This is a genomic window from Streptomyces sp. CB01580 (assembly GCF_001905795.1).
Lineage (GTDB): Bacteria > Actinomycetota > Actinomycetes > Streptomycetales > Streptomycetaceae > Streptomyces.
This window is the reverse complement of sequence record NZ_LIXJ01000002.1, coordinates 322,904-380,574: the sequence shown is the minus strand read 5'-3', so window position 1 is coordinate 380,574 and position 57,671 is coordinate 322,904. Positions and strand designations below refer to the sequence as shown.

General features: G+C 72.4%; 45 protein-coding genes (1 of these 45 cut by a window edge). 17 read left to right on the top strand and 28 right to left on the bottom strand.

All coding sequences use genetic code 11. The features are described 5' to 3' along the window. From AMK22_RS04160 to AMK22_RS04150, 3 genes are all read right to left on the bottom strand, one after another. On the bottom strand, positions 1 to 178 hold the 5' end (the start) of the coding sequence (locus tag AMK22_RS04160; protein ID WP_073781835.1) for a WhiB family transcriptional regulator. The gene continues 191 nt to the left of window position 1, outside the view; the window shows 178 of its 369 coding nt (coding positions 1-178); its start codon is at positions 176 to 178; its stop codon lies off the left edge, out of view. Positions 179 to 374: 196 nt separating this feature from the next. Next, a complete protein-coding gene (locus AMK22_RS04155) occupies positions 375 to 701 on the bottom strand; it encodes a hypothetical protein (protein ID WP_073781834.1) in 327 nt (108 codons plus the stop codon). 164 nt (positions 702 to 865) lie between these two features. After that, positions 866 to 3,061 (bottom strand): ATP-dependent DNA helicase UvrD2, encoded by a 2,196-nt coding sequence (locus AMK22_RS04150; protein ID WP_073781833.1) that lies wholly within the window; start codon positions 3,059 to 3,061, stop codon positions 866 to 868. Positions 3,062 to 3,338: 277 nt separating this feature from the next. On the opposite strand from AMK22_RS04150, the gene AMK22_RS04145 reads away from it, so the two are divergent. Next, positions 3,339 to 3,593, top strand: a complete 255-nt coding sequence (locus tag AMK22_RS04145) for a mycoredoxin (RefSeq protein ID WP_073781832.1) — start codon at positions 3,339 to 3,341, stop codon at positions 3,591 to 3,593. A gap of 105 nt (positions 3,594 to 3,698) precedes the next feature. Here the strand turns inward: AMK22_RS04145 and nudC are convergent, their stop codons facing one another. The 5 genes from nudC to AMK22_RS39935 all read right to left on the bottom strand — a co-directional run bounded on the left by nudC (position 3,699) and on the right by AMK22_RS39935 (position 14,699). Continuing rightward, positions 3,699 to 4,646: an NAD(+) diphosphatase gene (nudC, locus tag AMK22_RS04140; protein WP_073781831.1), complete on the bottom strand. Its 948-nt coding sequence runs from the start codon at positions 4,644 to 4,646 to the stop codon at positions 3,699 to 3,701. 55 nt (positions 4,647 to 4,701) lie between these two features. Beyond that, positions 4,702 to 6,096, bottom strand: a complete 1,395-nt coding sequence (locus AMK22_RS04135) for a dipeptidase (protein ID WP_073781830.1) — start codon at positions 6,094 to 6,096, stop codon at positions 4,702 to 4,704. Positions 6,097 to 6,106: 10 nt separating this feature from the next. After that, complete coding sequence (locus AMK22_RS04130; RefSeq protein WP_073781829.1) at positions 6,107 to 9,859, bottom strand: ATP-dependent helicase; 3,753 nt, start codon at positions 9,857 to 9,859, stop codon at positions 6,107 to 6,109. Between the two features lie 214 nt (positions 9,860 to 10,073). Then, positions 10,074 to 13,757, bottom strand: a complete 3,684-nt coding sequence (locus AMK22_RS04125; protein ID WP_073781995.1) for an ATP-dependent helicase — start codon at positions 13,755 to 13,757, stop codon at positions 10,074 to 10,076. A 579-nt stretch (positions 13,758 to 14,336) separates the two neighbouring features. Continuing rightward, positions 14,337 to 14,699, bottom strand: a complete 363-nt coding sequence (locus tag AMK22_RS39935; RefSeq protein ID WP_073781994.1) for an MGMT family protein — start codon at positions 14,697 to 14,699, stop codon at positions 14,337 to 14,339. 389 nt (positions 14,700 to 15,088) lie between these two features. On the opposite strand from AMK22_RS39935, the gene AMK22_RS04115 reads away from it, so the two are divergent. The 3 genes from AMK22_RS04115 (at position 15,089) to AMK22_RS04105 (ending at position 21,399) form a co-directional block, all read left to right on the top strand. Then, positions 15,089 to 17,953: a lysylphosphatidylglycerol synthase domain-containing protein gene (locus tag AMK22_RS04115; protein WP_073781993.1), complete on the top strand. Its 2,865-nt coding sequence runs from the start codon at positions 15,089 to 15,091 to the stop codon at positions 17,951 to 17,953. 66 nt (positions 17,954 to 18,019) lie between these two features. Further along, positions 18,020 to 19,642 carry an alpha/beta hydrolase gene (locus tag AMK22_RS04110; RefSeq protein ID WP_073781828.1) on the top strand — a complete coding sequence of 541 codons (1,623 nt, stop codon included), beginning with the start codon at positions 18,020 to 18,022 and terminating at the stop codon, positions 19,640 to 19,642. 176 nt (positions 19,643 to 19,818) lie between these two features. Then, on the top strand, positions 19,819 to 21,399 hold the full coding sequence (locus AMK22_RS04105) for an alpha/beta hydrolase (RefSeq protein ID WP_073781827.1): 1,581 nt from the start codon (positions 19,819 to 19,821) through the stop codon (positions 21,397 to 21,399). Positions 21,400 to 21,611: 212 nt separating this feature from the next. Here AMK22_RS04105 and moeZ read toward each other — a convergent pair whose 3' ends face one another. The 12 genes from moeZ to AMK22_RS04050 all read right to left on the bottom strand — a co-directional run bounded on the left by moeZ (position 21,612) and on the right by AMK22_RS04050 (position 37,218). After that, positions 21,612 to 22,790: an adenylyltransferase/sulfurtransferase MoeZ gene (gene moeZ, locus AMK22_RS04100; protein WP_073781826.1), complete on the bottom strand. Its 1,179-nt coding sequence runs from the start codon at positions 22,788 to 22,790 to the stop codon at positions 21,612 to 21,614. 85 nt (positions 22,791 to 22,875) lie between these two features. Beyond that, complete coding sequence (locus tag AMK22_RS04095) at positions 22,876 to 23,796, bottom strand: spherulation-specific family 4 protein (RefSeq protein WP_073781825.1); 921 nt, start codon at positions 23,794 to 23,796, stop codon at positions 22,876 to 22,878. After that, entirely contained in the window at positions 23,784 to 24,749 is a 966-nt protein-coding gene (locus AMK22_RS04090) for an NAD-dependent epimerase/dehydratase family protein (protein WP_073781824.1), read from the bottom strand. The genes AMK22_RS04095 and AMK22_RS04090 overlap by 13 nt, the downstream gene beginning before the upstream one ends. 200 nt (positions 24,750 to 24,949) lie before the next feature. Beyond that, positions 24,950 to 26,548, bottom strand: coding sequence for a hypothetical protein (locus AMK22_RS40555; protein WP_242433822.1), 1,599 nt, complete (start codon positions 26,546 to 26,548; stop codon positions 24,950 to 24,952). A 97-nt stretch (positions 26,549 to 26,645) separates the two neighbouring features. Next, positions 26,646 to 28,559, bottom strand: coding sequence for a glycosyltransferase (locus AMK22_RS04080; protein WP_073781822.1), 1,914 nt, complete (start codon positions 28,557 to 28,559; stop codon positions 26,646 to 26,648). Between the two features lie 190 nt (positions 28,560 to 28,749). After that, positions 28,750 to 30,522: a dipeptide ABC transporter ATP-binding protein gene (locus AMK22_RS04075; RefSeq protein WP_073781821.1), complete on the bottom strand. Its 1,773-nt coding sequence runs from the start codon at positions 30,520 to 30,522 to the stop codon at positions 28,750 to 28,752. Continuing rightward, positions 30,519 to 31,508, bottom strand: a complete 990-nt coding sequence (locus tag AMK22_RS04070) for an ABC transporter permease (RefSeq protein ID WP_073781820.1) — start codon at positions 31,506 to 31,508, stop codon at positions 30,519 to 30,521. The genes AMK22_RS04075 and AMK22_RS04070 overlap by 4 nt, the downstream gene beginning before the upstream one ends. Further along, positions 31,505 to 32,620: an ABC transporter permease gene (locus AMK22_RS04065; protein WP_073781819.1), complete on the bottom strand. Its 1,116-nt coding sequence runs from the start codon at positions 32,618 to 32,620 to the stop codon at positions 31,505 to 31,507. Before AMK22_RS04065 ends, AMK22_RS04070 begins: the two co-directional genes overlap by 4 nt. Before the next feature lie 14 nt (positions 32,621 to 32,634). Continuing rightward, positions 32,635 to 34,359 (bottom strand): ABC transporter substrate-binding protein, encoded by a 1,725-nt coding sequence (locus AMK22_RS04060; protein WP_073781818.1) that lies wholly within the window; start codon positions 34,357 to 34,359, stop codon positions 32,635 to 32,637. A gap of 279 nt (positions 34,360 to 34,638) precedes the next feature. Further along, positions 34,639 to 34,734 (bottom strand): Ms4533A family Cys-rich leader peptide, encoded by a 96-nt coding sequence (locus tag AMK22_RS41975; RefSeq protein WP_338014129.1) that lies wholly within the window; start codon positions 34,732 to 34,734, stop codon positions 34,639 to 34,641. 169 nt (positions 34,735 to 34,903) lie between these two features. Beyond that, complete coding sequence (locus tag AMK22_RS04055; protein ID WP_073781817.1) at positions 34,904 to 36,247, bottom strand: DUF3152 domain-containing protein; 1,344 nt, start codon at positions 36,245 to 36,247, stop codon at positions 34,904 to 34,906. 8 nt (positions 36,248 to 36,255) lie between these two features. Continuing rightward, positions 36,256 to 37,218, bottom strand: a complete 963-nt coding sequence (locus AMK22_RS04050; RefSeq protein ID WP_073781816.1) for an alpha/beta fold hydrolase — start codon at positions 37,216 to 37,218, stop codon at positions 36,256 to 36,258. Between the two features lie 290 nt (positions 37,219 to 37,508). Here AMK22_RS04050 and AMK22_RS04045 point away from each other — a divergent pair, with 290 nt between their 5' ends. The 4 genes from AMK22_RS04045 to AMK22_RS04030 all read left to right on the top strand — a co-directional run bounded on the left by AMK22_RS04045 (position 37,509) and on the right by AMK22_RS04030 (position 39,416). Further along, on the top strand, positions 37,509 to 37,724 hold the full coding sequence (locus AMK22_RS04045; RefSeq protein ID WP_073781815.1) for a hypothetical protein: 216 nt from the start codon (positions 37,509 to 37,511) through the stop codon (positions 37,722 to 37,724). Between the two features lie 168 nt (positions 37,725 to 37,892). Then, positions 37,893 to 38,534, top strand: coding sequence for a TetR/AcrR family transcriptional regulator (locus tag AMK22_RS04040; protein WP_073781814.1), 642 nt, complete (start codon positions 37,893 to 37,895; stop codon positions 38,532 to 38,534). 180 nt (positions 38,535 to 38,714) lie between these two features. Beyond that, complete coding sequence (locus AMK22_RS04035) at positions 38,715 to 38,942, top strand: DUF3107 domain-containing protein (RefSeq protein WP_199883113.1); 228 nt, start codon at positions 38,715 to 38,717, stop codon at positions 38,940 to 38,942. A gap of 201 nt (positions 38,943 to 39,143) precedes the next feature. Then, positions 39,144 to 39,416, top strand: a complete 273-nt coding sequence (locus AMK22_RS04030; protein WP_073781812.1) for a hypothetical protein — start codon at positions 39,144 to 39,146, stop codon at positions 39,414 to 39,416. A gap of 86 nt (positions 39,417 to 39,502) precedes the next feature. On the opposite strand, the gene AMK22_RS04025 is transcribed toward AMK22_RS04030, so the two are convergent. Continuing rightward, on the bottom strand, positions 39,503 to 40,237 hold the full coding sequence (locus AMK22_RS04025) for a ferritin-like fold-containing protein (protein WP_073781992.1): 735 nt from the start codon (positions 40,235 to 40,237) through the stop codon (positions 39,503 to 39,505). A gap of 479 nt (positions 40,238 to 40,716) precedes the next feature. On the opposite strand from AMK22_RS04025, the gene AMK22_RS04020 reads away from it, so the two are divergent. Together AMK22_RS04020 and AMK22_RS04015 are read left to right on the top strand one after the other, a co-directional pair. Next, positions 40,717 to 42,549: a DEAD/DEAH box helicase gene (locus AMK22_RS04020; RefSeq protein WP_073781811.1), complete on the top strand. Its 1,833-nt coding sequence runs from the start codon at positions 40,717 to 40,719 to the stop codon at positions 42,547 to 42,549. Positions 42,550 to 42,720: 171 nt separating this feature from the next. Continuing rightward, complete coding sequence (locus AMK22_RS04015) at positions 42,721 to 43,590, top strand: alpha/beta fold hydrolase (protein ID WP_073781810.1); 870 nt, start codon at positions 42,721 to 42,723, stop codon at positions 43,588 to 43,590. A gap of 108 nt (positions 43,591 to 43,698) precedes the next feature. Here the strand turns inward: AMK22_RS04015 and AMK22_RS04010 are convergent, their stop codons facing one another. Continuing rightward, positions 43,699 to 44,634, bottom strand: a complete 936-nt coding sequence (locus AMK22_RS04010; RefSeq protein WP_073781991.1) for an NYN domain-containing protein — start codon at positions 44,632 to 44,634, stop codon at positions 43,699 to 43,701. Positions 44,635 to 44,878: 244 nt separating this feature from the next. On the opposite strand from AMK22_RS04010, the gene AMK22_RS39930 reads away from it, so the two are divergent. Next, entirely contained in the window at positions 44,879 to 45,031 is a 153-nt protein-coding gene (locus tag AMK22_RS39930) for a hypothetical protein (protein WP_199883112.1), read from the top strand. Between the two features lie 77 nt (positions 45,032 to 45,108). Here AMK22_RS39930 and AMK22_RS04005 read toward each other — a convergent pair whose 3' ends face one another. From AMK22_RS04005 to AMK22_RS03995, 3 genes are all read right to left on the bottom strand, one after another. Beyond that, entirely contained in the window at positions 45,109 to 45,714 is a 606-nt protein-coding gene (locus AMK22_RS04005; RefSeq protein ID WP_073781809.1) for a MarC family protein, read from the bottom strand. Positions 45,715 to 45,932: 218 nt separating this feature from the next. Then, a complete protein-coding gene (locus tag AMK22_RS04000) occupies positions 45,933 to 46,799 on the bottom strand; it encodes a PHP domain-containing protein (protein ID WP_073781808.1) in 867 nt (288 codons plus the stop codon). A gap of 541 nt (positions 46,800 to 47,340) precedes the next feature. Continuing rightward, a complete protein-coding gene (locus AMK22_RS03995) occupies positions 47,341 to 47,979 on the bottom strand; it encodes a DUF6758 family protein (RefSeq protein WP_073781807.1) in 639 nt (212 codons plus the stop codon). A gap of 163 nt (positions 47,980 to 48,142) precedes the next feature. Here AMK22_RS03995 and AMK22_RS03990 point away from each other — a divergent pair, with 163 nt between their 5' ends. Further along, positions 48,143 to 49,375 carry an MFS transporter gene (locus tag AMK22_RS03990; protein WP_073781806.1) on the top strand — a complete coding sequence of 411 codons (1,233 nt, stop codon included), beginning with the start codon at positions 48,143 to 48,145 and terminating at the stop codon, positions 49,373 to 49,375. Between the two features lie 113 nt (positions 49,376 to 49,488). Here the strand turns inward: AMK22_RS03990 and AMK22_RS03985 are convergent, their stop codons facing one another. Next, complete coding sequence (locus AMK22_RS03985) at positions 49,489 to 50,109, bottom strand: suppressor of fused domain protein (RefSeq protein ID WP_073781805.1); 621 nt, start codon at positions 50,107 to 50,109, stop codon at positions 49,489 to 49,491. Positions 50,110 to 50,518: 409 nt separating this feature from the next. Here AMK22_RS03985 and AMK22_RS03980 point away from each other — a divergent pair, with 409 nt between their 5' ends. Further along, positions 50,519 to 51,634: a magnesium and cobalt transport protein CorA gene (locus AMK22_RS03980; RefSeq protein WP_073781804.1), complete on the top strand. Its 1,116-nt coding sequence runs from the start codon at positions 50,519 to 50,521 to the stop codon at positions 51,632 to 51,634. A 316-nt stretch (positions 51,635 to 51,950) separates the two neighbouring features. Then, positions 51,951 to 52,472: a hypothetical protein gene (locus tag AMK22_RS03975; protein ID WP_073781803.1), complete on the top strand. Its 522-nt coding sequence runs from the start codon at positions 51,951 to 51,953 to the stop codon at positions 52,470 to 52,472. A 123-nt stretch (positions 52,473 to 52,595) separates the two neighbouring features. Here AMK22_RS03975 and AMK22_RS03970 read toward each other — a convergent pair whose 3' ends face one another. After that, on the bottom strand, positions 52,596 to 53,360 hold the full coding sequence (locus tag AMK22_RS03970; protein WP_073781802.1) for a hypothetical protein: 765 nt from the start codon (positions 53,358 to 53,360) through the stop codon (positions 52,596 to 52,598). A gap of 318 nt (positions 53,361 to 53,678) precedes the next feature. Between AMK22_RS03970 and AMK22_RS03965 the strand changes: the two genes are divergently transcribed. From AMK22_RS03965 to AMK22_RS03955, 3 genes are all read left to right on the top strand, one after another. Then, the gene (locus tag AMK22_RS03965; protein ID WP_073781801.1) at positions 53,679 to 54,953 is read left to right on the top strand and encodes a magnesium transporter MgtE N-terminal domain-containing protein; all 1,275 of its coding nucleotides are present in this window, start codon (positions 53,679 to 53,681) and stop codon (positions 54,951 to 54,953) included. Further along, positions 54,943 to 55,509: a DUF1003 domain-containing protein gene (locus AMK22_RS03960; RefSeq protein ID WP_073781800.1), complete on the top strand. Its 567-nt coding sequence runs from the start codon at positions 54,943 to 54,945 to the stop codon at positions 55,507 to 55,509. The genes AMK22_RS03965 and AMK22_RS03960 overlap by 11 nt, the downstream gene beginning before the upstream one ends. A 189-nt stretch (positions 55,510 to 55,698) precedes the next feature. Continuing rightward, positions 55,699 to 56,832 (top strand): Mrp/NBP35 family ATP-binding protein, encoded by a 1,134-nt coding sequence (locus AMK22_RS03955; protein WP_073781799.1) that lies wholly within the window; start codon positions 55,699 to 55,701, stop codon positions 56,830 to 56,832. Between the two features lie 89 nt (positions 56,833 to 56,921). On the opposite strand, the gene AMK22_RS03950 is transcribed toward AMK22_RS03955, so the two are convergent. Continuing rightward, complete coding sequence (locus tag AMK22_RS03950; RefSeq protein ID WP_199883111.1) at positions 56,922 to 57,581, bottom strand: hypothetical protein; 660 nt, start codon at positions 57,579 to 57,581, stop codon at positions 56,922 to 56,924. Between the last annotated feature and the right edge of the window lie 90 nt (positions 57,582 to 57,671).

Sequence of the window (57,671 nt, the reverse complement as noted above, 5' to 3'; positions counted from 1 at the left end):
CGGCGAAGAAGACCTCCGGGTCGTAGGAGCGGCAGGGAACGGGTACGTCGAGGTTCTCGATGGCGTCATCGAGCGAGGTGAGCGTGGTGAGGGGGGTCAAGGTGGAGTCCTCCGTGAGGCCGGGCGGCGGGATCGGGTCGGAAAGCGGTACGGACGGGGCGTGCGCTTCGAGTTGCACGGTGGGTGGTGTCCTCGTCTGGTCGTTCCGGCCTGTTGGCCGGAGGGCGGCTGGTACCGGGTGCTGCTTGTCCCGAGGCTCCTTCGCGCTTTCCGTCCGCATGGACGGGCAGGCTGTCCGTCCGTTCGGACAAACAAAAGGGCCGCGGATCCCGAGTGGGGTTCCGCGGCCCTGAAGGCGCCGGCCTGATGCTGAATCAGGCTGGATCACTCCAGGGTTCAGGCCCACGGAAGGCCCACATCGTGTGGTGGTGCGTCGTCTGCTTCTTGGCGCCGGCTTCCACTCCCGCACCGACAGCGGCGAAGGCATAGGCCTGGGCCTGCCCCTTCACTACTGCTGCTGCCGGTGCCTGAGCCGGTCGCTCATTGCGCTCCCGCACGGGGAAGCTCGCGGAGGACAGCGGGCTGACGGCGGACAGACCGGTGCCACGGAGCGAGAAATCGCGGGAGCAGACGAGGCCGAGCGAGCAGGCGGAGACGACCGAGAGATCGGTCATTTTGTTGGTCTTGATGATGCTGATCACTTCAATCGCCTCCTCTCGGCGTCTCGGGGGACCGGCGGACCGATCCTGCGTATTCGAATAAGTACAGCACAGAGCCAGGGCTTCAGAGAAGCCGCTGTCCCTGTGGTTAAGAACCTATGGTGATGACTGGGGCAGGCGCAAACTATTTTTCCGACGAGTTTCCCTCACGCCTCGCCGGAGGCCTCCGGCGTCTCCTCCTCCCCCGTCCCACCTGCGCAAATGGCAAGAACCGCGGTCCCGAAGCGGTTCAGCTTCCGCGTGCCGACACCGGAGATCACCGCCAGTTCGCCCGCGCTGCCCGGCACCGCCTCGGCGATCGCCATCAACGTCTTGTCGGTGAACACGCAATAGGGGGGCTGGCCGATCTCCTTGGCTCTGACGGACCGCCAGTCGCGCAGTCGCTCGTACAACGCCTCGTCCATGTCGGACGGGCAGTCGTCACAGCGCATCAGCTTCATCTCGCCCGCGTCGGTGAGGGTCTTCCCGCAGACCCGGCACCTGGCCGGGCCGCGCCAGGTGCGCCTGGCGACCGGTCCCCGGCGCCGTTCGGCGCCGCCGTCCTCTGCCGCCTCGATGTGCGGACCGCGGGCCGCCGTCCCGGGGCGCAGCCCGGTCAGGAACCTGCTCGGGCGGCGTCCCGCGCGTCCGCCCGGCGAGCGGGCGAGCGACCACGACAGCGAGAGGTGGACACGGGCCCGGGTGATGCCGACATAGAGGAGCCGCCGCTCCTCCTCGATCTGCTCGTCGGTCCTGGCGTAGGCGATCGGCAGCATGCCCTCGGTCAGTCCGACCAGGAACACGGCGTCCCATTCCAGCCCCTTCGCCGAGTGCAGCGAGGCGAGGGTGACTCCCTGGACCGTGGGGGCGTGCTGGGCGGCGGCCCGTTCGTCGAGCTCCGCCACCAGGTCGGAGAGCGTCGCCCCCGGCCTGGCCCGTTCGAAGTCCTCGGCGAGCCGGACCAGGGCGGCGAGGGACTCCCAGCGGTCGCGCACCGCCCCGGAACCCGCGGGCGGCTTCGGTGTCCACCCCTTGGTGGACAGCACCGCGCGCACCTGGGCCGCCAGGTCCTCCGCGTCGTCCAGCAGACGGTCGTTGCCTCCCGCGCGCGCGGCGCCTCGCAGGGCCGTGCCCGCCTCCCGCACCTCCGCCCGTTCGAAGAAGCGCTCCGCGCCGCGCAGCTGGTAGGGCACGCCCGCGTCGGCCAGGGCCTGTTCGTAGACCTCGGACTGGGAGTTGACCCGGTAGAGCACGGCGATCTCGCCGGCCGGGACACCCGTGGCGATCAGGTCGCGGACGCGGCGGGCGGTGCCCTCCGCCTCCGCGGGCTCGTCCGCGTACTCCGTACGGACGGGCTCGGGGCCGGGGTCGCGCTGCGAGATCAGTTCCAACCGGTGCTCGGCGGCACGGCCGCGGGCCTGGCCGAGCAGCCCGTTGGCCAGATGGACGACCTGGGGGGTGGAGCGGTAGTCCCGGACCAGCTTGACGACGGTCGCGTGCGGGTGGCGGCTGCGGAAGCTCAGCAGGTGTTCGGGGGTGGCTCCGGTGAAGGAGTAGATCGTCTGGCTCGCGTCCCCGACGACGCACAGACTGTCCCGCTCCCCGAGCCAGAGGTCGAGCAGCCGTTGCTGGAGGGGGCTGACGTCCTGGTACTCGTCGACCACGAAGTGCTGGTACTGGCGGCGGACGTGCTCGGCGATATCGTGACGGTCCTGGAGGATGGCGACGGTCAGCAGCAGCACGTCCTCGAAGTCGATCACCGCGTGATCACGCTTCAGCTGCTCGTACATGGCGTAGATCTGGGAGATCTCGGCCGGATCGCGCGGGGCGTCCCGATGGGTCCGGGCAACCACGGCCGGATAGTCGGCGGGCACGGTCTGGGTCACCTTGGACCACTCGATCTCGCTCGTGACGTCACGCAGCTCGTTGCGGTCGAGCCGGATGCGGCAACGGGTCGCCGCCTCCGCGACCAACTGGACCTTGCGCTCCAGCAGCCGCGGCAGGTCGCCGCCGACCGCCTTCGGCCAGAAGTACTGGAGCTGGCGCAGCGCGGCGGAGTGGAACGTCCGCGCCTGCACCCCGCCCGCGCCGAGCTGGCGCAGCCGTCCGCGCATCTCGCCCGCGGCCCGATGGGTGAACGTGACGGCGAGCACGCTCGCCGGCTGGAGTATCCCCGCGCGCACCCCGTAGGCGATGCGATGAGTGATCGCACGCGTCTTGCCCGTACCGGCCCCGGCCAGCACACACACCGGGCCGTGCAGGGCCGTGGCGACCTCGCGCTGCTCGGGGTCGAGCCCGTCGAGCACGGCATCGGCCGACTCGGGGACCTGTGGGAAGAGGGAGGAATGCGTTGCTGCTGTCACCCCGCCATGCTGCCAGGTCGCTCCTGACCGGTGCGGAGGTTGTCCACAGGGGCGGTCCGTCCGTCGTACTAATCGCTGCGCTCCGCTCGATCGCGGGGCTCCGTACGGGGCCGGGCCCCGTACAGGGCCGCTGTCGCGGGCCCGGTGTGAGATGTCTCCGGACCGGGCGGTGGCGGGAATGGTGGTCGGCTCGCGTACGTTGCCCATCCGGGCGGACCGAGCAGGACCGCGCAGTCGGACGAGACAGCAGTCGGACGAGACAGAGGAGCGGGAAGAGATGCCGGGCACTGTGACGATGTACAGCACCACGTGGTGCGGCTACTGCCGTCGGCTCAAGAGCCAGATGGACCGCGAGGGCATCGCGTACAACGAGATCAACATCGAGCAGGACCCGGAGTCCGCCGCCTTCGTCGAGAAGGCCAACGGGGGCAACCAGACCGTGCCCACCGTCCTGGTGGTCGGCTCGACGGGCGTCGAGGCCGTCATGACGAACCCGTCCCTGGCCCAGGTGAAGCAGGCGCTCGCCGCCTGATCCGCCGACGCGGCAACGCCCCTCACCGGTGTCGGTGAGGGGCGTTCGCGCGTCCTACGGTCGTCGTCGCGTCTCCGCCGGTCGTCTCGCGTCCGGCAGACGTGCTCAGCCGACGCTGCCCGGCTTGGGAAGCGGCTTTCCGTACCACATCTCGATCAGGCGGGACGCGATCGAGATGCCGTACGGGGGCACGACCTCGCCCGATTCGAAGGCCGCGGTCAGTTCCTCGCGGGAGAACCAGCGGGCTTCCTCGATCTCCTCGCCGTCCACGTCGATCTCGGCGGAGGACGCCCGGGCCATGAAGCCGAGCATCAGGCTGGACGGGAACGGCCAGGGCTGGCTGGCGACGTACTCGACCTCGTCGACCGTGATGCCCGCCTCCTCGAAGACCTCGCGGGCCACGGACTGCTCGATCGACTCCCCCGGCTCGACGAACCCCGCGAGCGTGGAGAAGCGGCCCTCGGGCCAGTGCACCTGACGGCCGAGCAGCGCGCGGTCCTGGTCGTCCGTCACCAGCATGATGACCGCGGGGTCGGTGCGCGGGTAGTGCTCGGCGCCGCAGGCCGGGCAGCGGCGGATGTGGCCGGCCGCCGCGATGACCGTGCGCTCCCCGCAGCGCGAGCAGAAGCGGTGCAGGCGCTGCCAGTTCTCCAGGGCCACCGCGTGCACCATCAGTCCGGCGTCCCGGGGGCCGAGCAGCATCCCGGCCTCGCGCAGTCCGGCCGGGCGGGCCGGCTGGTCCATGCGGCCGGGCAACGAGTCCTTCTGGAGCGCGAAGTAGCTGACGCCGTCCGCGTCGGTGCCCAGGAAGTAGCGGTGGGTCTCGGTGAGCGGGGCCTCGAAGGCCGGTGTCATGACGATCTCCGTACCGCCGTCGGCGGTGTCGTCGATCAGCACCTGTCCGCCGGACACGACGAAGACGCGCGTGGTCGGGTGGCTCCACGCGGCGGCCAGCCATGCCTCGTCGAGGCGGTGGTGCGCCGCGCGGTCGATGCCGCTGGGCGCCGTGAGACCGATGGGCCGGTCCGTGACGGCGTTGTCGAAGGTGCTCACAGGTGCTTCCTACTCCCCGGGACGGTTCGGGTGTTCAGCGGGCTCGGCGAAAAGCTCAACGGAGTGCCTCGGCCAGCTCGCCCCAGAGGTGGGCGGTCGTCTCCACGCCCTTGAACAGCAGGTCCAGTTCGACCTTCTCGTTGGGGGCGTGCCAGCCGTCGGAGGGGACGGAGATGCCGAGGAAGAGAACGGGGGCGCCGAGGACGTCCTGCAGGTCGGCGGCGGGCCCCGAGCCTCCTTCGCGGGTGAAGAGGATCTTCTGGCCGAAGGCCCGTCCCATCGCGCGTGAGACCGCTCGCAGGGCGGGGTGGTCCAGCGGCGTGAGGCAGGGGCGAGTGGCCGGGGAGAAGGTGATCCGGTGCCGGATGCCGGCCGGGATCCGGGCCTCGGCCCAGGCGCGGACCACCTGCTGGATGTGGTCGGGGTCCTGGCCCGCGACCAGCCGGAAACTGATCTTCACCAGGGCGGAGGAGGGGATGATCGTCTTGCTGCCCGCGCCCTGGTAGCCGCCGCCGATGCCATTGACCTCGGCGGTGGGACGGGCCCAGACGCGTTCCAGCGTGGAGTAGCCGGCCTCTCCGGACGCCGACCGGGACCTGGCGGTGCGCAGCCAGCTCGCTTCGTCGAAGGGGAGTTCGGCGAAGAGTGCGCGCTCGGCCGCGGTGAGTTCCGTCACGCCGTCGTAGAAGCCGGGTATCGCGATCCGGCCGTCCGCGTCGTGCAGCGCGGCGACGAGCCGGGCCACGGCGGTCGCGGGGTTGGGGACGGCGCCGCCGAACGAACCGGAGTGGATGTCCTGCTCGGGGCCGTACAGCTCGATCTCGCACTCGGCGAGGCCGCGCATGCCCGTACAGACCGTGGGGGTGTTCTCGTCCCACATGCCGGTGTCGGAGACGATCACGGCGTCGGCGGCGAGGCGGGCGGCCCGTTCCTCGACCAGGGCGCGGAAGTGCGGCGAACCGGACTCCTCCTCGCCCTCGATCAGCAGCTTGAGGTTGACGGCGGGGGCGGTACGGCCGGTGGCGGCGAGGTGGGCCCGCACACCGAGGGTGTGGAAGAACACCTGCCCCTTGTCGTCGGCGGCGCCCCGCCCGTACATGCGGCCGTCGCGGATCACGGGCTCGAACGGGTCGGTGTCCCAGCCGTCCTCGCGGGCCGCGGGCTGCACGTCGTGATGCCCGTAGACGAGGACGGTCGGGGCGTCCGGATCGCCGGACGGCCACTCGGCGAAGACGGCGGGGGCGCCGGGGGTGTCCCAGATCTCGGTGACCGGGAAGCCGGTCTCCCGCAGCTTGGCGGACAGCCACTCGGCGCTGCGCCGTACGTCCCCGTCGTGCTCCGGCTGGGCGGACACGGACGGGATGCGCAGCCAGGAGGCGAGGTCGTCGAGGAAGGCTGTGCGGTGCTGCTCGGTGTACGTGTGGACGGCGCTGTCCGGGGTGTCGCTCATGGTGTCGAGCCTATCGGCCGTCGGGAGGTGGCTCGTCCAGCAGGATCCGCTCCAGTTCCGCCCGGCCCGGGAGCCGGGCGGGCCGTACGGTCTCGCCGCTGCGCACGTACAGGAACGTGGCCGTGACGGCGGTGAGGGGCAGGTCGTGCAGTTCGGCCCAGGCCAGGCGGTAGATCGCGAGCTGGAGGGGGTCGGCGGTGCGGGTGCGGGTGGTCTTCCAGTCGACGATCTCGTACGTGTCCTCCCCGGTGCGGTAAACGGCGTCGATCCGGCCCCTGATCACCCGGCCCGCGAGGGTGATCTGGAACGGGGTCTCCACGCGGTGGGGAGTGCGGCGGGCGTACGGGGTGCGCTCGAACGCCTCCTTGAGCGCGGCGAGATCCCGCTCGTCGGCGATCTCGGCCTCGCTCTCGTCGCCGCCGGGCAGCTCGTCCGGACCGAGCATGGGCAGCGGAAGCTCCTCGAAGCGGGACTCCACCCAGGCATGGAACCGGGTGCCGCGGCGGGCCGCGGGCTGTGGCGGCCTCGGCATGGGGCGGGCCAGCTCCCGCGCGAAGCCGTCGGGGTCGTCCGCGAGCTTCAGCAGCTGGGTGGCGGAGAGCGTGGGGGGTACGAGGACATCGCGCACGGTGGCGCGGGCGCGGCGCAGTTCACCGGCGAGGGTGTCGAGGTCGCGGTCCCAGGAGGCCAGCACGCGGAGCTCCTCCGGGGTGAGGCGGTGCGCCCCGGGGGTGCGGCGTGGTTCGGGAGGACGGGGGGTCTCCTCGGCGTGCTCGGGGGCCCGGGCCGCCGGGACGGAGGCGGCGGTGCCCGGCGCGGAGGCGGGTGCAAAGGCCGGTGCGGGCGGGCGCTCCGTCGACAGGGCGTCCCAGTCGTCGGCCCAGTCCTCGGCCCCGTCGGGGCAGGTCTCGTCGGGATACGCCCCCTCGGGGTACGCATCCTCCGAAGACGTCTCGTCCGGATACGCCTCGTCGGCGGGGAGGGGGGCGTTCCCGCACGGGGCGTCGTACGGATCCGGGGCGGCGGCCCGCGTCCCGTGTGCATCCGGGTCGGCCTCCGCCGAGGTCAGGGCGTCCAGATGTGCCAGGACCGTTTCGGCGGCGGCCCTGCGGCGGATCAGCGCGGTGTCGTCGAGGGGCAGCGGCCATGCCCGGTCGGTCTGCTTCTCCTCCAGCGCGGGGTTCTCCTCGCCCTCGGCCGGTTCGTCGGCCCATGCCTCGATCTCGCCGTGTCCGGCCGCGCAGTGCTCGTACAGCGCGTGCAGGAAGGCGGACGGGCCGCGCGGCTTCTTCTGGGTCGGCCCCCACCAGTGGCCGGAACCCAGCAGCAGCGAACGGGGCCGGGTGAAGGTCACGTAGCCCAGACGGAGCTCCTCGGTGTGCTGATGCTCCTTCATCGCCTCCTTGAACCCCTTGAGCCCCTTGGCGTCCGGGGAGTCGAGGGCGGGGAGCGTGGCCGTGTCGCCGCGCAGGGCGTGCGGCAGGACCTGGGGCTGGGACGTCCAGGCGTCGCGGGACTGGCCGCTGGGGAACTGACCGGCGACCAGTCCTGGCACCGCGACGACGTCCCACTCCAGGCCCTTGGACTTGTGCGCGGTGAGGACCTTGACAGTGTTCTCGCCGCCGGGCAGGGCGTTGTCCAGGCCCTTCTCGTACTGGACGGCGGTGCGCAGGAAGCCCAGGAAGGCGAGGAGCGTGGCCTCTCCCTCGACGGCGGCGAAGCGGGCGGCCACGTCGAGGAAGTTGGCCAGCGTCTCGCGGCGGCGGGCGGCCAGCGCGTGCGGCGACGCGGAGAGCTCGACCTCCAGGCCGGTGGTGGCGAGGACCCGGTGCAGTACGTCCATGAGGGGATCGGCCAGGGAGCGGCGCAGGTCGCGCAGTTCGGCTGCCAGGTGGGCGAAGCGGACCCGGGCCTCGGCGGAGAACGGCAGCCCGTCGTCCGCCTCGCCGCCCGATTCGAGGAAGGTGTCCAGCGCGTCGGCGAGCGAGATCACTTCGGCCGGGTCGGTGCCTTCGACGGCCTCGGCGAGGCGCCGGTCGGGATCGGGACCGTCCTCGTCGCCGTGGCCCGCGCGGTGCACGAGAAGGCGGGCGCGGCGGCCGAGAAGGGCCAGGTCCCGGGGGCCGATCCGCCAGCGGGGGCCGGTGAGCAACCGGACCAGGGAGGCGTTGGCCCCCGGGTCCTGGAGGACCTCGCAGACCGCGACGAGGTCGGCGACCTCGGGCAGGTGGAGCAGCCCGGAGAGGCCGACGACCTCGACCGGGACGTCACGGGCCACCAGCGCGGCGTGGATCTCCGGGAAGTCGCCCGCGGTGCGGCACAGGACGGCGATCTCGCCGGGGCGCTTGTCGGTCCTGACGAGGTGGGCGACGGAGTCGGCGATCCAGCCGATCTCCTCCTCGTGGGTGCGGAGCAGGGCACAGCGGACGGTGCCGTCGCGCTCGGCGCCCGGGGCCGGGCGCAGGGCCTCGACGCCCTCGTGCATGGCGCGCAGGGGCGCGGCGAGGCCGTTGGCGAGGTGGAGGAGCCGGCCGCCGCTGCGACGGTTCTCGCTGAGGGAGTAGCGGGTGGCGGGGGTGCCGTCGGCGTGCGGGAAGTGGAGCGGGAAGTCGTCGAGGTTGGCGACGGAGGCGCCTCGCCAGCCGTAGATCGCCTGGCAGGGGTCTCCCACGGCGGTGACCGCGTGGCCGGTCGGCGTCGCGTCCGCCGCCTGCCCGTGGCCGTTCCCCGCCTGCCCGTGGCCGGTCGGCGTCATGTCCGCCGTCTGCTGGTGGCCGTTCTCCGTCCGTCCGTGGCCGTTCACCGTCGCGTCCGCCCATGTGGTCCCCGCCGCTTCCGTCCGCGCGGTCCGCGTCGCCCCTGTTCCTGCGGTCGCCGACGCCGCGTCTGGTCCGCGGCCGAAGAGGGCGGAGAGCAGGAGCCGTTGGGCGACCGAGGTGTCCTGGTACTCGTCGAGCAGCACGACCCGGAACTCGTCGCGCAGGATCGTGCCGACCTCGGGGCGGGTCAGTGCCAGTTGGGCGGAGAGCGCGATCTGGTCGCCGAAGTCGAGGAGGTCGCGGCTCCTCTTGGCCTCGCGATAGCGCCGGGTCAGGTCCAGCAGCTCGCGGCGGGCCCGCGCGGTCTCGGGGATCTTGCGCAGCTCGGCGTTGGTGAGCCGGGCCGTTTCGAGCGTGTGGAGCAGATCGGTGTCGTACTCCGCCAGTTCCTCGGGCCGCACGAGGTGCTCGGCCAGTTCGGCGTCGAGGGCCAGCAGATCGCTGACCAGTGTGGCGAACGACCTGGTCAGGGCCGGATACGGACCGGGGGCGGCGCGCAGTACGCGAGCGGCGAGCTGGTAGCGGGTGGCGTCGGCGAGGAGGCGTGTGGTGGGCTCCAGCCCGATGCGCAGTCCGTGCTCGGTGAGGAGCCGGCCGGCGAACGCGTGGTAGGTGGAGATGCTCGGCTCGCCGGGCGGGTCGTCCGGATCGATGACGTCCGGGTCGGTGACACCGGCGGCCACGAGGGCCTTGCGGACGCGTTCGGCGAGCTCGCCCGCCGCCTTGTTGGTGAAGGTGAGCCCGAGGACCTGCTCGGGAGCGACCTGTCCCGTCCCCACGAGCCACACCACGCGCGCGGCCATCACCGTGGTCTTCCCCGACCCGGCTCCGGCGACGATCACCTGTGGGGCGGGCGGCGCGGTGATGCAGGCCGTCTGCTCCGGGGTGAACGGGATCCCTAGGAGTTCCTTCAGCTGCTCGGGATCGGTGATACGTGGGGGCACCCGATCGAGGCTAACCGGCCCCACCGACAACGTACGGCGCCAAGCCCTTCGATCCCCGTCGGAACCAGTCGGAACCAGTCGGAACCAGTCGGAACCAGTCGGACCCCGGCGCCCCTGGTCGAGCCGTGCCGACCACGACTGAGCCCTGCCCGGTTGCTATCGATCGCTACCGGTCGTATCCGAGCACCGACCGGTCGCCGTCGGGCAATGCCGCTCATTCCACGATGTGGCGACCCTCCGGCTGCGCGCTGCACGAGGCGCGGAAGGCGCAGTGCGTGCAGTGTCCGCCCGTCGTGGGGGCGAACCGTTCGTCCAGGACCCGGCCGGCCGCCGTGGCCAGCAGATCGGACACCCACTCGCCGGAGAGCGGCTCCTGGGCCTGCACCTTCGGCAGGGTGTCGCCGCCCTCCTTCTTCGGGGCCGGCTGACGCAGTTGTACGAGTTCGGCACCGCCCGGTTCGGGGCGGCGGCCGTCGAAGGCGTCGTCGACCGCTCCTTCCCGCACGGCCAGCTGGTACACGGCGAGCTGGGGGTGACGGGCGACCTCGTCCTTGGTGGGCGACTGCTTGCCGGTCTTGAAGTCGACGACGTACGCCCGGCCCTCGGCGTCCCGCTCGACCCGGTCCATGGAACCGCGGATGCGTACCCGGTACTCCCCCGCCTCCAGGGTCACGTCGAAGTCGTGCTCGCTCGCGGCATGGGTGCGTCCGGCGCGGTCCATGACGTGCCAGCGCAGGAAGCGTTCGAGGGCGATCCGGGCCTGTTCCTTCTCCTGCCGGGACTTCCAGGGGGCGTCGAAGGCGAGACCGTCCCAGACCGAGTCCAGCCGTTCCATCAGGACGGCCAGGTCGGCGGGGGTGCGCCCGGATGCGACCTCGTCGGCGAGCACGTGCAGGACGTTGCCGAAGCCCTGGGCCGCGGTCGCCGGGGCGTCCGCCTTGACCTCGCGACCGAGGAACCACTGGAGCGCGCAGGTGTTGGCGAGCTGGTCCAGGGCGCTTCCGGAGAGGGCCACGGGCCGGTCCCGGTCGCGGAGCGGGACGGTGGAACGGGTCGGCTCGTTCAGGCCCCACCAGCGGTGCGGATGGGCCGCGGGCACCAGGGGCCGGCCCTCGTCGTCGGAGAGCGCGGCGAGCCGGGCGAGGCGGCGGGCGGCTTCCTCGCGCAGTGCCTCGGATGCGTCCGGGTCGACGGCGCGGGCGCGGAGCTCGGCGACGAGCGCGGCGACGGAGAGGGGGCGGCGCGGGCGGCCGGTGACGTCGCGCGGTTCGACACCGAGTTCCGTGAGGAAGCGGGACGGCTGGTCGCCGTCGTCGGAGGGCGCCTTGACCGCGGTGACGACGAGGCGTTCGCGGGCACGGGTCGCGGCGACGTAGAAGAGGCGGCGTTCCTCGGCGAGCAGGGCGCCGGGGGTGAGCGGCTCGGCCAGGCCGTCGCGGCCGATCCGGTCCGCTTCGAGCAGCGAGCCCCGGCGACGCAGGTCCGGCCAGAGCCCCTCCTGCAGGCTCGCGACGACGACCAGGCGCCACTGCAGGCCCTTGGAGCGGTGTGCGGTCATCAGCCGTACGGCGTCGGGGCGCAGCGCGCGCCGGGACAGGGTGTCGGCGGCGATGTCCTGGGCGTCCACTTCTTCCAGGAAGTTGAGCGCGCCGCGTCCGCCGGTGCGTTCCTCGGCGCGGGCGGCGGTCTCGAAGAGCGCGCAGACGGCGTCGAGGTCACGGTCGGCGTTGCGCCCGCCCGCTCCCCCGCGCAGCGCGGCGCGTTCCAGGCGCGTCGGCCACGGGGTGCCCGCCCACAGCTCCCACAGCGCCTCCTCCGCCGTACCGCCGCCTTCGAGCAGCTCGCGCGCCTTGCGCAGGAGCGCGCCGAGGCGCTGGGCTCCGCGGGCGTACGCCGGGTCGTGCGTGACGAGCCGTTCGGGTTCGGCGAGGGCGCGGGCCAGCAGGTCGCCGGAGGGGGGCGGTACGCGGTTCCCGGCGGCCCGCTCCTCGTCGCGCAGGGCCCGGCCGAGGCGGCGCAGGTCGGCCGCGTCCATGGAACCGAGGGGGGAGGTCAGGAGGGACAGTGCGGTCTCGGTGTCCAGCCAGGACACCGCCGGTGCCTCTGGTGCCGCCGGTGACGCCGGTTGCTCCGGTGCCTGCGGTTCCTCTGGTGCCGCCGGTGACGCCAGTTGCTCCGGTGCCTGCGGTTCCTCCGGTGCCTCTGCAGCCTCTGCTGCCTCTGGTGCCTCTGGTGTCTGCGGTTCCTCCGGTGCCTCTGCTGCCTCCGGTGCCTCCGGTGCCTCCGGTGCCTCTGCTGCCTCTGCTGCCTCTGCTGCCTCTGCTGCCTCTGGCATCTCGCATGGCTCCGACGTCGGGGGCGCCGTGTGCGCCTCCGACGCCCCTGACACCCCTGGTGCCTCTGGCACGCCTGGCACCTCTGGCGTCCCTGATACCGCCGCTGTCACCGAGGCCGCCGACGCCTCGCCCGAGACATCCGCACCCCGGGCATCCGCGCCCGGCGCACCCCGGAGCAGTGCCGCCGTGGCGACCGCGCGCAGGGCGGTCAGGAGGGGCGCGACCGCCGGTTCATGGCGCAGGGGGAGATCGTCCCCGTCGACCTCCAGGGGGACCCCGGCCGAGGTCAGGGCCCGGCGGAGCGAGGGGATCGTGCGGCCCCCGGCCCGTACGAGCACCGCCATCTCGCTCCACGGAACGCCGTCCTCCAGATGCGCCCGGCGCAGCAGATCGGCGATGTTGTCCAGCTCGGTGGAGGCGGTCGGGTAGGTGTACGCCTCCACCTCGCCGCCCTCGTGGACGGCGGCGAGATCCCGGTGGGCGCGGACCTGCTCCGCGGGCAGCCGGGGCAGCGGCATCCGGCGGGTGAGCAGCCGGGTGGCCTCCAGCAACCGGCCGCCGGAACGGCGCGAAGTCGTGAGGACGGCGACCGGGGCCGGAGTGCCGTCCGCCCGGCGGAACGTCTCCGGGAAGTCCAGGATGCCGTTCACATCGGCCCCCCGGAACGCGTAGATCGACTGGTCGGGGTCACCGAAGGCGATCAGGTCCCGGCCGTTCCCGTCCCTCCGGCCGCCTCCGCCTCCCGGGCCGCCCGCGGCCCCGTGCCCGGGCCCCGTTCCCCGGACGCTCCCGGTGCCCTGATTCCCGGCCAGCGCGTGCAGCAGCCGTACCTGTGACGGGTCCGTGTCCTGGTACTCGTCGACGAACACCGCGTCGTACCGCTCCGTCAGCCATGCCGCCACCTCGGGGCGCTCCGCGAGCAGCACGGCCCGGTGGACCAGCTCCGCGTAGTCCAGCACCCCCTGGGCGTCCAGCACGTCCAGGTACTCGGCCAGGAACCGGGCCGCCGCGCCCCAGTCCGGCCGGCCGGTGCGGCGGGCGAAGGCTGCCAGGGCGTCCGGGCCGAGGCCCAGTTCACGGCTGCGAGCGAGCACCGCCCGCACCTCGTCCGCGAAACCGCGCGTGGTCAGGCAGGCCCGCAGCTCGTCGGGCCAGCGGATGTGCGGGAAGCCGTCCTTCTCCAGTTCGAGCTGGCCGGCCAGCAGCTCGCGGACGGTGACGTCCTGCTCCGGGCCGGAGAGCAGCCGCGTCGGTTCGGCGAAGAGGTCGGCGTCCTGGTGTGCGCGGACCAGGGCGTAACAGAAGGAGTGGAACGTGGTGGCCTGCGGACTGCGGGCGGCCCCCATCCGGACGGCCATCCGGTCGCGCAGTTCCACGGCGGCCTTGCGACTGAAGGTGAGGACCAGGACGCGGGCGGGATCGCGGCCGCTCGCCACCCGGGCTGCGACCGCCTCGACGAGCGTGGTCGTCTTGCCGGTACCGGGGCCGGCGAGCACCAGGAGCGGCCCTCCGGGGTGGTCAACCACCGCACGCTGCGCCGCGTCCAGAAGAGGGGGGTCCACGGGACCCGGCGGGGTGCGCACCAGTCGGAACGCGCCCGTGGTCCGCTGTCGTGCCTCACGGTGCGGACTGTGTCGGGTGGTGGAGGAGTTCACGTGGATCGCCGGTCCTGGTGGATGTACGGGTGGGGGCGGGTGGGTGTGCGGGTGACGAGGGTGCGGCGCGTGCCGCGGACCGACGACGCTACGCCAGTGAGGGCGCGGAGCGGCGCGGGCCGACTGCGCGACTCGTCACGTTACGCACCACAATCGGGCTCGCCCCGCGTGTACGCGTCGCACCACGCGCCACTGCGGCCCGCGCGCCGGCCCACGTCACCTCGCGCGTCGCATCAGGCGCGTCGGTCCGCGTGGCGGGCGCGGCGGCGCTGCCCGTCGGCCATCGCACCGTGTTGCACATCACGCGCGCCGCTGTACGCCCCGCCGACACCCCCACCGTGTCGCACGTCACGTACGCGGGCGTACGCCCCGTCGCATTCCGTGTTCCGCCGGTCTCTCCAGGCATCCGCGCGGGTCCCCCGCCGAATGTCGGACGGATCGCACGGGCCCGGCGACGCCCGTTGCGCCCCCGAATGGCCGAAGCTGTCAGATGTGAGCACCTCTGTCCTCTTCCCCGCCCGCGTCGGCATCGCCGATGACGCCGTCCCACCGCGCCCGCTTCATGTCGAGGCGCGGCAGATGGCCCTCCGCGTCGCGCGGCGCCTCGCGCAGCGGGGTGTCCTCCTCGCGGTAGTGGTCCAGTGCGCGCAGTTCGTGGCCGGGCAGCAGCGCCCCGTCGGCCCGCACCACACGCCACCACGGCACGGCGCCCCCGTACAGCGCCATGACCCGGCCGACCTGGCGGGGACCGCCGTCCCCCAGCCATTCGGCGATGTCGCCGTAGGTCATGACACGGCCGGGCGGGATCAGGTCGGCGACGTCGAGCACCCGCTCCGCGTACTCCGGGATCCGGTCGGCATGCTCCGGGGTCCCGTCGGCCGCCCGAGCGTCGCCCGTCGCGGCGCCGCCCGGTCCCTCACCACGCGACCCTCCGGCGGCCGGCCCTTCGCCACGCGATCTCCCGGCGCCCGTTTCGTCCGTGCCCGTCCCCTCGGCACCTGTCCGGTGTTGGCTCATCCGAGCCATCCTGCCGTACGCCACCGACAGCCCGCTCCGACCGGCGTGCGCCCGCTCACAAGGCGTGCACGCGAGGGCAAAGGAGCGTATGTTGCGCTTCGCGTGTCCGCGCGGTGCACCCTGATTCCCTTCTCTGTCGCCGGGCCGTGCCACCATCGTGCGGGCGGTGACCGGTGATACGAGAACACGAAGAACACTCAGAGGCAATGAAGGAGCAGGGCGTGCAGCCACCGGAGGCGGCGGACGCCCCTGACGCCGAGCCGCGCCCGGAATCACCGGAAGCACGGGAAGCGTCACGAGCACCGGAAACACCAGAAGCACCGGAAGCACCGGAAATGTCGCAGGCACCGGACGCACCGAAGACGCCGGGCAGGGATGCCGGGCCGTCCGGACACCTGGCCGGTTCGACGCTCTCGACCGTCGCGGCGGAGCAGGCCGAGCGGGTCTCCGGGGACGAACCGCTGCTCCCCGCCCGGGTGCACCGCCCCTCCGACCTCATGCGGCTGCTCATCGGCATGCTGGCGATCAGCGTCCTGTTCGCGATCGCCGCGTTCGCCCACGGCACCACCGCCGGGCTCGAACAGGACATCACCAAGGGCACCGGCCAGGCGCCCGACGCTCTGATCAAGCTCGCCGGGCTCGTCTCCAGCATCGCCGTCCTGCTCGTTCCGGTCGTCTTCGCCATCGAACGGCTGATCAAACGCGACGGACTGCGGATCGCGGACGGGGTGCTCGCCGCCGTACTGGCGCACGGCGTCACGCTCGCCGCCGACCTCTGGGTGGCCGAGTCCGCCCCCGGCACCATCAAGGACGCCCTGACCCAGCCGCAGCCCGGGGACGCGCTCACCGACCCCGTGCACGGCTATCTCGCCCCCGTGATCGCGTACATGACGGCTGTCGGGATGGCGAGACGGCCGCGCTGGCGCGTCGTGCTGTGGGTGGTACTGCTGCTCGACGCGTTCGCCATGCTGGTGGGCGGCTTCACCACCCCGTTCTCGATCGTCCTCACCGTGCTGATCGGCTGGACCGTGGCGTACGGCACGCTGTACGCGGTCGGCTCGCCCAACGTGCGGCCGACCGGTCAGCACCTGATGGCCGGTCTGCGCCGGGTCGGCTTCCACCCGGTCACCGCGATGCGCGCCGAGGACACCCCCGACTCCGGCGACCAGAACGACCGGGGACGCCGCTATCTGGTCACCCTGGAGGACGGGCCGCCGCTCGACGTGACGGTCGTCGACCGCGAGCAGCAGGCCCAGGGCTTCTACTACCGGGTGTGGCGCAGGCTCACCCTGCGCGGCATCACTCAGAACCGTTCGATCCAGTCGCTGCGTCAGGCGCTGGAGCAGGAGGCGCTGCTCGCGTACGCGGCGATCGCCGCCGGGGCCAACGCGCCCAAGCTGATCGCCACCTCCGAGCTCGGGCCCGACGCCGTGATGCTGGTGTACGAGCACATCGGCGGCCGTTCCCTGGACGCGCTGGAGGACTCGGAGATCACCGACGAGCTGCTGCGCGGCGCCTGGCGGCAGGTGAGGGCGCTCCAGTCGCGACGCATCGCGCACCGCAGGCTCACGGGCGACGCCATCCTGGTGGATCGTTCCGGCACGGTGTTCGTGACCGATCTGCGCGGCGGCGAGATCGCGGCCGGGGATCTGGTCCTGCGGATGGACGTCGCCCAGCTGCTGACCACCACGGGGCTGCGGGTGGGTGCCGAGCGTGCGGTCACCGGTGCGCTGGAGGTGCTGGGGCCCGACGCGGTGGCGGACTGTCTGCCGCTGCTCCAGCCGATCGCGCTGAGCCGCTCCACCCGGGCCACGCTGCGGCGGCTCGCCCGGGAGCGTTCGCAGCGCGAGCGCGAGGCGGTGCTGGCGGCGTCGGACGCGGCCAAGCGCGCCAGGGCCCTGGAGACCGCGCACGACGAGTACGCCGCCGCGGCGCCCGGCCACGAGGACGAGCGGGCAGCCGGCCGGAGGACCGACGCCAGGGCCGGGCGCAAGGCCGAGCGCAAGTCGCTGCGCGTGCAGAAGCAGGCCGAGAAGCGGGCCGTGGACGAGGCGCTGGAGGGGGCGCGCGAGGAGGATCTGCTCTCCCAGATGCGCCAACAGGTACTGCGCATCCGACCGCAGGCGCCGGTCGAACCGGTCCGGCTGGAGCGCATCAAGCCGCGCACCCTCTTCAGCTTCATCGCCGGTGCGATCGCCGCGTACCTCCTCATCTCGCAGGTGACCCAGGCCGACTTCGGTGCGGTCGTCGAGCAGGCGGAGTGGGGCTGGGTGGCGACCGCGGTCGGCTTCTCGGCCCTGAGCTACGTCGCCGCGGCGATGAGCCTGCTGGGCTTCGTGCCGGAGCGGGTGCCGTTCGGGAAGACCGTGCTGGCGCAGGTCGCCGGGTCCTTCGTGAAGCTCGTCGCCCCGGCCGCGGTCGGCGGTGTGGCGTTGAACACGCGGTTCCTGCAACGGGCCGGGGTGCGCCCGGGGCTCGCGGTGGCGAGCGTCGGTGCCTCGCAGCTGTTCGGTCTCGGCTGCCACATCCTGCTGCTCGCCGCGTTCGGATATCTGACGGGTACGGAGAAGACGCCGTCCTCGCTCACCCCGTCCAGGACCGTGATCGCCGGGCTGCTGACGGTCGCCGTGCTGGTGCTGGTGGTGACGGCGGTCCCGTTCCTGCGGAAGTTCGTCGTCACCCGGCTGCGGTCGCTGTTCGCCGGGGTGGTGCCGCGCATGCTGGACGTGGTGCAGCGGCCGCAGAAGCTGCTGACCGGCATCGGCGGGATGCTGCTGCTGACCGGGACGTTCGTGATGTGCCTGGACGCGTCGATCCGGGCGTTCAGCGGTCCGGACGTGCCGACGCTCAGCTACGCGAGCATCGCGGTGGTCTTCCTGGCCGGCAACGCGCTGGGATCGGCGGCGCCCACCCCGGGCGGCATGGGTGCGGTCGAGCCCGCGCTGACCCTCGGGCTGATCGCGGTCGGCCTGCCGAAGGAGGTCGCGGCACCGGCGGTGCTGCTGTACCGGCTGCTGACGCTGTGGCTGCCGGTGCTCCCGGGCTGGCTCTGCTTCAACCACCTGACCCGCAAGGGCGCGCTCTGAGGGCCTGCCACCCGCTTGGACCGGTGTCCCGTGCACGGGTCCCGCCCCCGCCGCACGATGGGCAACATGAGGACCTCCCCCGCCCTGCGCGCCGCCGCTCTCGCCGCCACGGCCACCGTGCTCCTGCCCCTCGCGCTCACCGCCTGCTCGAAGAACGGTGACGACAGCGGCCCGGACGTGCCCGGGAGCAGCCCCCCGCTCGCGGCGAACGCCGCCGAGGCGACCAGCGGTCCCGGCGGGCTCGGGTCCCAGAAGCTGATGTGGAAGCCGTGCCCCGCCCCGTCCGCGGCACAGGGCGGCGGGGAGGCCCCGGCCCCGCTGCCCGACGGAACCCGCTGGGAATGCGCCTCCATGAAGGCGCCGCTCGACTACGCCAGGCCCGACGGCGGGACGATCGACCTGGCACTCATCCGGGCCAGGTCCAAGACCCAGGACCCGGCCCGGCGCATCGGCTCGCTCGTCTTCAACTTCGGCGGCCCCGGCGCCTCCGGTGTCGCCACCCTGCCCGCCTTCGGCACCACGTACGAGAAGCTCCGCGCCCGCTACGACCTGGTCAGCTTCGACCCGCGCGGGGTCGGCCGCAGCGCCGGGGTGTTCTGCGAGAGCGACCGGCAGCTCGACGCACGCTACGCGACCGACGGCACCCCGGACACCAGGGCCGATGTCGACGCCTTCATCAAGGACGCCAAGACGTTCGCCGCGGCCTGCCACAAGAACTCCGGCAGGGAACTCCCCTACGTCGGCACCACCGACGCCGCCCGCGACATGGACCTGATGCGCCAGGTGCTCGGCGACAAGAAACTCCACTACTTCGGCATCTCCTACGGCACCGAACTGGGCGGCGTCTACGCCCACCTGTTCCCGAAGAACGTCGGCCGGGCGGTGCTGGACGGGGTGGTCGACCCGACCCTGGACGCCGAGCGGGCCTCGCTCGGCCAGGCCAAGGGGTTCCAGCTCGCGCTGGACAACTTCACCAAGGACTGCGCGGCCCGCGGGGACGCCTGCAAGCTGCCCGGTTCCAACGCGAAGGAGATCGAGCGGGGGATCGGCGACCTGCTCGACCGGCTGGAGAAGAAGCCCGTCCCGGGGCTCGGCTCCCGGCAGCTCACGCAGACCCTGGCCACCACCGGCATCGCGGCGTCCCTCTACTCCAAGGCCACCTGGCCCCTGCTGGAGCAGGGCGTGGACGAGGCCGACGGCGGGAACGGCGGGCTGCTCCTCGCCCTCGCCGACTCGCTGAACGGCCGCTCCCAGGACGGCCGTTACGACAACTCGATGTCCGCCAACACCGCCATCAGTTGCGCCGACTCCAAGCAGCGGTTCACGGCCGACCAGGTGAAATCGAGACTCCCGTCGTTCCGGGCCGCCTCGCCGATCTTCGGCAACTACCTGGGCTGGGGCCTGATGAGCTGCACCGGCTGGCCGGTGGCGGGCGCCTGGAAGACCCCGGACGTCAGCGCCCCGGGCGCGCCCCCCATCCTCGTCATCGGCACCACCGGCGACCCGGCCACCCCGTACCAGGGATCGAGGGCCATGGCCAACGCTCTGGGCAAGGGCGTCGGCGTGCAGATGACGTACGAGGGACAGGGGCACGGTGCGTACAACAGCAACAACGCCTGCGTGCAGAAGGCCGTCGGGGACTACCTGATGAACGGCAAGGTGCCCGCCGCCGGTACCGTCTGCAAGTAGCCGTCCTTCCGTCCTCCGTCGCCCCGCCCGGTCCGCCGTCCTGCGTCCTTCCGTCGCCCGGCCGCTGCCGTCGAACGGCCCGTCGGACTCCTCCCGTACGGTGTTCATGCCGCGGGCGCGCCCCCGAACACGGGCGGGGCACGCACGGGACGCGGCGCACAGGGGAGGACGAAATCGTGGTCGGACACGCACGGGCCGGGGCACTGGCCGGGGCCGCGCTGCTGCTGACAGGGCTGCTCGGGGGCTGCGGCACCACCGAGGACGACAGGGCGGCCGAGGGGACGGACCGCGGCGCCGCCTCCGCGCCGTCCTCCGCCACGCCGGGCACCCCGTCGCCCCCGCCCGCCCTGCCCGCCGCCCTCACCTCGCAGCGGCCGGACTGGAAGCGCTGCACGGCCCCCGAGGGCGGCAGCGCGCCCGGCGGTGACTGGCGCTGCGCGATCGTGGACGTACCGCTCGACTACGCGAGACCGGGCGGCGACACGATCGGGATCGCGTTGATCCGCAAGAAGGCCCGGGACAAGGACCGTCGTCTCGGCTCGATGCTCTTCAACTTCGGCGGCCCCGGAGGTTCCGGGGTCTCGATACTGCCGCGCGCCGCCGAGTCGTACGGGTACGGAAAGCTCAACTCCCGCTATGACCTGGTGAGTTTCGATCCCCGCGGAGTCGCGCGCAGCGCCGGTGTCGTCTGCCGCACCGACAAGAAGCAGGAGAGCGCCCTCCGGAACATCGATCTGACCCCGGACACGGCGGCGGAGGAGGCCGCGTTCATGAAGGACGCGACGGATTTTGGTGCGGGCTGCACGCACCGCTCCGGCAAGGTCCTGCCGTACGTCGGCACGTCGAACGCCGCCCGCGACATGGACCTGCTCCGGCAGGTACTCGGCGACGAGAAGCTCACCTACTTCGGCATCTCCTACGGCACCGAACTGGGCGGCACGTACGCCCATCTCTTCCCCTCGAAGGTCGGACGCACCGTGCTGGACGCCGTCGTCGACCCGACCGCCGACCCGGTCGGGCACGCCCGCAACCAGGCGACCGGCTTCCAGCGGGCGTTGGAGAACTACTTCAAGGACCGCGGCCAGGACCCGAAGGTCGGGACGCGGCGCATCGCCCGGCTGCTGGAACGCATCGACCAAAAGCCGCTGCCCACCGACTCCGGGCGCGAGCTCACCGAGTCGCTGGCGGTCACCGGCATCGTCACGCCGCTGTACTCCGAGAGCAGCTGGCCCTACCTGAGCCGGGCGCTGGACGAGGCGGAGAAGCGCGGCCGGGGCACCTTGCTGCTCCAGCTGGCCGACTCGTACAACGGCCGTGACGAGAACGGGCACTACGACACCCAGAGCCATGCGCAGCGCGCCATCTCCTGCGCCGACAGCAGGCCCCGGCCGACGGTGGCCGAGGCGAGGGCCCTGCTGCCGGAGTTCCGGAAGCTGTCCCCGGTGTTCGGCCCGTTCCTGGCGTGGGACACCGCCGGCTGGTGCGCGCGGTGGCCGGTGGCGGGCGAGCACGACCACCCGGAGGTAGGCGCTCCGGGCGCCGCCCCGGTGCTGGTCGTCGGTACGACCGGTGACCCGGCCACGCCCTACGAGGGCGCGCGGAAGATGGCGGACGCGCTGGGCAAGGGCGTCGGCGTCCTGGTCACCAACAAGGGCGAGGGACACGGCTCGTACGGCAGGAGCGCGTGCGTGACATCGACCGTGGACGCGTACTTCCTCGACGGGAAGGTCCCGGCGGACGGCACGACCTGCTCCTGACGCGGCGGCGGGGTACGAGAGATCCCCGGGGTACGGGATGTGCCCCGGGTGCAGGGGGACGGGGTACGGGCACCAGAGGACCGCGGGGTACGCGGAAGGGGCCGATCCGCGGCATGCGGACGGCCCCTCCGGAGCGTTCGGCTTCGCGCCTCGTGCTTCGCGCTTGGTGCTTGGTGCTTGGTGCTTGGTGCTTGGTGCTTGGTGCTTGGTGCTCAGTACACCGGCTTCTCGGGCTCGATCTGGTTGACCCAGCCGATCACGCCGCCGCCCACGTGCACCGCGTCGGCGAAGCCCGCCGACTTGAGGACCGCGAGGACCTCGGCGCTGCGGACACCCGTCTTGCAGTGCAGGACGATGCGCTTGTCCTGCGGGAGGTCCTGGAGGGCGTTGCCCATCAGGAACTCGTTCTTCGGGATCAGCCGGGCGCCCGGGATCGAGACGATCTCGAACTCGTTGGGCTCGCGGACGTCGATGATCTCGATCTTCTCGTCCGTATCGATCCACTCCTTGAGCTGCTTGGGAGTGATCGTGGAACCGGCCGCGGCCTCCTGGGCCTCCTCCGACACGACGCCGCAGAACGCCTCGTAGTCGATGAGCTCGGTGACCGTGGGGTTCTTGCCGCAGACCGCGCAGTCGGGGTCCTTGCGAACCTTGACCTGGCGGTACTGCATCTCCAGGGCGTCGTAGATCATCAACCGGCCGACCAGCGGGTCACCGATACCGGCGAGCAGCTTGATGGCCTCCGTGACCTGGATGGAGCCGACCGAGGCGCAGAGCACCCCGAGCACACCGCCCTCTGCGCAGGAGGGGACCATGCCCGGCGGGGGCGGTTCCGGGTAGAGGCAGCGGTAGCAGGGGCCGTGCTCGGACCAGAACACGGACGCCTGACCATCGAACCGGTAGATCGAGCCCCAGATGTACGGCTTGTTCAGCAGCACCGCCGCGTCGTTGACCAGATAGCGGGTGGCGAAGTTGTCCGTGCCGTCCACGATCAGGTCGTACTGCGCGAAGATCTCCAGCACGTTGTCGGCCTCGAGCCGCCCCTCGTGCAGCACCACGTTCACGTACGGGTTGATGCCGAGGACCGAGTCCCTGGCGGACTCGGCCTTGGGACGGCCGATGTCGGACTGGCTGTGGATGATCTGGCGCTGCAGGTTCGACTCGTCGACCTCGTCGAACTCCACGATGCCGAGCGTGCCGACACCGGCGGCGGCCAGGTACATCAGGGCCGGGGAACCGAGACCGCCGGCCCCGACGCACAGCACCTTCGCGTTCTTCAGCCGCTTCTGCCCGTCCATCCCGACATCCGGGATGATCAGGTGGCGGGAGTACCTGCGGACCTCGTCGACGGTGAGCTCAGCAGCTGGCTCGACCAGGGGTGGCAGCGACACAGGGACCTCAACAATGCAGGTGGTCGGTTTCTACGTACTTCATCTGCGTACGGTTGTTCTTCCCGTAACACTGCCACGCCCTTTCTCATTCCGAGTTACCCGGTCCGATCCGCGAGACGATTTCGTTCCAGTAACTGGGCAGCGCCGCAAATGGGTCGTTCTGCCCGTACTGACCGTCTCGGTCCGTGAAAAAGATGGTGCCCGCGCCCTGCCAGCGCGCGATGCGCATGGCCTCGTCGAGGTGGGTGCGCGGAACACCGTGGACGAAGTGCGCGAACCGCTCGGGCGGGTAGTCGGCGGTCCACTCCGCCACCTGGGACCAGCGGTAGTCCGTCCACGGCCCGGAGAAGGTCACCAACTGGTCGGCGGCCTCGGCGTAGCCGGGATGCGGATGCGTGCCGACGCCCAGCACCAGCGGCCCCGCGCCTCGGCCGTACGCTCCGCGCCCGATGCCTCCACCGCCCCCCGCGCCCTCGCCGTACGCCCCGTCGCCGGACCCGCCGCTTCCCGTCCCGTCGCCGGACCCGCCGTGCGCGCCGTGTTCGAGGAGGGTGGCGAGGGTGCTGGTGAGGCGGCGGACGGCCGGAAGTTCGGCCCGCTCGGACGGGCACCGGCCGAGGTAGAAGCCGTCGACGCGGTACCAGCTCAGGAAGGACTGCGCGTCGGCCATCAGGTCCCCGAAGGGGCGGCTGCCGAAGGCCAGGTCGAGGTGGCCGAGCAGCCGGCCGCCCGCCGCCCGTACGGAGTCGTGCGGGGCGTCGCCGTGCAGCGCGCGCTCCCGCGCGTTGCGCAGGCGGCCCGCCGCCTCCAGGCAGTGCGGATCGGGCCGGGCGCCGGGGCCGTCGTCGATGTTGAGGACGGCCCAGTGCAGCGGGGTGCCGGGGCGGGTGAGTTCGGCCCACTCCGTGGGGGCGAGCAGCGGGTGCGCGTACCCGGGTACGCCGAAGCCGAGCGGTGTGGCACCACCGGTCCTGCGGGCGGTGCCGACCGAGGTCAGATACGGCACGCCGCCTCCATCCAGATGTCGGCGAGCGACTCCTCCAGATTGATCCGGGGACGCCAGCCGAGCCGGTCCCTGGCGGTGCGGACGTCGGCCTGCTGCCAGGCCCCGCAACCGTCCGGATAGGGGGACGGGGTCGCCGAGAGGTGCTCGATGAGCGACTCGCTGGAGGTGCGCTGGGCGCCGATGGGCAGCCGGGGCGGGGGCGCGTCCAGTTCGTGGAGTGCGCCCCCGTATCCGGCGACCCTGGCCAGGACGGCGGCGGCGTCCCGGAGGCGCACGGCACGGCCGGTACCGATGTTGACGACCCCCTGCGCGGCGGAGAGCGAGGCGGCATGCACGGCGCGCGCGACATCGCGCACGTCGACGAAGTCGCGCTGCACGCCGAGGCCGCTGAGCTTCAGTTCGCCGTCGCCGGACTGCATGGCCCGGCGCATCGCCTCGGCGAGCCTGCCGAGCGGGGAACCGGCCGGGGTGCCGGGACCGACCGGGGAGAAGACCCGCAGCACGACCGCGTCGAGGCCGGAGCCGAGGACGAGTTCGGTGGCGGCGAGCTTGCTGACGCCGTACGGACCGCCGGGGCGCGGGAGCGCGTCCTCCGCGGTCGACGAACCGGGCTGCGAGGGCCCGTACTCCGAGGCACAGCCGAGCTGGACGAGCCGGGCCGTACAGCCGCTGCGTCGCATCGCCTCGCAGACGGTGGCGACGGCGACGGTGTTGTGCCGGGTCAGGTCGCGCGCTCCGCCGCGGGTGGCGCCGGCGCAGTTGACGACGACTCCGGGGTGGACGGCGTCCAGGAAGCGGGTCAGCGCACCGGGACTGCCGGTGGCGAGGTCGAACCGTACGTCGGCGTCGTCGCCGCGGCCCAGCGCCGTGAGGTGCACGGCGGGATCGGCGAGCAGCCGGTCGGCGACGAACCGGCCGAGGAATCCATTGGCTCCGAGCAGCAGCACCCTCATCGTGCGCCCCCTCGGTGCCGACGGCCTGCTGCCGGTGCGGGGGTTTGGGGGGTCATGTCCGGTGTCTCCTTCGGGAAGTGGAACGGGTTGGGGCGCGGGACCCGCGGCGTCGGCTCCGCGGGGCATGCGCGTGGTCCAGTGGTTCGTATGTGGGGGGTGGTTCGTGGCCCGGCGCCGCGGAAGCGGGCCGGGAGCTTCGGTTACGCGATGGGCCGGGCCGAGTCGCCGTCCGGCCCATCGGCGGCGTGGGCCCCATCGGTCGCGCGGGCCGAGCCGTCCGGCCGGTCCGCGGCATGGGCCGGGCCGTCCGGTCGCACCATGGCATGCGTGGTGTCCATGGCATGCGTGGTGTCCATGGCATGCGTGGTGTCCATGGCATGCGTGGTGTCCATGGCTTCCGTGGCGTTCGGCCGGTCGGTGGCATGGGCGGAGGCCCGGGGAAGGACGACGGCCGCGGTGATCAGCAGCGCGAGCGCGGCCGTGCCGCAGGCGAGGGCGGGTACGGCCCCGGTGCCGGCGGTGGCGACCAGGACATCGACGGGGCGGGCGAGGGCGTGCAGACCGGGCAGCCGACCGGTCATGACCAGGGCGGGCGCCAGGAGCTCGACGGCGCAGGCGGCGGCCAGTGCGGCCGTTGCGGGTTCGGGGTGGCCGTGCACGGTCAGCAACCGGGCCGCCAGGAGCAGCGCCCCGAGCGCGGCCGCCCCGGCGAACGCGCCGCCGCCGAACCCCAGGTACGCGAGGTGGAGCAGCGCGGCGAGAACGCAGAAGTGGAGCGCGATGGCACCGAACAGCAGGGGGCGCACGCCCGCGGAGAACTGCTTCCGCGTCCGGCTGACGGCGAGGGCGTGGTGCGCGCGTACGGAGAAGAGGTGCGCGCACCAGGCGGCCGGGGCGACGGAGAGCGCCAGCCCCGCCAGGGGTGCCGGGGTGAGCGTCCACGGCCCTTTCGGGCCTCCGCTGAGCACCTGGTGGAGCAGGGCGTCGCCGTACAGGGCGAAGCCGAGCAGCCAGCAGCCGTACACGCGGGTGGCGGCCGTGGACCCGCCCGCCACCCGCAGGGGGCCTACGCGCAGGGCGAGAGCGAGGCCGATGACCGCGAGGAGCGTTCCGGCGAGGCCGATCGCGAGCCGCCCCCGGCCGTCGAGCGCTCCCTCGGTCAGCCTCAGCGCGCCGAGCGTGGCCACGCAGGCGACGCCGGGCACGAGCGCGCGGAGCGTCCAGGCAGCACGCGTCGCGATGTCACGCGCCGGCGCGCGGCGTGCGGTCGCGGGCTCCTCCGCAACGGCGGGCACCCGGGCGAAGAGTTCTTCGGCGAGCGAGAAGACGTCCCGGTGCCGGTAGCGGGCGGCGACCCGATCGGTCACGCCGTGGGTTTCGAGCCCGGCGGCGATCTCCAACGGGTCCACGGCCCTTTGGCACAGCGCCCGGTGGCGGTGCATCAACGCCTTCACCGGGTCGGCGGAACCTCCGACCGGGTCGGCGGAACCCTGGCGCACGACGGCGCGTGGATGCGCCGGGACGCGGTGGGCGATCTCCGGGGCGCGCGACGCGTCGGTCCGGACTCCCGCGGTGTGCCGACCGGTCGTCCGTGACGCGGAGGCGGTGACTCGTAACGGGGCGGCGCCGCCCCGCTCGGTTCCTGGCACGAGCCCGGCAGCCGTCTCCCCCGAGCGGAGGCCCCGGCTTCCGTCCGTGGCGGACCCCACGCCGGAACCGGTGGCGGATCCAGCGGCGGACCCGATGGCGGATGCGGCGGCTGCGCCGGACACCTCGATCGGGTCGATCGGGCGGCTCATCGTCTCTCCTCCGTGATCGTCGCCCACTGCGGCCTCCCGCACCGGCCCGCCGCCGCGGTTCTGCTCGCCGCCGCGGTTCCGCCTGTCCGTTCCTCGTTCACGCATCGCCGTCACCCGCTCCCCGTGCTCCCGCGCAGACGGTCCGGGGCCCGAGGACCCAGCCGGGCGTGCGGTCGACGGGCTCCGCATGGAGGGCCCCCGAGGCCGTCCACGGGCCCAGGACATGCGCCTCGGGCGGGGTGGCGAACGGGCGCGGCCGACCGTCGGCGGCCACCGTCTCGTCCTCCCTGCGCCCCGGGACGCGCGAGATCAGTTCCAGATAGATGCCTCGAAACGCGGCGAGATTCTGTTCGACGGTGAAGAGTTCGAGCGCCCTCGCGCGCGCCGCCGCACCGAGCCGTGCGCGGCGCTCGGGGTCGCGCAGCAGCGCGAGACAGGCATCGGCGAGCGCCTTGGGGTTGCGCGGGGGCACGACGAGTCCTGTGCCGCCGACGACCTCGACCACCGCGCCGACGTCCGTCGACACCGTGGCCCGCCCGCAGAACATCGCCTCTACGAGGGTCTCGGGGAAGTGCTCGACGATGCTGGACAGCACGACGACCCCGCCGGCGGCGTAGGCGTCCACGACGTCCGGCACCTCGGCCCCGCCGAGTTCGTGGAAGGAGACCGGGCCGTTGTCGAAGGAGACCGGGCCGTTGCCGAGGGAGACCGGGCCGCCGTCGACGGTGCGCGCGTCCACCGCCTCGCCCGGGAAGAGCCGGGCGGCCAGCACCCGGCACCGCGCGAGATGGTCGGCACCCTCCGGTCCCGGCGCCACCGCGCCGATGATCCGCAACCGGACGCCCGGCTCGGCCTTTCGCACCTCCTCGAAGGCGTGCAGCAATGTCACCAGGTCCTTGGCGGGTTCGACGCGGCCGACCCAGACGAGCGTGTCGTCGGGACCGCTGTCACCGCTCTCCCCCAGCGTCGCGAACCTGGCGGGGTCCAGACCGGGGTGAACGGTGCGCAGCTTCTCGCGTCCGGCACCGCATCGCTCCTGCCAACGTCGGGCGTGGGTGTCGCCAGGGGTGATGAGTGCGGCCTGCCGGTACACCTCGGCGGCGAACCGCCGGTGGAAGCCCGCGAGCACGGCGCGCACCGGCGCGCTCAGGGGTGTTCGGGCTGTGGCGAGGTAGTGCGCCCGCAGCCGCGCGCCGTGTTCGGTGACCAGCAGGGGCACGCCGAAGAAGCGCTTGGCCAGCAGTCCCGGGAGCGCCGTTGCACCACCGGACGCGGCATGACAGAGGTCGACCGCGCCGAGGCCCAGGTCGTCGTACCAGTCGAGCGAGAGGGGGCGCAGCAGTTCCTCGATCTCGCGGGCAAGGTCGAGGAGGTCGGCGACGACGGCGGTCCGGACGATGCCCCCGCTGCCCGGGGCACGGCAGGCGGCTTCGAGTACGCGCAGCGCCGTTTCGGAGCGGAGGGCCGCGGGCAGACCGCCGTGTTCGCGGGCCAGTTCGGCGAGCCCGTACAGCCCTTCGGCGAAGCCCTCGTCCATGGCACCGGCGTACGCGTGCGCGCGTCCGTCAGCGCCCGCTCCCGCGCTCACGCCGTCGGAGCCGCCCGTCCCGCCCGGCGCTCCTGTCGCACTGCCCCGCGCGCGCTCCTCACCGTCCAGCGCGCGCGCCGCGCAGATCGAGGTGGCGAGCGTCGTGAAGTGCGTCGCGAAGCGCCGCCGTTCGCGCCGCCCGTACGCGCGTCCGCGCCGCCCCGTCGTCATCCGACTGAGCAGCGAGCCGGCGGCGTGCCCGCCCAGGGCGTCCTCGTCGGGCGTCCAGAGCGGGGCCGACCGTACCTGTCGGACGTTCGCCGGGAGCGGTTCCCGGGCCCATTCCTCCTGGTCGGCCGCGCGGTTGAGCACGAAGAGAGCGAACTCGTGCGGAGCGAGTCCGCGCACCAGGCGGTCGCACCACAGCCCGGACTCACCGGTCGCGCACGGACAACCACCCTCAGTGAGGAATCCGATTCGCACGAGCGCACCCCCGATCTCCCTTGTGGACGGCCTCCGTCGGCACGTCGACCCACAGCGGCACGACCGTAAGGGGATACGCCGGTGGTGCGGCGGACGGTTGTCCGTCGCACCACCGAAAGGGGTGAACCGTCGTAACTTTCCTGGCCCAGCGGCGTTCTGTTGCGCTAAGGTATCGAGTGGTCACACACCGTCAGGCTGCGGCCAGCTCCTTGCGTGCTGCGCGCCGCACCGCCGCGAGCGCCGGATCGAGCACGGGCACGGCCGCCAGGAGCTGCTTGGTGTACGGGTCCCGAGGGGCCGAGTACACCCGGTCCGCCTCGCCCTCCTCGACGATCCTGCCCCGCCGCATGACGGCGACCCGATCGCTGACCTGGCGTACGACGGCGAGGTCGTGCGCGATGAAGACCAGCGCCAGGCCCAGCTCCCGTCGCAGCCGCTCCAGCAGGCCGATCACCTGCGCCTGGGTCGTCACGTCGAGCGCGGAGACGGCCTCGTCGCAGACGATCAGCTCCGGCTCGGCGGCCAGCGCACGGGCGATCCCGACGCGCTGCCGCTGTCCGCCGCTGAACTCGTGCGGGTAGCGGTCGTACTGCCCGGGGTCGAGCCCGACCCGCTTCAGCAGATCCCCCACCCTCGCCCGGATCACCGCCTCGTCGCGCTCCCCGGACGCACGCAGCGGATCGGCGACCGATTCGCCGACCGAGCGACGCGGGTTGAGGGAGGAGACGGGGTCCTGGAACACCATCTGCACCCGGGCGTCCCTGGCGATCCGCCCGGAGGTGGGCTCCAGCAGACCGACGAGCATCCGGCCGAGGGTGGTCTTCCCGCTGCCGCTCTCACCGACGATGCCGAGGGTCTCGCCGCGGCGGACGGTGAGAGAGACTCCGTCGACGGCGACTTGGGCGGACCTGCCCCTGCCGAACACCTGCCGGACATCGACGGCCTCGACAAGCGCCTCCCCGGCATCGCCGACATCCCCGACATCCCCGGCGTCGCCGGCATCCTCGACGAGCGCCCCGCCGTAGTCCCCCCGCCCACGAGCCGCCCCCGCCCCCGCGGCACCGCTCGAACCCGCGGCACCGCTCGGACGTCCGGCACCGCTCGGACCCGCCGCCCCGCTCGGACCATCCGCCGGTTCGCGCGGGGCCACCACCGCGCCCGCAGAACCGGATCCGCCGCCCGGACCACTCGCCGGAATGCGCGGTACCGCCGCCAGCAGGGCCCGCGTGTACGGCTCGCGCGGCGCCACGAGCACCTCGCCCACCGGCCCCCGTTCCACCGCCCGGCCCGACCGCATGACCAGCACCTCGTCGACCGATTCGGCCGCCACGCCCACGTCATGGGTGACCAGCAGCAGCCCCATGCCGGTCTCGCGCCGCAGGTCGTGCAGCAGGTCCAGGATCTGGGCCTGGACGGTGACGTCCAGGGCGGTCGTCGGCTCGTCGGCGATGAGCAGCCGGGGTTCGCAGGCCAGGGCCATCGCGATCAGCGCCCGCTGCCGCATCCCGCCGGAGAACTCGTGCGGCCGGGACCGGGACCGCCGTACCGCGTCGGGGATCCCGACCCGGTCCAGCACCTCCACGGCCCGGGCCCGCGCCGCCCGCCGGGAGACCCGGTTGTGGACCCGGTACACCTCGGCGATCTGGTCGCCCACGGCGTAGTACGGGTCGAGCGACGACAGCGGGTCCTGGAAGACCATCGCGGCCTTCGCGCCCCGCAGCGCCCGCAGTTCCGCGTCGTCCGCCGCGTCCACGTCCACGCCCGCGACCCGGATCGAGCCGCGAACCTCGGCGCCGGTCCCGCGGTGCAGTCCGAGCAGGGCGTACGCCGAGGCGCTCTTGCCGGAGCCGGACTCGCCGACGACGCCGAGCGCGCCCCCCGCCTCCAGCGAGAACGACAGATCCTCCACGGCGCGCACGTCACCGAACGAAATGGAGAGACCGGAGACATCGACCAGGTTCATGCCGGCACCACCCGTCGGTCGGCCATCGCCTGCAGGATGTCGGCGACGGTATTGGCGAGGACGACGAAGAATCCGGTGACGAGCACCAGACCGACGACGACCGGGAGATCCATGTTCCTTACGGCGTCGACGAGTTCACGGCCGACCCCCGGGATACCGAAGAGGGATTCGGTGAGGACGGCGCCGCCGAACATCGAGCCGATGTCGAGTGCGCCGAGCGCGATCACCGGCGCCAGCGCACCGCGCAGCGCGTGCCGTCCGACGATCGCCCGCTCCCCGACCCCGTACGCCCTGAAGGTGCGCACATGGTCCTCGGCCAGCGTCTCCAGCATCGACGCCCGGGTCATCCGGGCGTACGGGGCCGCGGACACCAGGGCCAGCGAGATCCAGGGCAACAGAAGGTTCCAGGCCCACTGCTCCGGGGCCTCCGTGAAGGGCACGTAGTCGGGGAACGGCAGGACCTTGAGCACCGTGACCAGGATGATGATCAGCAGCAGTCCGATGACGAAGACCGGCGTCGCCATGCCGGCCAGGGTGATCCAGGTGAGAACGCGCTCCGTCACGCGGCCGCGCCGCCACACCGAGAGCAACCCGGTGCCGACGCCGAGCAGCATCCACAGCACGAAGGCGCCGACGGCGAGCGAGGCGGTGGCCGGGAGCTTGGTCAGGATCAGCTCGGTGACCTGCTGGTCGCTCTGGTACGAGAGCCCGAGGCAGGGTGCCTGGCAGTGCAGCACCCCGGTCCCGGTCGAGTAGTCGCGGCCGACGAAGAGGCCCTGGAGGAAGTGCGCGTACTGCGTGTACAGCGGGTCGTCCAGGTGCAGTTGTTCGCCGACCTGCGCCACCTGCGCCGGTGAGCAGCGCGGACCGCAGGCGATCTGCGCGACGTTCCCGGGGGCGACGTAGAAGGCCGCGTAGACGACGACGCTGAGGGCGAGCAGCACGAAGAGCGCCCCGCCGAGGCGCCTGAGCAGGAACCACTTCATGCGTCGGCCCCCCGCTCCGGACCCGTGCCGGTCTTCGTACGTCCCGGGTCCGTGCCGAGCCCCGGCTCCGGACCGGTGCCGTGGTCCGCCCCGCGCGCCCCGTGCTCCGGCCCCGTGCCGGTCTTCCGCTCGCGACTCCTCCGTCTGCGTTCCGTGCCGACCCGGAGCCGGGATTCGGTGCGCGGGTCCAGCGCGGTGCGCACGCCCTCGCCGAGGACGGTGAGCGCGAGCACGGTGACGAACAGCAGCAGTGCGGGGATCAGCAGATAGGTGGGCGCCGCCTGGTACCAGGTGTCGGCGTCGCTGAGCATCTGCCCCCAGGACGGCATCGGCGGCTTGATGCCCACGCCGAGGAAGGACAGGGCCGCTTCGACGACGATGTTGCCGGGGAAGAGCAGTACGGCGTACGTGATGACGGGCGCGGCCAGCGCGGGCAGCAGCTCGCGCCGGGCCACCTGCCAGGAGCTCCAGCCGCTGAGCCGGGCGGCGGCGACGTGGTCGAGCGACTTCAGCGCGAGCGTCCGGGCCCGCACGATCTTCGAGATGCCGGACCAGCCGACCAGGCCGATGATCACGGCGATCAGGACCGGGCGCGGGAAGCCCACGGGCACAACGGCGAGCGCGCCGAGCGCGATCACCATGACGGGCAGCGCCACCACGACGTCGGTGACCCGGCTGAGCGCCTGGTCGACGAAGCGGTTGCCGAGCCCCGCCGCGAGACCCGCAAAGACCCCGATGGCCACCTGGAGCAGGGTGGCGGCGAGCGCGACGCCGAGCGAGACCCGTGCCCCGTGGACGACTCTGGCGAACAGATCGCGTCCGGTGAGCGGTTCGACGCCGAGCCAGTGTTCGGCACCGATCCCGCCGAAGGAGCCGATCGGCACCCCGCCGGTGGCGGAGTCGACGAGATCCGGATGGTACGTGGTGGGGTCCTGGCCCTCGACGGCCGCCAGCAGCGGTGCGGCGAGCGCGACCAGGACCAGCAGGGCGACGACGACGGCCGCGAGGGCGGAACGCCGGGCGCGCAAGCGCCGCCAGAACGGACGGGCCCCGGGGGCGGGGGCCACGACGGCCCCCGCCCCCTCGGCCGGCGGCGCTTCGGCCGTGGTCATTGCTTCGGCCGTGGTCACTTGACCGCGACCTGCGAGACGTCGAGCACACCGGTCCAGTCGCTGATCACGACGTTCTTGACGGCCTCGCCGTACAGGCGCTTGTAGACCGGGTGGAACAGCGGCACGGTGAGCGCCTGCTCGCCGACCTTCCTGTCGAGCGCGCCCCAGCGCTTCGCGGCGGCCTCCAGGTCGGTCAGCTTGTTGATCTCGTCGATCTCCCTGTTGACCGCGGGGTCGTCGAGCAGGCCGGAGTTGAAGTTGTAGCCGTCCTCGACGATCTGGCGCCCGTCGAAGACCGGCGCGAAGAACGGGCCGCCGGACGGCCAGTCGGCGCCCCAGCCGGCGAGGAAGAAGCCGGGCTCGCTCTTCACGTCGTGGATCGTGTCGGAGTAGGCGTTGTCCTCCAGGCCCTGGAGCCTGACGGTGATACCGGCCTTCTTCAGCGCCTCCTGGATCGCGGTGGCGATCTCCGGGCTCGTTGCGAAGTCCTTGTCGTTGGAGTGCGTGAGGGTGACGGTCAGCCCCTTGGCGTGGCCGGCCTCCTTCAGCAGTTCCCTGGCCTTGGCCGGGTCGCCGGACTTCCCGGCCGGGAAGTGGTCGTACGGCGTGTGGCCGAAGGCCGCCTGCTCGGGCAGGAAGGTGGTGGCGGGCTCGGCGAGCGAGGAGCCGCCTGCCGCGTTGACCACGGAGGAACGGTCGACGGCGTACGCGATCGCCTGGCGCACCTTCGGGTTGTCGAAGGGCTTCACCTTCGGATTGAAGGCGATGTAGTTGGTGTAGCCGAAGTGACCGGTGCCGACGCGGTCGGCGAGCTTCGTGTCGCCCGTGACCTTGGCGAGTTCGGCCGGGCCGAGGTTGGTGTCCGTCGTGACGGCCGCGGCGTCGGCGCCCCGCGAGGCCGAGAGGCGCTGGTTGATGACGGCGGAGTCGAGACCGGAGCGCACGTCGATCCGGTCCGGGTACGCCTTGCGCTCCTCGTCGGTGTCGGCCGACCAGTGCGGGTTGCGCTCCAGGACGAGACGTTCGCCGTCGCCCTCGTTCTTCACGACCTTGTACGGCCCCGAGGAGATCGGGTGCTCCTCGTACTTCGTACCGGTGTCCGCGGCCTTCGGCACCGGGGTCGTCTGGGTCTGCGTGGCCAGGAAGGGGAATTCGCCCTCCGGCTTGTTCAGGTGGAAGACGATCGTCTTCGCGTCGGGCGTCTCGATCGAGTCGAGGCCCTTCTTGTCCTTGTACGGGCCCTGGTAGTCGGCCCCGCCGATCAGCCAGTCGCGCAGGTACGGTGCGCCGCCGGAGAGTTCGGCGGCGAAGGAGCGCTCGATGCCGTACTTGATGTCGGCGCTCGTGATCGGGGTACCGTCCTCGAACTTCAGTCCGTCCTTGAGGGTGTACGTCCACACGGTGGCGTTCTTGCTGGGCGTGCCGAGGTCGGTCGCCAGGTCGGGGACGACCTTCGCGCCGGCCGCGCCGTCCTCCCGGTTGCGGGTGGTGAGGGTGCGGAAGACCAGGGACGGGACGTTGCCGCCGCCGGAGGTGTAGAGCCGGGCGGGGTCGAAGTCGGACTGGGGCCTGCTGTTGAGGACGGTGAGCGTGCCGCCCTTCTGCGGCTTGCCCGGCGCGCCGGAGCCGGAGCCGTCGGCCTTGCTGTCCTCGGGGCCGCAGGCCGCGGCGCCCGCGACCACGGCGAGTACGGCGGCGGCCGCTGCCGCGCGGCGCGATATGACGGACGGTTGACGCATCGGAAGGTGACCTCTCGGAAGGACTGCCGGGAAAGAAGGACGGTGGGCGTCCGTGCGGCGGCGACGAGAAGTCGGTGCGCACGACCGGTGCGCGGCGGCGGAGCGCACAGGGGGATGCGCGGCGCGGATGCACACAGCCGGTCGGCACGGGGAAAATGACCGGAACCATACGGTCGTCGCCGCGCCCACGGACGGGTACGCCCGGGCGCGGGGGTCAGGAAACGTCGTCCGGGCCGGTTCGGGGCTCGGGCGGAAGGCCGACGCGCACGCGGGCTGCCGTCAGCAACAGAGGATGTCGGCGACGCTGTGCCCGGTCACACCGATGAGCGCCAGCTCGATGGCGGCGCGCTCGGAGGTGACGGGGCTGCGTGACATGCCGAGAAATATGGATCACCGCCCAGGCGATGTCAACGAAGAATGAGACAGCCATCTCACTTCGTGGACGGCCGGACGGCGTGATGGCACCCGCGCCACCGCTCGTCCGCGGGATCCGGTCCGACCGGAAGGAGGACCCGACGCACCCGCCGACCTCCACCCCCGCGTCTCAACGTCCGGGATGCGCCCAGGCGTTGGGGCGGCACTTGACGCCGTCGATGTCCAGGGACTTGGTCTGCTGCTGCATCACCGGAGCGAGCGCTCCCGGCGTGCGGCAACTCACATGGTTGTGTCCCAGCCGGTGGCCGACCTCATGGTTGATCAGCATCTGGCGGTACGCGAAGAGTTCGTCCGGCCCGAACGTTGCCGAACCCTGCGCCCAGCGGTAGGCGTTGATCATCACGCGTTCGGTCGCCGCGGAGTCGCAGGAGACGTTGTCCACGGTCGTGTCCAGGCCCGACTTGCGGCACCAGTCCGCGGTGGTGCCGGGGCTGGCCAGGGTGATCACGAAGTCGGGGTCGCCGGAGGAGACCCGCTCGAACGTCATCGCGCCGTCGTGCGCCCAGCTGCGGTCGTCGTTGAGCGTCTCCTGGACGGCCCTGGCGAAGAGGTCCGGGTCGAGGCCGAGCCCCTGCTCGACGTCGATCCGGTAGCGGTATTTGTGCCCCGTCCCCGGGGCCTTCGCCGTTCCGGGGACGGAATCGAACTTCCCCGGGCCCCGGAGCTTCGCGGCCAGCGGGTACGCCCTGGCCATCTTCTGCTCGTACGTCAGGGGCTTGACCCGGGGCGCCGTCGGGGTCGGCCGGTCGTCCGAGCGGGAGGCGTCACGGGTGTCGTCCCGGTCCACGCCCGCCGACCGCGCGGTGTTGCTCGCGCCGTCGTCCTGGGCGACCTGCCCAGCCACGACCACCGCGAGGACGGTGGTCACGGCGGCGGCGGCGATACCGGTGAAGGTACGGCCCTTGCTCCCCCGGCCCTCCTTGCCTTCCTCGGCCTCCTCGGGCTGCCCGGTGCCGCCACCGGAGCCCTCGGCCCCCCGGCCGGCCGCCGGTCCGCCTTCGCCGCGCGGCGGGGGTGGGGTGGGCGGGGTGGGCGGGGTGTCGAACGCCTCGACGAACTCGCGGCGCGGTCCCGGTATCAGCGACTTGGTCCCCGCGGGCCGGGCACTCGCGGGCGCCCCCTGCGCCCGACCGGCCTTCTCCGCCCGGTCCGCCGTCCGCGCCTGCCCCATCGGCCGACGCGGTACGGGGCGCTCGCCGTCGGCGGGGCGTCCGGTCCCCGGCCCGGCCCCCCAACCGCCGCCCGGTTCCCGGTGTTCGGGGTGACCGCCGCGGACGTGCGCGGCCTGCTGGAACGAGACGTGGCTTTCCGCGCCGGCGGGCCTGCGACGCCGCCCGCTGCCGGGCCCTGGCCGTACACCCTCCGGACCCTCGTCCGTCGCCTTCGCGAGAGCGGCGTCGGCGTCGGTGTCGGGCCCCGCGCGTTCGGGGCCCGTTCGGCTGTGTCGTCCCACGCCGCGGATCAGCTCCCGCCGAGTTCGTCGAGCAGCGCCCGGAACGCCTGGGCCACCGCCTCCGGGTACTCCATCATCGCCACGTGCCCGGCATCGGGCAGCGTCAGCAGCCGCGCGTCGCGGAAGGCCGAGGAAGCCCGGCGTGCCATCCGGTACGAGACGAGCTGGTCCCGTCCGCCGTACACGAGCTGGGTCGGAGCGAGTACCCGCTCGGCCTGACGCCACAGTCCGTGCTGCCCGCCCAGCGTGTACGCATCGACAATGCCACGAGCCGAGCGGGCCATCGCGTCCCAGAAGTACGGCTGCCCCAGGCGGTGCTCCATTTCGGCCACCGCGTCGCGGAAGCCGGCCTCGGACACGCGCGCCGGGTCGCCGTAGCAGAGCGCCATGACGCCCCGGGTGCGGTCCTCCGCGCTCCAGTCCCTGGTCATCCGGGCGAACAGCGTCGCGATGCCCGGCACGGCGAGCAGCCCCGTGGGGAGGGCCCCGCGCTGCACCCGGATCTCGGGAAGCGCGGGCGAGATTAGGGTGAGCGTGCGCACCAGGTCGGGGCGGACGGCGGCGACCCGGGTGGCCACGGAGCCGCCGAGCGAATTGCCGAACAGGTGCACCGGCCCGCGCTCCGTCGCGTCGAGGAGACGGATCACGGCGCGGGCGTGCCCGGTGACCGAGTAGTTGCCGTCGTCCGGCGGCGGCGAGTCGCCGAAACCGGGCAGGTCGAGCGCCTCGCCCGCCACCACGTCCTGGAGCAGCGGCATCAGCGCCGACCAGTTCCGCGAGGAACCCCCGAGCCCGTGCACGAAGAGCGCGGGCGGCAGTGCGGTCCGCTCCGGTGGCCGGGAACGGACGGTGAGGGTCAGTCCGGGCAGCGCGACGGAGCGCAGCTCCTCCCCTTCCGCGGCCCCGACGGCGCTCAGGGTGGGGGTCACCGCGGCGGCGGCGCTCGCGCCCGGGAGCTCGGTCGAAGACATGCGGCAATGTTACGAGACGATCACACCCTGGTTCATGTGTTCGCCGTCACAGGCTGCGCGGCGTCCTCCGCGGACGCCCTCACGCCCGCCGCCCGGCCCCGGCGGTCCCGGACGGGACGTCGTACGCCGGCGTCCCCGTGTCCGGTTCGAGGCGCCCCGGGCCGGGGAAACGCTCGCATACTGGATGTATCCGGGCGTTCCGACAGTATGGCGAGGCGGCCCGGCCGCGTCGCGCATCCACCGGCGAGCACGGGACGCCCCTGCGACTCCGAGCGAGGAAGGGACTGACCATGACGGTCGACCCCAGCGACCCCGAGACCTTCGAGGACGTCCAGCCCGACGAACCCGACCAGGAGACGCCCCGCGCGGACGCGGCCGAACAGCGGGCCGACCTCCAGCAGCGGCGTGACGAACCGCTCACGGAGATCGACCGGGAGCGCGCGAACGTGGCGGATGCGGTGGAACAGGCCCGTGTGGTGGCACAGGATGAGGACGATTACCGCTAGTACGCCCCGTTTCGCCCGGCTCATCGGGGAATCCCCGGCTACCGCAGTCGTCCGGTACATGAAATTCTGCGTCCGCGCCGCGCGTGCCCGGGTTACCCGAAAGTACGATGGCTGTACGGCGCGACGTGCACGGAAATGCCGTGTCCGATCACGATTTTGGGAGGCGGCGTGACAGCCATCGAGCAGACCGAGGCGGCGCGTCCACGAGGCACACGGCTGCCTCGCCGCGCCCGACGCAACCAGCTGCTGGGCGCCGCGCAGGAAGTGTTCGTGGCGCAGGGGTACCACTCCGCCGCGATGGACGACATCGCGGAGCGCGCCGGGGTCAGCAAGCCGGTGCTCTACCAGCACTTCCCGGGCAAGCTGGAGCTCTATCTGGCGCTGCTCGACCAGCACTGCGAGTCGCTGCTCCAGGCGGTCCGTACGGCACTGGCGTCGACGACCGACAACAAGCAGCGCGTGGCAGCGACGATGGACGCGTACTTCGCGTACGTCGAGGACGAGGGCGGCGCCTTCCGGCTGGTCTTCGAGTCGGACCTGACCAACGAGCCCGCGGTGCGCGAGCGCGTGGAGCGGGTCTCCCTGCAGTGCGCCGAGGCGATCTCCGACGTCATCGCGGGGGACACGGGCCTGTCCAAGGACGAGTCCATGCTGCTCGCGGTCGGTCTGGGCGGGGTCTCCCAGGTGGTGGCCCGCTACTGGCTCTCCAGCCAGTCGTCCATTCCCCGCGACACGGCGGTGCAGCTGCTGACGTCGCTGGCCTGGCGCGGCATCGCGGGCTTCCCGCTGCACGGCATCGATCAGCACTGACCATCCCCGGCCGCGCGCCCGGAGGTCCGCCGGACGTCCGGGCGTCCGCGTACCGCGCCCGGTGCGCGTGTTCGCTGCGGGCGTGGCCCACCGGCCCCTGAAGGCTCCCCTCACCGGGCTAATCTGTGCTGGTACGGCGCGGCTCACCGCGCAGGAACCGACCGTCGGAGGGACATAGCCGTGGAGGTCAAGATCGGGGTGCAGCACTCACCCCGGGAGATCGTTCTGGAGAGCGGGCTTTCCGCCGAAGAGGTCGAGAGCGCGGTCGGCGAGGCTCTCGCCGGCAAGGCGCGGCTGCTCAGCCTCGCGGACGAGAAGGGCCGGAAGGTCCTGGTGCCGGCCGACCGGATCGCGTACGTGGAGATCGGCGAGCCCAGCACGCGTCGCGTGGGCTTCGGCGCGCTGTAGGCCACGCGCCCGACGGGGCGGTCGTGGAAGCGGCCCGGCGGGACGTCCCGCCGGGCCGCTTCCCGTTCCGCTTCCGGCCCGCTCCGCCGCCTGGACCAGGGCCGACGAGGCACGGGGCCGACGAGGGTTGCGTTCCGCGTTCCTCGGGTAGTACGGCAGGTGACCGCACCACCAGCCCCGCAACTCGCGAGGTGATCATCTGTGATCCTGGAACCTCTCGGCGCCGTCGTGCTCGGACTCGCCCTCGCCTGGGTGGCGCTCCGCTCTCTGCCGGACCGGCTCCCGCCCCGTCGCACCGTCTTCACGACGGGCGCCCTGGGGGCTCTGTTCGGCGTGTTCCTCATGCACTCGGTGATGGGTCCGGGACATCTCGCCGCCGTGCTGATCGGCGCGGTGTCGGTCGGGGCGGTGACGCTCTCGTTGCTGGTCCGCCCCCGGAGCCGAAGCGGTCTGGGACGGTCGGCGGCGGCCTGAGCGGCCCGCCCGACCCGACGCCGTTCCGCGCGCCTCGCGCCTGTGCCGCCCCCGGCGGGCCGCACAGGCGCGAGGCGCTGCGGGGACTACGCGGCGAGTCCCAGCGCGGCCATCCGCTTGGTGTGCGCCTCGGTGATCCGGGAGAACATCCGCCCGACCTCCGCGAGGTCGAAGCCGTCCGCCACACCGCCCACGAGCATCGTCGACAGCGCGTCACGGTCGGCCACGACCCGCTGCGCCTGCGACAGGGCCTCCCCCATCAGCCGGCGCGCCCACAGCGCGAGCCGGCCGCCGACACGCGGGTCGGCCTCGATCGCGGCGCGTACCTTCTCGACCGCGAAGTCGGCCTGCCCCGTGGCGTCGAGGACGGCCAGGACGAGGGACCGGGTGTCCGAGTCGAGACGCACGGCGACCTCGCGGTAGAAGTCGCTGGCGATCGAGTCGCCGACGTACGCCTTGACCAGGCCCTCCAGCCAGTCCGACGGCGCGGTCTGGCGGTGGAATTCGTCGAGCGCCTTGGCGAACGGCTCCATCGCGCCCGTGGGGTCCACGTCGATCGCGGTCAGCCGCTCCGTCAGCCTCTCGAAGTGGTGGAATTCCGCGGAGGCCATCTTCGCCAGCTCCGCCTTGTCGGCGAGCGTCGGCGCGAGTTTGGCGTCCTCGGCCAGCCGTTCGAAAGCCGCCAGCTCCCCGTACGCCAGCGCTCCCAGCAGGTCCACGACCGCCGCGCGGTACTGCGGCTCCGCGGACGCGGCGGCCCAGTCCTGGGCGGCGATTCCGGTGGGCACGGGGGCTTCGTTGGCGTTGTCAGGCGTCTCCATGAAGCGCAGAATAGCCCGCCCGGCGGGGGGCGGAAGGTCCTGGTCAGCCAGTGACATCCCACCGTTCCGACGAATTCGCCCAACACACATGCGCGAATCCGGGGTACAGTGGTATTGCGCCTACTGAGTATTTTGGATGCACGTACGGCGCGAAACCGAATTGAATCAGGATGCCCGGTCGGTGGCCCGATCGGCTCCGACCCGACAGCCCTCCGCGCGGGGCGTACGACACGTACGACCGCAGATGAGGGGCCCCCTCAGCGGCACGAGCGCTCGAGCGACGGCAGTGGTCCCGCGCCACCCGGCCCTTCCGCGGCCGGATGACCAACCCGGCACGGTACGACCCCCAGCGTTCGCCTCGGACCGCGTCTCACAGAAGAGGCAGCACCCTGACTACGTTTCGAGAACTCGGGATTCTCCCCGAGACGGCCGAGGCCCTTGAGTCCGTCGGCATCGTTTCCCCGTTCCCCATCCAGGAGATGACGCTCCCCGTCGCCCTCTCCGGCTCCGACGTCATCGGCCAGGCCAAGACCGGCACCGGAAAGACCCTCGGATTCGGTCTGCCGCTGTTGGAGCGCGTCACCGTCCCCGCGGACGTCGAGGCGGGCCGCGCCGCGCCGGAGCAGCTGACCGACACGCCGCAGGCGCTGGTCGTCGTCCCCACCCGTGAGCTCTGCCAGCAGGTCACCAACGATCTGCTGACCGCCGGCAAGGTGCGCAACGTCCGTGTGCTCGCGATCTACGGCGGTCGCGCCTACGAGCCGCAGGTCGAGGCCCTGAAGAAGGGCGTCGATGTGATCGTCGGCACGCCGGGCCGACTGCTCGACCTGGCCGGCCAGCGCAAGCTCGACCTCTCGCACGTCCGCGCGCTGGTGCTGGACGAGGCCGACGAGATGCTCGACCTGGGCTTCCTGCCCGACGTCGAGAAGATCATCACCATGCTTCCGGCGAAGCGCCAGACGATGCTGTTCTCGGCGACCATGCCGGGCGCGGTCATCGGCCTGGCGCGGCGCTACATGTCGCAGCCCACGCACATCCGGGCCACCTCGCCCGACGACGAGGGCGCGACCGTCGCGAACATCTCCCAGCACGTCTACCGGGCCCACTCGCTGGACAAGCCGGAGATGGTCGCCCGCATCCTGCAGGCCGACGGCCGCGGACTCGCGATGATCTTCTGCCGCACGAAGCGCACCGCCGCCGACATCGCCGAGCAGCTGGAGCGGCGCGGTTTCGCCTCCGGCGCCGTCCACGGCGACCTGGGCCAGGGGGCGCGCGAGCAGGCGCTGCGCGCGTTCCGCAACGGCAAGGTCGACGTGCTCGTCTGCACCGACGTGGCCGCCCGCGGCATCGATGTCGAGGGTGTGACCCACGTCATCAACTACCAGTCGCCGGAGGACGAGAAGACCTACCTGCACCGCATCGGCCGGACCGGTCGCGCCGGTGCCAAGGGCATCGCGATCACGCTGGTCGACTGGGACGACATCCCGCGCTGGCAGCTGATCAACAAGGCGCTGGACCTGGCCTTCAACGACCCGGTCGAGACGTACTCCACCTCGCCGCACCTCTACGAGGAGCTCGACATCCCGGCCGGCACCAAGGGTGTCCTGCCGCGTTCCGAGCGGACCCGTGCGGGGCTGGGGGCCGAGGAGATCGAGGATCTCGGCGAGACGGGCGGCCGGGGCCGCAAGTCCTCCGCCGCGCCCGCCGCACGCGCGGAGCGCGCCCCGCGCACGCCGCGTCAGCGCCGTCGCACCCGGGGCGGTGCCGTCGTGGACCCCGCGCAGGAGACCGCGGCCGCCGTACCCGCCCCCGCTGGTGAGGCCGAGGCGGCCGACGCCCCGGCGCAGCCGCGTACGCCGCGCCGCCGTCGCCGGACCCGCGCCGGTGCTCCGGACGCCGCGGCCGAGGCCGCGGTGAACACGGTCCAGGTCCCGGCCGCCGAGGCCCCGGCCGAGGACGAGCCCGCGGCGAAGCCGCGCCGCCGTCGCACCCGTGCCGCCGTGGCGCGGCCGGTGGCGGAGGAGGTCGACTTCCAGACCGCCCCGGTCGCCGAGCCGGCACCCGCGAAGACGGTGACCAGGCCGCGCCGCCGCACCCGCGTCGTGAAGCCCGTCGAGGACGAGGTCGACTTCCAGATCGCGCCGATCTCCGAGCCCGTCCCCGAGAGCAGGCCCCGCCGCCGCACGCGCGCGGCCTCGAAGCCGAAGGCCGAGGCCGTGGCCGCGGCGGAGGCCCCGGCCGCCGACGCCGAGACGAAGCCGCGCAGGCGTCGGACGGCTCGCACCGCCACCGGTACCGGCGTCGAGGGCTGAGCCCACGACACCGGACGCGCCTGGTCCGGGGCTCGGCCCCCGGACCGGGCGCGTCCGCGTGTTCCCGGGCCTGCCGGGAACGTCCCGGTCCGGGCGAGGTCCGGGCCCTGCCGCACGGTTCTCGTACCGGGCGTCCTGCCCGTTCGGTGTCCCAGGACATAACCTCGTCCCATGAGTCGGCCGCCCACGTTCACCCCGCCGCCCGGTACCCGCGCCCATCGGCTCGGCACCGCGCGCGGCGAGTTCGCCGTGCTGGACGCCTCGCCGCAGGGCGTGACGCGCGGCACCGCCCTTCTGCTGCCCGGCTACATGGGCAGCAAGGAGGATTTCGTCGCGCTCCTCGAACCGCTCGGTGCCGCCGGATACCGGATCGTCGCCGTGGACGGCCGGGGGCAGTACGAGACCGACGGCACGGACCGCGAGGAGACCTACGCTCAGGACGAGCTGGCCCGCGACGTGCTCGCGCAGGCGTCCGCGCTCGCGGTCGGCGACGGGAGCGGGGTGCATCTGGTCGGGCACTCGCTCGGCGGCCTGATCGCCCGCGCAGCGGTCCTGCTCGACGCCTCGCCGTTCCGTTCGCTGACGCTGATGTCGTCGGGCCCCGCCCAGGTCGTCGAGGCGCAGCAGGTCAAGGTGAAGCTGCTCTCCGACGCACTGACGACCATGACCATGGCCGAGGTGTGGGAGGCGGTGCGCGCCTTCGACCCGCCCGAGGAAGTGACGCCGAACGGCGAGGCCCTGCGCCGACGCTGGCTGCGCCACCGTGCCGCCCAGTTGATCGCCACCGGCCGTCAGCTGGCGACCGAGCCGGACCGGGTGGCCGAACTCCTGGCCACGGCACTGCCCGTCCACGTGCTCTCCGGTGAGCGCGACGACACCTGGCCGGTGCCGCTGCTCGACGACATGGCCCGGCGGCTGGGCGCGCACCGCACCCGGATCGAGGGCGCCGAGCACTCGCCGAACACGGACCGCCCGGAGCGGACCGCGAGCGCGCTCGTCTCCTTCTGGGACGCCCTTCGCGCGGCGGCAACACCTTCCTGAGCGTCTTCCCGGGTCCCGTCCCGGGCGCGGACCCGTGGAAGGTCCGGCTCGGTCGGGCACGGGACCGTGGACCATGAGGGGGCCGTCGGCGCGGTAACGCGCCCGGGCTCAGTACTGCGCCTGCACGTGCTGCCAGAAGCCGTCGCGCAAGGACCGCCGCAGATGGGCGTGGCCGCGCAGCGAGTGCTGGAGCAGCCGTTCGGCCTCGATGAGCAGGTCCTGGTCGACGGAGCCCGGCAGGTACGGGTGGCCGGGCAGCAGCTCGGCGAGGGATTCGCGGCCCCGCGCGGCCAGCCAGGCCGCGGCGATCTGCGCGCCGACGAAACGGACGTCCTCGCGGGAAGGCGCCGGGCTGTCGTCCTCGTACATCGTGACGGGGCGTCTGGTGACGTACGGGCGGCAGAAGTCCAGGTCGAAGGTGCGCTGGCTGTCGACCTCCCAGAGCAGCGGTTCGGCCTGGTTGCGCCCCTCCCCGGCCTCGATGCCCCACAGATGCACCCGGGCCCCGTACCCCTGCGCCGCCTCGACCGCGGAGACCAGGTCCTCGTCGCCGCCGACCAGGGCCGCGTCGCTGATGGCACGGTGGCGGGCGAGCGATTCGAGATCGCTGCGGATCAGTGAGTCGACACCCTTCTGCTGGTTGTTGGCGTTGAGATTGCCGAGCCTGACCTTGACGTCGGGGAGTTCGGCGATGGACTGCTGCTCGACGGTGTGGATGCGGCGCCTGGCCCCGTCGTACCAGTAGACGCGCAGCAGCCGGCTGTCCGCGAAGATCGTGCGGGCCTTGTCGATGAACGCCTCGATCAGCCCCTCCGCGTCGAGGTCGAAGGACCGGCGGTCCTCGGTGCCGGTGACGAGCAGGCCGGCCGCGGCGTACACGTAACCCGCGTCGACGAAGATCGCGTGGGTCGAGGGGGTCTTCGACACCTCGGCGAGCACGCGCTGGAGCAGTTCGTTCGTCCGGTCCAGACGGTCGCGGATCGCCGCGTCGTCGCGATGGCGGATCTCTGCGTCGTGGGAGTCGCGGATCTCTGCGTCGTTCATGCCGGCCTCGTGGTGCGCGTGGTCGTGCACGTGGCCGCGGGCCGCGCGACCGGGGTGTGCCGGATGACCTGCTGATACTTAGACATCCAAAAATTTTCCTTAGCGTAGGGAATGTTTGTAGTGCGCAAGCCGTTACACATGTATCGGAGCGCGGACACCGGCGTCGGCGCTCCCATCCTTGTGGACGGGGTCACCCGTCCTCCCAGCAGTTCTCCAGCAGGAGGATCAGACGAAGGGAAGCCATATGCGCTTCGAGATCATGCGCCTCGACGACGTCGACGGTACCGCCGTGGACAGCACCGTCGTGGACGCCGCCTCCGTCAACCGGATCGTGCAGCAGGCCGCGGCGACGGGCCAGCGCATCTACATCCGCCCGGCCGATTCCCCGGCCTCGTAACGCGCGACGACGCAGACAGACGTAGCGCCCCCGTACGGTCGGTCCGTACGGGGGCGCCGTGGTGTCCGCACCCGTCGTCACGCGTTCTGGACGACCTGGGTGACGCCGTTGATGATCTGCTGCACCGCGATGGCGGAGAGCATCATTCCGGCGAGCCGGGTCACCAGGACCACACCGCCGTCCTTGATGACGCGGATGATCAGCAGCGAGTAGCGCATGGTCAGCCAGAGCACGATGTGCATGGCGATGATCGCCGACCAGACCGAGATCTGGCCCCCCACACCGTCGGCGTGCTGCACCGCCAGGATCACCGACACGATCGCACCGGGTCCGGCGAGCAGCGGCATGCCCAGCGGTACGAGCGCGACGTTGACGTCCTTGGTCTGTGTCGGCTCGTCGGTCTTGCCGGTGAGCAGGTCGAGCGCGATGAGCAGCAGGAGCAGGCCACCCGCGATCATCAGGGCGGGCACGGAGACATGCAGATAGTCGAGGATCTGCTGGCCGAGCACGCCGAAGACGGCGATGACGCCGAAGGCGACGGTGACCGCCTGGAGCGCCATCCTGCGCTGCGTCTTGGCGGGGCGGCCGGCGGTGAGGGCGAGGAAGATCGGAGTGATGCCGGGGGGATCCATAATCACAAAAAGGGTGAGAAAAAGGGATCCGAAGACAGCGATGTCGAACACGGTGAGCCTTGCACGAAGAGGGAGAGGAACCGGCCTGGGGGAACGCGTGCCGGAGCCGTGGGGCGGCCCCGGTGGCCGGGAAGGACGCGGAAGCGGAACGGGAAGTACGGGCGGACGGGAGCGGCCGGACGGAACGCGAGGGGCGCCGGGCCGTCGCGCCGAGAACGGCGGGTGTCCGGCGCCGGGCGGACGCGGGCCCCGGCCGGACCGCCGGGCCGTCAGGTGCGGAGGGGTCCGCCGGCGCCCGGCACCGGGAAGGCTCCCGTGGCGCGCCGGGTGATCTCGCCGTAGATCTCGGGGTCGGTGGTGTACGCGCCGAGCGCGACGGGCTTGCGGCTGCCGTGGTAGTCGCTGGACCCGGTCGTCAGCAGCCCCAGCTCCCGCGCGAGCCCGCGCAGCCTGGCCCTGGTCGGCTCGTCGTGGTCCATGTGGTCGACCTCGATGCCGTCGAGCCCGGCGGCGGCGAACCGCGCGATCGACGACTCGGGCACCACCTCGCCGCGCTTGACGGCGGCCGGGTGGGCGAAGACGGTGACACCACCCGCCGCCTTGACCAGGCGGATCGCGTCGAAGGGGTCGAGTTCGTGCTTCTCCGCGTACGCGCGTCCGCCGTTGGCGAGCCACTCGGGCGTGAAGGCGTCGGAGACGGTCTCGACGACGCCGAGTTCGACGAGCGCGGTGGCGATGTGCGGCCGGCCGACCGAGCCGTCCCCGGCGATCCTCGCGACCCGCTCCCACTCGATCGGGACGCCGAGGTTCTGGAGCTTGCGCACCATGGTCCGGGCGCGCGGCACGCGGTCGTCCCGCACCAGCTCGCGTTCGCGCGCCAGCTCGGGCTCGTCGGGGTCGAAGAGGTACGCCAGCAGGTGCATGCTCACCCCGTCGATCCGGCAGGAGAGCTCGGCGCCGGTGACGAGGGCGAGCCCCTCGGGAAGGGCGGCGATCGCCTCGGCGTGACCGCGCACGGTGTCGTGGTCGGTGAGCGCGACGACGTCGAGGCCCGCGGCGGCGGCGTTCCGCACCAGCACGGCGGGGCTGTCCGTGCCGTCCGAGGCGGTGGAGTGGGTGTGCAGATCGATGCGCACGACGCGTACTCCAGGGCTCGGGACGGACGGAAGGGCGCTCGAGATCCTGGCCGGACCGGCGAGAAAGACCTGGTGCGCGCGGGCGCCGGAGCGGCCTCACAGCGGGCGTCGTACCGCACCGGTGAGGCCGCGGGGTGAAGCGGAGCCGTCGAGGCCGACCAGGATCTTCAGCACCCTCAAGGGGACATTCAAAGGATAACCGGCATTCGAACAGCACCCGGCCACGCCCGGGAGCCCGGCGGGACGCTGTCGGGCAGGGCCCCGGAACGGGCGAGAGCCCCAAGGGTTGTCCCGTAAATCCCCGTCGGGCGCCCGACGAAGGCTGCGGCACCTCGCCGCGCCAGGCGTCGCGGGCCGGACGGGACTTTCGAAACACGCCCTAGTGCCGTGACCGGCAAGGTTTGCCCGGAAGGAGCGGCGTCCGGTGCGTGCGATCGCAAGGCGGCCGAAAGCCCTCGTAGCGGGCTACGTGGGCTTTCGGCCAACGCCGCGAGCGTGCGTGCCGGGCGGTGCGACGGGGCAAACGTTGCCGGGAGCGGCACTAGTCGAGCAGGCGGGGTGTGAGCGCCCCGCACGGCACGAGGTCCATCTCCCCCCCGGCCTCCCGCAGATCCGCGAGCACCAGCTCGTCGTACATCAGCAGCCCCGACTGCTCGGGCCAGACGATCGCCCAGAGCCAGAGCCCGCGCGCCTCGCCCGCGAAGACCGCGCGGTCCTCCGGCGCACCCTTGACGTGCCAGAGAGGGGTGGGACGTCCGGCGGCGAGCATCTTGACGTCGGGCGGGCCGTCGACGTCCAGATACGGGCCCGGGTCCGGTCCGTCGACACCGGCGTACCGCGCCCCGAGGCCCACGCCGAGCTCCTCGGTGACGAGCAGCAGCTCCCCCATGCCGCCGACCGGACCGGGTCCGGAGCAGGCGACGGCGATCGCCCGGCCGCCGCTGCGTTCGTCGCCCGCGCTCGCGACACCGGTGTACAGCCAGCCCACCGGCAGCGGCCAGGGCATCCACACCGGCACCCGGGCTCGGCGCACGACCACGCCCAGCGCCTCGACGCTGGGCGGCACGACCGGCTGCAGCGGGTACACGCCGCCGTGCACGGAGCACTGCCAGGTGTCGGCGAAAAGACCGGGCGCCCTGACCCGGCCTCCGCACTTCGGGCAACTGGGTTCGCCCCTCATAGCGACCAACGGTCCTCCAGGACCGCCGCCGCGTCAAGGCGATCATCCGTCCGCGTCGCGACCTCACCAGGGAAAATAGATGTAACTTGCATTCATTAGTCTCTCTAACTTACTCTGTGGAACGCACAACGAACTGGTGACCTAGTGGAGAGCGAGAAGCCCCATGCAGGGAGAGGATCCGTTCGATCAGGGAGCAGGCGGCATCCTGCGCCAGCCGAAGGCCGTCTGGGCCACCGCGGGCGCGTCGGTCGTCGCCTTCATGGGCATCGGTCTGGTGGACCCGATCCTGCCGTCCATCGCCAAGGGCCTGGAGGCGACGCCGAGTCAGGTATCGCTCCTGTTCACCTCGTACTTCCTGATCACCGCCGTGGCGATGCTCGTCACCGGCTTCGTGTCCAGCCGGATCGGCGGACGCAGGACGCTGCTGGCCGGTCTGGCGCTCGTAGTGGTCTTCGCGGCGCTGTCCGGCACCTCGTCGTCCGTCGGTGAACTCGTCGGCTTCCGGGCCGGCTGGGGTCTGGGCAACGCACTGTTCGTGTCGACCTCGCTCGCCGTGATCGTCGGCGCGGCGGCGGGCGGCAGCGCGGCGGCGATCCTGCTGTACGAATCGGCGCTCGGCCTGGGCATGGCGTGCGGGCCGCTGCTCGGCGCCCTGCTCGGTGACGCCAGCTGGCGCTACCCGTTCTTCGGCACGGCCTCGCTGATGGCGATCGGGTTCATCTGCATCACGGCATTCCTGAAGGAGCAGCCCAGGCCCGCCCGGAAGACCTCGCTGCTGGACCCGATCCGGGCGCTCGGCCACGGCGGCCTGGCCTCCGTCGCGGCCTCGGCGTTCTTCTACAACTACGCGTTCTTCACGATCCTGGCGTTCACTCCGTTCGTACTGGACATGACGCCGTACCGCTCGGGCGCGGTCTTCTTCGCCTGGGGTCTGCTGCTCGCGGTCTTCTCGGTGCTCGTGGCCCCGCGGCTCCAGGAGCGCTTCGGCTCGTTGAAGGTGCTCGGCGTCTCGCTGGTGCTGCTCGCCGTCGACCTGCTGGTCCTGGGGTACGGCGACCACACCGCCGCCGTCGTCGGCACGATCGTCTCCGGCGCCTTCATCGGCATGAACAACACGGTCTACACGGAGCTGGCGCTCGGGGTGTCGGACGCCCCGCGCCCGGTGGCGAGCGCGGGCTACAACTTCGTCCGCTGGTTCGCCGCGGCGGCCGCCCCGTACCTCGCCCCGAAGATCGAGGAGTGGAGCAATGTCCACATGCCGTTCGTGGTCGCCGCGGCCACGGCCGTGATCGGCGCGGTCGTCGTCCTGGCCCGGCGTACGGCATTGACGCACGAGGCGCGGGAGCTGGAGCCCCGGCACGCCACCGAGGACGGTGTCACGGCCTTCGCCGACTGAACGCCGTCACACCCCCGGGCCCGTCCCCTTCGGCCCCGCCCGCGACTCCCTTCTCCCAGTCGTGGGCGGGGCCTCGTGCCGACCGGGCCACGCGCACGGGCCCGGTACGGGCGCTAAACGTCCAGCGGTACGGAGCCACGCAGCGGGTCCCGCAGGTCCGTGCCGTGCGAGAGCCACCGCTCCTGGAGCGCCTGCGCGCCGCGGACCCGCTTCCACGCGGCCTCGTTGGCCGTCATCGGCAGCAGCGGCAGGAACCGCACCGGGCCCGTCCCGGGGCCCGGTGCGTTCGCCCCCGCGTCCGGGCCAGGGTCCAGGTCCAGGTCCTCGACCAGACCGCCCGGCTCGGCGACCAGCACGGAGCTGAACGGCGCCCCGGGCCAGAGCGGTTCACCGGTCTCCAGCGAGGCGCCGGGCGCCACGATCACCCCCTCGACCTGCGGGGAGGCGGCCAGCACCGCCAGCGGGCGCAGCACCTTGTCGGTGTCGGCGAGTCCGGCGCGCACGGACAGCAGCAGTTCGGCGCGCGGGCCCTTCACCGGGTCCACGAGGGTGGCGGTCGGATCCGTCATGGGGTGCGCGGACATGCCGAGCGTGGCGTAGCGCACCACATCGCCGTCGATGAAGCGGAGCACCTCGATCCGGTCGGTACCGAGAAAGATCACCGCGGCCCGCGCGTCCGGTTCGCCGAGGGCCGTCAGCAGCCGGGCCTCGACCAGAGCAAGAATTTCTCCCATCCAGCGAGCATAGGACGCGTATGGAATGGGCAAAGTAAGGGATTGACCCTCGGGCGGCTGATAGTGTTGGCCGCTGGTCGGGGCGTAACGCAGAAGCGTTCCTCTCGGTCCCGACGACACGTCATCCCCCACGGGGGACCGGCTGGAGGAGGTGGGGCTGCCATGGATCGAAGTCGATCGTGCAGTACGACCGCTCTTCCGCCCCACACTCTCTCCCCGGTGATCTGAAGCCTTCCCGGTCAGGGGTCAAGGCATCGCGTACGACGGAAGAGCACCCCTTTTCTGCCTGTCCGTAGCGACCGCCGTCCTCGTGTCGTTCCGGTGCCGCCCGCTTTGCGGACGTGGTCCCACGTCCTCGTTCCGGGCTGTTCCACGCGCCCGACGACGGCCCTCCGTGAAGGAGTCAGCCATGTCGATGATCCGCGATCTGCGCGCCGCCGTGCGCCCGTCCCTGCGCAGGAACAACGCCATTCACCACGTCTACGACACCACTCGCGACCCGTCCGCCTCCAGCGCGGTCGTGGACTGCGCGGTCTACCGCGACGGCCGCAGGGTGGAGGGCGGCGCCTGCCGCACCCCGCACGAGGCGATGCTCCAGGTACGGAAGTCGGGCGGCTTCGCCTGGATCGGTCTGCACGAGCCGACCGAGGAGGAATTCGCCGGTATCGCCCGGGAGTTCGGCCTCCACCCGCTCGCCGTCGAGGACGCGGTCCACGCCCACCAGCGGCCGAAGCTGGAGCGGTACGACGACACGCTGTTCACCGTCTTCAAGACCATCCACTACGTCGAGCACGCCGAACTCACCGCGACCAGCGAGGTCGTGGAGACCGGCGAGGTGATGTGCTTCACCGGCCGGGACTTCGTCATCACCGTCCGGCACGGCGGCCACGGCTCGCTCCGCGCGCTGCGGCACCGGCTCCAGGACGAACCCGAACTGCTGGCCAAGGGCCCCTCCGCGGTCCTGCACTCCCTCGCGGACCACGTGGTCGACGGCTACATCGCGGTGGCGGGTGCCGTGCAGGAGGACATCGACGAGGTGGAGACCGAGGTCTTCTCCACCCCCGCGAAGGGCAGTCCGCGCGGCTCGGACGCGGGCCGGATCTACCAGCTCAAGCGTGAGGTCCTGCAATTCAAGCGGGCCGTCTCGCCGCTGCTGCGGCCGATGCAGCTGCTGAGCGAACGGCCGATGCGGCTCATCGACCCCGACATCCAGAAGTACTTCCGCGACGTCGCCGACCATCTGGCACGGGTGCACGAAGAGGTCATCGGCTTCGACGAACTGCTGAACTCGATCCTCCAGGCCAGCCTCGCGCAGGCGACCGTCGCGCAGAACGAGGACATGCGCAAGATCACGTCCTGGGCGGCCATCGTCGCCGTGCCGACGATGATCTGCGGCGTCTACGGCATGAACTTCGACCACATGCCCGAGCTGGAGTGGAAGTACGGCTATCCGATGGTGCTGGGCGTCATCGGGGTGGTCTGCTTCTCGATCCACCGCACGCTCAAGCGCAACGGCTGGCTCTGAGCACGCTCAGGCGCACGGGCCCGGCTCCGGGCATGCTCAAGGCGCACAGGCCCGGCTCCGGGCATGCTCAAGGCGCACAGGCCCGGCTCCGGGCACGTCGAGGCGCGGCGGGCCGGCTCCGGGCACGCGTCACCGGCTCCGGGGACGCCCGGTCGCACGGCCGGCCGCAGACCCGCGTCACCGGCTCCGGCGGCCACCGCTTCCGGGGCGGACCGTCACCGGCACCACCTCCTCCGGAGCCGGCCGTCGCTGCCGTCGGCTCCAAAACCGCCGTCCCATCAGGGGCCGTCCCCGGTTTGCGAATAGAATTCGGGTCATGACTGCTGCTGTCGCCGACGCGCCGTTGGACCGGGCCCTGGTCGAGGAGGCCACCAAGAAGTCCGGTCTCGTCTGGGTGCGGGGCACCGGCCCCGCCCGGGCCCTGTGGCATGTGTGGCACGAGGGCGCGGTGTATCTGGTGGGCGACGGCCCGGGCGAGCAGCCGTTCCCGGCCGGTCTCATCGACGGGTCCACCGCCGAGGTGACCGTGCGCAGCAAGGACAAGGGCGGCCGACTGGTCGCCTGGACGGCCACCGTGACGGAGCCGGCGCCGCACTCCGAGGAGTGGGAGGCCGCCGTCGGCGAACTCAGGAACAAGCGGCTGAACGCACCGGACGCCGAGCACATGCCGGAGCGGTGGGCGCGTGAGTGCCGGGTGCTGCGCCTGGTCCCCGGCGAGGTCCGCACCCGGCTGCCGGACGGCTCGCTGGCCGCGGCGCCGCTGCCGACGCCCGCGACCACCCGACGGCCGGTGCCGGCCGGGCTGCCGCGGCTGCTGAAGCGCGGGCGCAAGGGCTGATCGTCGGCGTGGGTGCCTGCCCCGGACCCGCGCCTCGCCCCCTGCCGCGCATGCGGCGAACGCCGGGCGCGCCCCCGGCCGTCCCGTACCGCGCGCGTGACGGGCATCGGGCCCGGACCGGGTTCAGGGCGATGTCCTGGGCAACTGCTTGCCGTAGTCGACCGTGTCCCGCTCCGTCGGCGCCTCCAGCGGGAATTCCCGGCCCCAGTCCGACAGCGTCACGGTCCCGCCGCCTCCGCCGCGTGCGAACCGCAGCGGGTACGGCGTGCCCTCCAGGGCGACGTCGAGCGTGCCGCCCTCGCCCTTGCCGCCCGTGATCTGGACGGTGCGGACCTGCCCGATCTTCGTCCGGTCGCCCTTGTTGAGCGTGCCGTGCAGCGTGAGCACCCCGTCGAGCAGGGTCTTCTTGTCCGTGAATCCGCGCAGCTGCTTGTACGTGGGATCGTCCTGCGGCACCTTGACGTACTTGTTCTGGAGCTTGTCGGCGGCGTCCCCGCCCGCCGCAGGGTCCGCCCCGGGCTTCTCCTCGTGGCTCCAGAACGCGGCGCTCGCCTTGAGGTAGAGCTCGTCACCGATCCGCAGCAGCTCGAAGGTGCTGTCCTTCGAGGCGACGGAGCCGGTGCCGCCCTTGTCGTTGAGCCGCATGTCCAGCTTGTACGTGCCGTCCTTGCCGACCAGCGTCCCCGCGAGGTGCACCGCGTCGGCGCCGTCCGCGGCGGACTGGGCCTTCTTCTCGATCCGCTCGGCGGAGAGCTTGCCGACGCCGTTGGTCCCCTTGTCCGGGTCCTCGCCCGCGCATGCCGTGAGGGCGACGGACAGCCCCGCGCAGAGCACGACGCCGAAGGCGGTCCGGCGTCGGGCCCGGGCGGGCGGCACGGAATCGGTCACTGGACGCACTGCCTCTCATCTGCGTGGCGGTTCACCCGTGCGGCGGTTCACCTGCGTGGCGGGGTGGCAGACCGCAGCGTACCCGTGCCGATCACACCGTCCGGCAGGGAGTCGTACGGACCGCTCCGCCGGAGCGACACGGAGCGGCACGGGCTAGCCTGATCCCGTCATAACGGATGATTGACGGCCAAACAGGCTGGACGACGAAGTCGTACACGGAAGAGATCGCGAAGCCGTACGCGCCGGAGTCGTACCCGACCGGAACCGTTCCCGGTCGGAGTCGTCGTCCCCGGAGGAGACGGAAGAAGGAGACGCACCATGGCGGCAGGCGCCCCCAGGGTCTTCGTCTCGCATCTCGCCGGCGTCCCGGTCTTCGACCCCACCGGCGACCAGGTGGGCCGGGTGCGCGACCTGGTCGCGATGCTGCGCGTCGGCGGGCGTCCGCCCCGGCTGCTCGGTCTCGTCGTCGAGGTGCTGACCAGGCGCCGGATCTTCGTTCCGATGACCCGTGTCACGGGGATCGAGTCCGGTCAGGTCATCACCACCGGCGTGGTCAACATGCGCCGTTTCGAGCAGCGCCCGACCGAGCGGCTGGTGCTCGGCGAATTCCTGGACCGGCGCGTCCGGCTCGTGGAGACCGGCGAGGAGGTCACCGTCCTCGACGTCGCCATCCAGCAGCTGCCGGCCCGCCGCGACTGGGAGATCGACAAGTACTTCGTGCGCAGGGGCCGGGGCGGGGCCCTGCGGCGCAAGGGAGAGACGCTGACGGTCGAGTGGTCGGCGGTCAGCGGGTTCTCGCTGGAGGAGGAGGGGCAGGGCGCCGAGACCCTGGTCGCCACGTTCGAGCGGCTGCGCCCGACCGACGTGGCGAACGCGCTGCACCACCTGTCGCCGAAGCGTCGGTCGGAGGTCGCCGCCGCGCTCGACGACGAGCGGCTCGCCGACGTCCTGGAGGAGCTGCCCGGGGACGACCAGGTGGAGATCATCGGCAAGCTCCAGGAGGAGCGCGCGGCCGACGTCCTGGAGGCCATGGACCCGGACGACGCGGCCGACCTGCTGTCCGAGCTGCCCGAGGAGGACAAGGAGCGGCTGCTGGCACTGATGCGCCCGGGCGACGCGGCGGACATGCGGCGCCTGATGTCGTACGAGGAACGGACGGCGGGGGGCCTGATGACGACCGAGCCGATCATCCTGCGGCCGGACGCGACGGTCGCCGACGCGCTCGCCCGGGTCCGGCAGGCGGACCTGTCCCCGGCGCTCGCCGCGCAGGTGTACGTGTGCCGGTCGCCGGACGAGACCCCGACCGGCAAATACCTGGGCACCGTGCACTTCCAGCGGCTGCTGCGGGACCCGCCGTACGCCCTGGTGGGTTCGATCGTCGACAGCGACCTCGTCCCCCTGACCCCGGACACCCCGCTGCCGGCCGTGACGAGCTATCTGGCCGCGTACAACCTGGTCTCGGTGCCGGTCGTGGACGAGAGTGGTTCGCTGCTCGGCGCGGTGACCGTCGACGACGTGCTCGACCATCTGCTGCCCGAGGACTGGCGGGAGACCGACTTCCGTGGCGAGGGGGAGGCCGCCCATGGCCGGTGAGGACCGCGCGAAGGCCGCGACGACCGGTGCCTCGGGCATCGTGCGCCCACCCCGCTACCGGCTGGACCAGCCGAAGACCCCGCGGCCGAGGCTGCTGCCCGAGTACGACCCCGAGAGTTTCGGCCGGCTCTCCGAGCGGATCGCCCGTTTCCTGGGCACCTGGAGCTTCATCGCCTGGATGACGCTGTTCATCTTCGCCTGGCTGATGTGGAACGTCTTCGCGCCGCCCACCTGGCGGTTCGACCCGTACCCGTTCATCTTCCTGACGCTCATGCTGTCGCTCCAGGCGTCGTACGCGGCCCCGCTGATCCTGCTCGCGCAGAACCGGCAGACCGACCGCGACCGGGTCACCTACGAGCAGGACCGCAAGCAGAACGAGCGCTCCATCGCGGACACCGAGTTCCTCACCCGGGAGATCGCGGCCCTGCGGATGGGGCTGGGCGAGGTCGCCACCCGCGACTGGATCCGCTCCGAACTGGAGGATCTCGTCAGGTACCTGGACGACCGGCGGGGCCGTCCCCCTGCTCACGCGGACGGGAGTGACGAAGACCGCTGAGGGCTGCTACTCGCACGTAGCGAAAGGCGCCGTAGGCCCGCCCGTCGCCCACCACCACCCTCAACGAGCGCTGCGCGCACCCTCCCGCCCGTCGCCCACCACCACCCTCAACGAGCGCTGCGCGCACCCTCCCGCCCGTCGCCCACCACCACCCTCAACGAGCGCTGCGCGCACCCGTACTATCGAGGTATGGCTACGGAAGACGCGGTGCGCGAGGCACTGGCGACGGTGAACGACCCGGAGATCCACCGCCCGATCACCGAACTCGGCATGGTGAAATCGGTCGAGGTCGGCGCTGACGGTGCGGTCGCTGTCACGGTCTATCTCACGGTCTCGGGCTGCCCGATGCGCGAGACGATCACCAAGAGCGTGACCGAAGCGGTCGCCCGCGTGGAGGGCGTCTCGCGGGTCGACGTCACGCTCGACGTGATGAGCGACGAGCAGCGCAAGGAACTGGCGGCCTCGCTGCGCGGCGGCACGGCCGAGCGCGAGGTGCCGTTCGCCAAGCCGGGCTCGCTGACCCGGGTCTACGCGGTCGCCTCCGGCAAGGGCGGCGTCGGCAAGTCGTCGGTCACGGTGAACCTGGCGGCCGCGATGGCGGCCGACGGCCTCAAGGTCGGTGTCGTGGACGCCGACATCTACGGCCACAGCGTGCCCCGGATGCTCGGCGCCAGCGGGAAGCCGACCCAGGTCGAGAACATGATCATGCCGCCGTCGGCGAACGGCGTGAAGGTCATCTCCATCGGCATGTTCACCCCGGGCAACGCTCCGGTGGTGTGGCGCGGGCCGATGCTGCACCGTGCGCTGCAGCAGTTCCTCGCCGACGTGTACTGGGGCGACCTGGACATCCTGCTGCTCGACCTGCCGCCGGGGACGGGCGACATCGCGATCTCGGTCGCGCAGCTCGTGCCGAACGCCGAGATCCTCGTCGTCACGACGCCGCAGCAGGCGGCGGCCGAGGTCGCCGAGCGGGCCGGGTCCATCGCCGTGCAGACGCACCAGAAGATCGCCGGTGTCGTCGAGAACATGTCGGGCATGCCGTGCCCGCACTGCGGCGAGATGGTCGACGTGTTCGGTACGGGCGGCGGCGCGAAGGTCGCGGAGGGACTGACACGGACGGTCGGCGCGGAGGTGCCGGTGCTCGGCTCCATCCCGATCGACGTGCGGCTGCGCGAGGGCGGCGACGAGGGCGAGCCGGTCGTCCTGTCCGACCCCGACTCCCCTGCGGGCAAGGCGCTGCGCACCATCGCGGACAAGCTCGGCAACCGCCGTCGCGGACTGTCCGGCATGTCCCTGGGCATCACCCCGCGCAACAAGTTCTGAGCCGCGGCTTCTGAGCCGCGGCCCGCTGGACCGCTCACTGGAGGCGGGCCCGCCGTACGCGCGCGCGTACGGCGGGCCCGCGTCATCCGCTACGCGTACGCCGTGATGTCCTCGACGACCGAGAAGCCCAGCCCGTACGCGCTCATCCCACGCCCGTACGCGCCGATGTGCACCTCACCGGGCGCCGACCCCGCCAGCACCCAGCCGAACTCGGACTCGCGGTAGTGGAACGGCACCGGGACGCCGTCCACCGGCAGGGACAGCGTCGACCACGCGGGCCCGTCCAGATCGTCGGCGAGTTCGAACGCCGTCTCCGTCTGCTGGCTCAGCCAGTCGTCGCGCAGCGCGTGGTCCAGATGGGCGGGCCAGGTGCAGGCGAGCAACCCGGACCCGGCCAGCCACGCCGCGGAGGCGACCGTCGTCGCGTCCAGCCGTCCGGTGCCGTCGCCGCTGCGCTGTTCGGGGCCGCCGGCCACTGTCACGACGATCGCGAACCGCTGCCGTTCACCACTCGCGTCGGTGCGTACCGACGGCTCGTCGCCGTGGCCGATGGAACCGTGCCGCACCGGGCCGTCCGCCGCGGCGCCGATCTGCACCAGCCGGCGCGGTCCGGTGAAGGCGCCGTCCAGTCCGTACCAGGGAAACGGAGCGGCCAGGAATCCATCGACCACGCGCCGGGCAGCCGACGTCCCCTCGGCGGTGACTGTGCCCGGCGCGTCCTCCGCGCCCACCCGACTGGTCGTCTCCATCTGCCCGGCCGCCTCCTCGATCCATGGGGTCCGGAGCGGCCCGCCCCCCGCGGGCATCCTCACAACCGGACAGATGGAGAATAGCCATAG

Bases quoted from the DNA above. Each gene is read 5' to 3' on its own strand.
- AMK22_RS03990 (WP_073781806.1), top strand. From the start codon at position 48,143: ATGCAGGGAGAGGATCCGTTCGATCAGGGAGCAGGCGGCATCCTGCGC.
- AMK22_RS03955 (WP_073781799.1), top strand. From the start codon at position 55,699: ATGGCTACGGAAGACGCGGTGCGCGAGGCACTGGCGACGGTGAACGAC.
- AMK22_RS04110 (WP_073781828.1), top strand. From the start codon at position 18,020: ATGAGGACCTCCCCCGCCCTGCGCGCCGCCGCTCTCGCCGCCACGGCC.
- AMK22_RS03960 (WP_073781800.1), top strand. From the start codon at position 54,943: ATGGCCGGTGAGGACCGCGCGAAGGCCGCGACGACCGGTGCCTCGGGC.
- AMK22_RS04060 (WP_073781818.1), bottom strand. From the start codon at position 34,359: ATGCGTCAACCGTCCGTCATATCGCGCCGCGCGGCAGCGGCCGCCGCC.
- AMK22_RS04075 (WP_073781821.1), bottom strand. From the start codon at position 30,522: ATGAACCTGGTCGATGTCTCCGGTCTCTCCATTTCGTTCGGTGACGTG.
- AMK22_RS04135 (WP_073781830.1), bottom strand. From the start codon at position 6,096: ATGAGCGACACCCCGGACAGCGCCGTCCACACGTACACCGAGCAGCAC.
- AMK22_RS04065 (WP_073781819.1), bottom strand. From the start codon at position 32,620: ATGACCACGGCCGAAGCGCCGCCGGCCGAGGGGGCGGGGGCCGTCGTG.
- AMK22_RS03950 (WP_199883111.1), bottom strand. From the start codon at position 57,581: ATGGAGACGACCAGTCGGGTGGGCGCGGAGGACGCGCCGGGCACAGTC.
- AMK22_RS40555 (WP_242433822.1), bottom strand. From the start codon at position 26,548: ATGAGCCGCCCGATCGACCCGATCGAGGTGTCCGGCGCAGCCGCCGCA.
- AMK22_RS04015 (WP_073781810.1), top strand. From the start codon at position 42,721: ATGAGTCGGCCGCCCACGTTCACCCCGCCGCCCGGTACCCGCGCCCAT.
- AMK22_RS03995 (WP_073781807.1), bottom strand. From the start codon at position 47,979: ATGAGGGGCGAACCCAGTTGCCCGAAGTGCGGAGGCCGGGTCAGGGCG.
- AMK22_RS03965 (WP_073781801.1), top strand. From the start codon at position 53,679: ATGGCGGCAGGCGCCCCCAGGGTCTTCGTCTCGCATCTCGCCGGCGTC.
- AMK22_RS04090 (WP_073781824.1), bottom strand. From the start codon at position 24,749: ATGAGGGTGCTGCTGCTCGGAGCCAATGGATTCCTCGGCCGGTTCGTC.
- AMK22_RS04070 (WP_073781820.1), bottom strand. From the start codon at position 31,508: ATGAAGTGGTTCCTGCTCAGGCGCCTCGGCGGGGCGCTCTTCGTGCTG.
- AMK22_RS39930 (WP_199883112.1), top strand. From the start codon at position 44,879: ATGCGCTTCGAGATCATGCGCCTCGACGACGTCGACGGTACCGCCGTG.
- AMK22_RS03980 (WP_073781804.1), top strand. From the start codon at position 50,519: ATGTCGATGATCCGCGATCTGCGCGCCGCCGTGCGCCCGTCCCTGCGC.
- AMK22_RS04045 (WP_073781815.1), top strand. From the start codon at position 37,509: ATGACGGTCGACCCCAGCGACCCCGAGACCTTCGAGGACGTCCAGCCC.
- AMK22_RS41975 (WP_338014129.1), bottom strand. From the start codon at position 34,734: ATGTCACGCAGCCCCGTCACCTCCGAGCGCGCCGCCATCGAGCTGGCG.
- AMK22_RS03985 (WP_073781805.1), bottom strand. From the start codon at position 50,109: ATGGGAGAAATTCTTGCTCTGGTCGAGGCCCGGCTGCTGACGGCCCTC.
- AMK22_RS04145 (WP_073781832.1), top strand. From the start codon at position 3,339: ATGCCGGGCACTGTGACGATGTACAGCACCACGTGGTGCGGCTACTGC.
- AMK22_RS04050 (WP_073781816.1), bottom strand. From the start codon at position 37,218: ATGTCTTCGACCGAGCTCCCGGGCGCGAGCGCCGCCGCCGCGGTGACC.
- AMK22_RS04020 (WP_073781811.1), top strand. From the start codon at position 40,717: ATGACGCTCCCCGTCGCCCTCTCCGGCTCCGACGTCATCGGCCAGGCC.
- AMK22_RS04025 (WP_073781992.1), bottom strand. From the start codon at position 40,237: ATGGAGACGCCTGACAACGCCAACGAAGCCCCCGTGCCCACCGGAATC.
- AMK22_RS04010 (WP_073781991.1), bottom strand. From the start codon at position 44,634: ATGAACGACGCAGAGATCCGCGACTCCCACGACGCAGAGATCCGCCAT.
- AMK22_RS03975 (WP_073781803.1), top strand. From the start codon at position 51,951: ATGACTGCTGCTGTCGCCGACGCGCCGTTGGACCGGGCCCTGGTCGAG.